Annotated in this window: 24 protein-coding genes (2 of these 24 only partly in view); 11 read left to right on the plus strand and 13 right to left on the minus strand. The window is 55.5% G+C overall.

The features are described from left to right. The 3 genes from ACFSOY_RS00835 to ACFSOY_RS00845 form a co-directional block, all read left to right on the plus strand. On the plus strand, window positions 1-108 hold the 3' end of the coding sequence (locus ACFSOY_RS00835) for an amino acid adenylation domain-containing protein (protein WP_386043389.1). Its footprint begins 6303 nt before the window's first position; the window shows 108 of its 6411 coding nt (coding positions 6304-6411); its start codon lies beyond the left edge, outside the window; it ends in the stop codon at window positions 106-108. Between the two features lie 74 nt (window positions 109-182). Beyond that, a complete protein-coding gene (locus ACFSOY_RS00840; protein WP_386043391.1) occupies window positions 183-1472 on the plus strand; it encodes an MFS transporter in 1290 nt (429 codons plus the stop codon). A 35-nt stretch (window positions 1473-1507) separates the two neighbouring features. Beyond that, complete coding sequence (locus ACFSOY_RS00845) at window positions 1508-18109, plus strand: non-ribosomal peptide synthase/polyketide synthase (RefSeq protein ID WP_386043393.1); 16602 nt, start codon at window positions 1508-1510, stop codon at window positions 18107-18109. 632 nt (window positions 18110-18741) lie between these two features. Here the strand turns inward: ACFSOY_RS00845 and ACFSOY_RS00850 are convergent. Beyond that, on the minus strand, window positions 18742-19389 hold the full coding sequence (locus ACFSOY_RS00850; protein ID WP_386043395.1) for an HD domain-containing protein: 648 nt from the start codon (window positions 19387-19389) through the stop codon (window positions 18742-18744). A gap of 123 nt (window positions 19390-19512) precedes the next feature. Here ACFSOY_RS00850 and ACFSOY_RS00855 point away from each other — a divergent pair, with 123 nt between their 5' ends. Further along, complete coding sequence (locus ACFSOY_RS00855) at window positions 19513-20547, plus strand: DUF4850 domain-containing protein (protein ID WP_386043397.1); 1035 nt, start codon at window positions 19513-19515, stop codon at window positions 20545-20547. Between the two features lie 474 nt (window positions 20548-21021). On the opposite strand, the gene ACFSOY_RS00860 is transcribed toward ACFSOY_RS00855, so the two are convergent. Beyond that, entirely contained in the window at window positions 21022-23406 is a 2385-nt protein-coding gene (locus ACFSOY_RS00860) for a coiled-coil domain-containing protein (RefSeq protein WP_386043399.1), read from the minus strand. Next, window positions 23387-24622, minus strand: a complete 1236-nt coding sequence (locus tag ACFSOY_RS00865) for a glycosyltransferase family 4 protein (protein WP_386043401.1) — start codon at window positions 24620-24622, stop codon at window positions 23387-23389. The genes ACFSOY_RS00860 and ACFSOY_RS00865 overlap by 20 nt, the downstream gene beginning before the upstream one ends. 502 nt (window positions 24623-25124) lie before the next feature. Here ACFSOY_RS00865 and ACFSOY_RS00870 point away from each other — a divergent pair. The 3 genes from ACFSOY_RS00870 to ACFSOY_RS00880 are packed head-to-tail and all read left to right on the plus strand — an operon-like array spanning window position 25125 to window position 28305. Further along, window positions 25125-26393, plus strand: a complete 1269-nt coding sequence (locus ACFSOY_RS00870; RefSeq protein ID WP_386043403.1) for a nucleotide sugar dehydrogenase — start codon at window positions 25125-25127, stop codon at window positions 26391-26393. A 15-nt stretch (window positions 26394-26408) separates the two neighbouring features. After that, on the plus strand, window positions 26409-27371 hold the full coding sequence (locus ACFSOY_RS00875; protein WP_386043405.1) for an NAD-dependent epimerase/dehydratase family protein: 963 nt from the start codon (window positions 26409-26411) through the stop codon (window positions 27369-27371). Between the two features lie 16 nt (window positions 27372-27387). Continuing rightward, window positions 27388-28305 (plus strand): NAD-dependent epimerase/dehydratase family protein, encoded by a 918-nt coding sequence (locus tag ACFSOY_RS00880; protein WP_386043407.1) that lies wholly within the window; start codon window positions 27388-27390, stop codon window positions 28303-28305. 135 nt (window positions 28306-28440) lie between these two features. Here ACFSOY_RS00880 and ACFSOY_RS00885 read toward each other — a convergent pair whose 3' ends face one another. The 7 genes from ACFSOY_RS00885 to ACFSOY_RS00915 all read right to left on the minus strand — a co-directional run bounded on the left by ACFSOY_RS00885 (window position 28441) and on the right by ACFSOY_RS00915 (window position 49433). Further along, a complete protein-coding gene (locus ACFSOY_RS00885; protein ID WP_386043409.1) occupies window positions 28441-29937 on the minus strand; it encodes a hypothetical protein in 1497 nt (498 codons plus the stop codon). A gap of 201 nt (window positions 29938-30138) precedes the next feature. After that, a complete protein-coding gene (locus tag ACFSOY_RS00890; RefSeq protein ID WP_386043411.1) occupies window positions 30139-43602 on the minus strand; it encodes a non-ribosomal peptide synthetase in 13464 nt (4487 codons plus the stop codon). Window positions 43603-43775: 173 nt separating this feature from the next. After that, window positions 43776-44465, minus strand: a complete 690-nt coding sequence (locus tag ACFSOY_RS00895; protein ID WP_386043413.1) for a hypothetical protein — start codon at window positions 44463-44465, stop codon at window positions 43776-43778. A gap of 5 nt (window positions 44466-44470) precedes the next feature. Continuing rightward, entirely contained in the window at window positions 44471-45352 is an 882-nt protein-coding gene (locus tag ACFSOY_RS00900) for an acyl-ACP desaturase (protein WP_386044437.1), read from the minus strand. A 274-nt stretch (window positions 45353-45626) separates the two neighbouring features. Beyond that, entirely contained in the window at window positions 45627-46154 is a 528-nt protein-coding gene (locus ACFSOY_RS00905; protein WP_386043414.1) for a hypothetical protein, read from the minus strand. 85 nt (window positions 46155-46239) lie between these two features. Then, window positions 46240-47841 (minus strand): serine hydrolase domain-containing protein, encoded by a 1602-nt coding sequence (locus tag ACFSOY_RS00910; RefSeq protein WP_386043416.1) that lies wholly within the window; start codon window positions 47839-47841, stop codon window positions 46240-46242. Continuing rightward, window positions 47835-49433, minus strand: coding sequence for a serine hydrolase (locus ACFSOY_RS00915; protein ID WP_386043418.1), 1599 nt, complete (start codon window positions 49431-49433; stop codon window positions 47835-47837). The genes ACFSOY_RS00910 and ACFSOY_RS00915 overlap by 7 nt, the downstream gene beginning before the upstream one ends. A gap of 265 nt (window positions 49434-49698) precedes the next feature. Here ACFSOY_RS00915 and ACFSOY_RS00920 point away from each other — a divergent pair, with 265 nt between their 5' ends. Next, complete coding sequence (locus ACFSOY_RS00920; protein WP_386043420.1) at window positions 49699-51363, plus strand: GGDEF domain-containing protein; 1665 nt, start codon at window positions 49699-49701, stop codon at window positions 51361-51363. 43 nt (window positions 51364-51406) lie between these two features. On the opposite strand, the gene ACFSOY_RS00925 is transcribed toward ACFSOY_RS00920, so the two are convergent. Continuing rightward, window positions 51407-52204, minus strand: coding sequence for a HipA family kinase (locus ACFSOY_RS00925; RefSeq protein WP_386043422.1), 798 nt, complete (start codon window positions 52202-52204; stop codon window positions 51407-51409). A gap of 2 nt (window positions 52205-52206) precedes the next feature. Further along, the gene (locus ACFSOY_RS00930; protein ID WP_386043423.1) at window positions 52207-53322 is read right to left on the minus strand and encodes a glycosyltransferase family 4 protein; all 1116 of its coding nucleotides are present in this window, start codon (window positions 53320-53322) and stop codon (window positions 52207-52209) included. 191 nt (window positions 53323-53513) lie between these two features. Here ACFSOY_RS00930 and ACFSOY_RS00935 point away from each other — a divergent pair, with 191 nt between their 5' ends. The 3 genes from ACFSOY_RS00935 (at window position 53514) to ACFSOY_RS00945 (ending at window position 56923) form a co-directional block, all read left to right on the plus strand. After that, a complete protein-coding gene (locus ACFSOY_RS00935; protein WP_386043425.1) occupies window positions 53514-54029 on the plus strand; it encodes a DUF456 domain-containing protein in 516 nt (171 codons plus the stop codon). A 261-nt stretch (window positions 54030-54290) separates the two neighbouring features. Continuing rightward, on the plus strand, window positions 54291-55661 hold the full coding sequence (gene murC / locus ACFSOY_RS00940) for a UDP-N-acetylmuramate--L-alanine ligase (RefSeq protein ID WP_386043427.1): 1371 nt from the start codon (window positions 54291-54293) through the stop codon (window positions 55659-55661). Window positions 55662-55963: 302 nt separating this feature from the next. After that, complete coding sequence (locus ACFSOY_RS00945; RefSeq protein WP_386043429.1) at window positions 55964-56923, plus strand: tyrosine-type recombinase/integrase; 960 nt, start codon at window positions 55964-55966, stop codon at window positions 56921-56923. Between the two features lie 439 nt (window positions 56924-57362). Here the strand turns inward: ACFSOY_RS00945 and ACFSOY_RS00950 are convergent, their stop codons facing one another. Next, on the minus strand, window positions 57363-57671 hold the 3' portion of the coding sequence (locus ACFSOY_RS00950) for a GNAT family N-acetyltransferase (RefSeq protein ID WP_386043431.1). It continues 120 nt past the right edge of the window; 309 of the gene's 429 nt are visible here — the last part of the coding sequence; the start codon falls outside the window, past its right edge — the gene reads right to left on this strand; the stop codon is at window positions 57363-57365.

Here is a 57671-nt window from a genome sequence, read left to right on the forward strand (position 1 = left end):
TCGCTGCAACGTCTGTTTGAAGCGCACACAGTCGAGACGCTTGCGAGCGTGATCGACGATCTCTTGTTTGACGAAATTTTGAAGATGGGCGCAGAGGAAACAGAGTAAGGCAACCGTAACGCCAAGAAAGCATTTTCATCGATGCAACCGATCTACCAAATCAACCAAAAGGTGGTTTCGCCATGTCTTCCTCCTTGCTGGCTCCACTCAAACTTCGTTCTTACCGCAGGCTGGTCATCGGAGATATCCTCTCCGGTTTCGGCAACTGGTTGGATATCACAGCCTTGATGGTGCTGTTGGTCTATCAATGGGGCCTCGGGCCGAGTTCAACCGCTACTCTGATGGTCACACTGGGCATTCCGATGGTCGTCTTGGGCCCGATTCTCTCCGTTTGGGTCGACCGTCTGCCGCTGAAAGGCTTTGTGCTCACCATCGTCGGGCTGCGCGTCCTGCTGATTCTTGGACTGATCTTCGTGCCGAACTTTTACGCGCTGCTGGTGATCGTCTTCTTGCGGGCAACGCTCGCCACCCTGTTCTTCCCAGCTCGTCAGGCGATGGTGCGCAGCTTGGTGCCCAAAGAGCAGTTGGCAAGCGCCATCTCGGTCGGCCAACTGTCGCTCAACCTGACGATGATCGCAGCTCCGGCTATCGGCGGAGCGCTGATCCCGTTTATCGGCACCAAAACGATTTTTGCCATCGAAGCCGGCCTCGTCTTCCTCGCTTTGCTCGTGCTGACCGGGTTGCCGAAGATGGAGCGCCCGAAAGCTCCGCTGCCGACAGGGGACGGCCGCACGCAGTCCGCACCGCAAAAGGGCAAGTTCCTGACCGAGCTCAAGGCGGGCTTTGCGCACATCGCCGGCAGTCGGCAATTGACAGTGGCGATCCTGCTGATCTCGATCGGGATGTTTCTCGTCTTCCTCTATGACGGTCTGCTGGTCATCTGGGCAAAAGGGATCGGGTTTGGCGAATCGGGCTATGGATTGATGATGAGCGTGATCGGCTTGGGGAGCGTAGGGGGTGCCTTGCTCGCCGGGTCGGTGCAATCCTGGCGAAAATCGCCGCTGCGCCTGATGGCGCTGGTCGGTCTGCTCGCCGGCCTGCTCAACATCGTGATCGGGCTCGGCGGTCTGCAGATCTTCACGCTTGCGCTCCCCCTGTGGAGCATCCTGTTCCTGCTGTTCGGTCTGTGCGGTGCGGTCGCCACCGTGCCGTTCGGCTATCTTTTGCAAACTGAAACGCCGGAGCATCTGATCGGCCGTGTGTCCAGCGTATCGGCATCGATGCAAAATGCGGTCACGCTGCTCGCCCCGGCGATCGGAGCCACTTTGGCCGAGTTCTATTCGGTTGGTCCCGTCTTCATCGGTGCTGGTGTGCTGATGTTCTTGCTCGCCATGCTGACGCTGCTCTTTTTGCGCCGCATCTTGGGCAAGAAACACCATCTGCCGCTTCAAACAGATTCTGCAGCACAGTGATTTTATTCATTCAACAGTGAGAGGGGGCCCGCCAAATGGATACAAAAGCTGACTTTTGGGAACGAATGTCAAAACTCACTCCCGAACAACGAGCCATGATGGAAAAGCGGCTGGCGATGACCAAACAGCCAGCGCCTGCTGACGATCAGATTCCACGGCGTCAGGGAGCAGAACCGATCCCGCTTTCCTACGCCCAGCAGCGGCTGTGGGTGCTTGATCAGCTCGACCCGGACACCACCGCGTACAACATGACATTTGCGGTGCGGTTGACCGGGAGAATTCATCTGCAAGCATTAGAAAAGACGCTTCAAGCGATCCTTGATCGACATGAATCGCTTCGCACCACATTTTCGAAAGGGGATGACGGTCATCCCGTGCAGGTGATCGCACCTTCGCTCACGCTGCCGCTCGCCGTGCTTGATGTGCAAACTTTTGATCAAGCGGTGCAGGATGCTAAAATCAGGCGCTTGCTGCGCGAGGAAGCGCAGAAACCGTTTTCGCTCGCCACCGGCCCGCTGATCCGCTTTCGTTTGATCAAACGGCAAGAGCAGGAACATGTCTTGCTGCTCAGCATGCACCACATCATCTCCGACGCGTGGTCGATCGGTAACGTTTTTGTCCGCGAATTTGCTGCGCTTTACGCGGCGTTTGCTGACGGGAAGCCTTCATCGCTCGCAGCGCTGCCGATTCAATTTGCCGATTTTGCTGCCTGGCAACGCGCAACACTTCAAGGCGCAACCTATGACAAACAGCTGTCCTATTGGAAAGAGCAGCTGTCCGATCTCGCGCCGTTGCAGCTTCCCACCGATCGTCCACGGCCGCCTGTCCAGACACACAGCGGGGCGCTCCACACGATCGCGCTCGACCCCGAGCTGAGCGACAGACTGCACAAGCTGTCCAAGCGACTTGGCGCCTCGCTCTTTATGACGCTGCTCAGCGCCTATCAAGCGTTGCTGTCGCGCTGGACAGGGCAGGAGGACATCGCGGTCGGCACGCCGATCGCCGGACGAAACCGCCAGGAGACGGAGGGGCTGATCGGCTTTTTCGTCGGCACGTTGGTCATGCGTGGCGACCTGTCTGGCCAACCAACTTTTGAAACGCTCTTGGAACGGATCAAACGAACAGCACTGCGAGCGTACGACCACCAAGACGTGCCGTTCGATCAGTTGGTTCATGAGCTGCAACCGGAGCGCGACATGAGTCGCTCTCCGCTCTTTCAAGTGATGTTCTCCTTGCAAAACGCCCCAGTGAGTGCCGAGCGGTTGGACGGACTGAACCTTGAGCTCTTAAATCTGGAGATCATCACTGCCAAGTTTGACTTGGAACTACTTTTGACCGAACTGCCAGAAGGGATTTCAGCAACTTTTAAATACAACACTGACCTGTTTGATGCTGCCACGATCGAACGCATGGCTGCACATTATCGAACGATCCTGCGGTCGATCGTCGAAGATCCGACCGAGCGCATCCATGACATGGTCTTGCTCCCCGAAGCGGAGCGTTCAATGCTTGCGAGCATGGGAGCGGGTGCCAAAGATCAACAGGAATATTCCGGTCTGTGCACCCATCAGCTGTTCGCAGAACAGGCCTTGAAGACGCCAGAGCACACCGCCCTGATCTTCGAGGAGGAATCGCTATCGTATCGTGATCTGGATCAGCGCGCCAACCGACTGGCGCACCACCTGCAAACGCTCGGAGCCGGCCCCGACACGCTGGTCGGCCTCTGCCTCGAACGCTCAGCCGATCTGGTCGTCGGATTGCTTGGGATACTAAAAGCGGGTGCTGCCTATGTGCCGATCGATCCGTCCTACCCGAGTGAACGGGTGGCGCTAATTCTGGAGGACACGCAAGCTCCCTTGCTCGTGACCGAGTCACAGCTTCTCGCTTCCTTGCCTGCCCATCAGGCTCACGTGGTCTGTCTCGATGCGGATCGAGAAGCGATCTCACGCTTTCCGCTGACCGCTCCGCACAGTGAGGTTACACCTGAACACCTCGCCTATATGATCTACACCTCCGGCTCCACCGGGCGTCCGAAAGCGGTGATGGTCGAACATCGCCAGCTGGTCAGCGTGCTTTCGAGCAGCCAGCAGGCGTTCGGCTTCTCCAAAGGGGATATCATGCCCTGGATCGCCTCGGTCGCCTTCGACATCGCATTGTTCGAGCTGCTGAACCCGCTGCTCGCAGGCGGTACGTCGGTCGTGCTCACCAAAGAGCGGGTGCTGGAGATCGACAGGCTGTTGGAGGACATGCAAACCTACACGGCGATCCACACAGTGCCGAGCCTGATGCGGCAGATCGTGCAGACGATCGAAGCAGGGGCGTACCCTGCGTTCGACCGCCTGCGCCTGATCTTCATCGGCGGGGACGCGGTCGCACCCGATCTGCTGAAGAGCATGCAGGACGTGTTCCGCCAAGCGCAGATTCATGTCTTGTACGGCCCGACCGAAGGCACGATCATCTGTTCGCACCACGCCGTCTCGCGCACCGACCCGATGCAACGCTTGTCGATCGGCAAGCCGCTTCCGCACGCCACGCTGCGCGTCTGCGATCAGAACCAGCGACTGGTGCCGATCGGCGTGCCAGGCGAGTTGCAGATCGGCGGTCGCGGGGTCACCCGCGGCTATTTCCGCCAAGCGGAACTGACGGCCGACAAGTACATCGTGCAGGATGGGATGCGCTGGTACAAGACGGGCGACTTGGTGCGCTGGCAGGCGGATGGGACGCTGGAGTTCCTCGGCCGGATCGACCACCAAGTGAAAATCCGCGGATTCCGGATCGAGCTAGGCGAGATCGAAGCGGTTTTGGCACAGCACGAAGCGGTGCGAGAGACGCTGGTCACCGTCTACGAGCCGGTGTCGGGAGACAAGCGACTGGCCGCCTACTTCGTCGCGGAGGATGGGGGGGAACTTCAGGCGGCCGAGTTGCGTAGCTACCTGCGCACGAGGTTGCCCGACTACATGGTTCCAGCCGCCCTCGTCTCGCTGGAAGCGATGCCGCTCAACCCGAATGGGAAAGTGGATCGCAAGCAGTTGCCAGATCCTGAGTTAACAGCGGGGGAAACGACAAGTGAGAAGATCGCACCGCGCACCGAGACGGAACGACAGCTAGTTGCGATCTGGTCGTCGGTGCTGCGCCGCGAAACGGTCGGCATCCACGACAACTTTTTTGCCCTCGGCGGGGATTCGATCTTGAGCATTCAGATCGTCCATCGCGCCGCGCAAGCGGGCATTCGCCTCAAACCGAGAGACCTGTTTCAACATCAGACGATCGCTCGCTTGGCAGAGGTGGCGGTTCAAACGGATGGGGAAGCGTTACTGGCAGAGCAAGGAGTTGTCCACGGCACCGTTTTGTTAACCCCTGTTCAGCAATGGTTCTTCGAGCAAGAGTGGGAGGACATGCATCACTTCAACATGTCGCTGCTATTCGATGCGGAAAAATCCCTCGATCAAGCTGCCATGCGCGAGGTGACCGCACATCTGATGCAACATCACGATCTGCTGCGCGCACGTTTCCTGCGCGACGCTGACAGCTGGTCGCAGTATCTGCCAGATCGCATCGACGAGATTCCGTTTTTGAGCGTCGACTTGTCCGACCTGCCGCTCGCCGAGCGAGAGTCCGCTTTTCGCGATCGAGCTGCACAGTGGCAAGCGAGCCTCGATCTTGGCGAGGGCCCACTGTTCCGAGTGATTCACGCCGATCTGGGCAGCGAACTGCCCGAGCGTCTGTTGGTCGTCGTTCACCATCTGCTCGTCGACGGAGTGTCGTGGCGAATTTTGCTAGAAGATTTGGAAACTGCCTATGAGCAACGTATCAGCGGCGCTTCGATCCAACTCCCGCCGAAGACCACTTCGTTTCAACGCTGGGCTGAGCGGTTGGCAGACTACGCGCAGACAGATGCTGTGTTGCAGGAAGCGGCGCATTGGACAAGCTTGCAGCAAGCTGGCCACGCACCGCTGCCGATCGATCTGCACGATGGCGACAATTTGAGCGGATCGACAGAAACGGTGACTGTCGCGCTCAGCGCCGAAGAGACGAAACAGCTGCTTGAAGTCGCGCCGCAAGCTTACCTGACACAGATCAACGACCTGCTGCTGACCGCTTGGACACAAGCGTTTGCCAAGTGGTCAGGCCAGCCATCCCTCTTACTCACGCTAGAAGGCCACGGTCGGGAAGAGGTGATCGACGGCGTAGATCTGTCGCGGACGATCGGCTGGTTCACCGCCACCTATCCGATTGCGCTCGACTTGAGCGGCATCCACGAGGTAGGATCGGCGATCAAAGCGGTGAAAGAACAGCTGCGGGCGGTGCCGAACAGGGGCATCGGGTATGGCCTCCTGCGCAGCCTGTCCGGACGGGCAGAGCTGATGCGGGCGATGCGAGAGCTGCCCCAGCCGGAAGTATCGTTCAACTATCTCGGACAGGTAAACCAAGACCGCTTATCGGCCGAGAAATCACGCTTCACCTTGTCCCAAGCTTCAGCAGGTTCGGGAAAAAGTGAACGCATCAGGCGCGAACATCTGCTGGAGATCAACGGTATGATCGCTTCCGGTCAGCTGCGGATGAGCGTCACCTACTCCAAAGGAATCCATCACCGCGCAACGATCGAACGGCTGGCTCAATCGTATGTCGAAGCGATGCAAGAACTGATCGCTCATTGTGCGCGCGCTGACACGGTCAGCTTCACTCCGTCCGACCTCCCAGCGGCACGGTTGGAGCAGCGAGATCTCGATGCATTCCTCGCTCATCTGCACGATCAGGGGATTGACCCGCACAACCTCGAAACGCTCTACCCGCTGTCGCCGATGCAACAAGGCATGCTGTACCACAGCTTGCTGATGCCGGAGTCGGGAGTTTATGTCACGCAGGTCAGCGCCTCGCTCCGCGGCGTGTTGGATATGAACGCGCTACAGCGTGCATGGAACGCGGTGATCGAGCGACATCCGATCCTGCGCACAGGATTTCATCAGCCAGCTGGGCGCGTTCCGATGCAAGCGGTGCTGCGCAAGGTGGAGATGCCGCTTGAGCTGCTCGACTGGCAAAACGAGAGCGAAGCGATGCAGGAACAAGCGATGCAGGAACAAGCGATGCATGCTTTCTTGCGTCACGATCAGGAGCGAGGTTTCGATCCAGCCTGTGCACCGTTGATGCGTTTGACCTTAATCCAGACGGGACATCACCAAGCGCGGCTGGTCTGGACCTCGCACCACCTGCTGCTCGACGGCTGGTCGATGCCGATCGTCTTCCAAGAGGTGTTCGCTCTCTATCGTGCAGAGGTGAGCGGCCAAGAGCTCCGGTTGCAATCGGCCCGCCCCTACGGTGACTACATCGCTTGGTTGAGCGCACAAAACATCGAACAGGCCGAACAGTTTTGGCAAGCGCGCATCGAAAGTTTTGCCGAGCCGACGCTGCTCGGCGTCGAACGTCCTTCAACCCTGTTGTCAGACGGACAGATGCAGTATGCAGAGCTGCGAGGAGCGCTGTCAGAAACAGCGACCGAAGCCCTCCAACAGCTGGCGCGCGAGCACCAATTGACGCTGAACACGCTGGTGCAAGGAGCATGGACGATCTTGCTCCATCGGTACAGCGGAGCAGAAGATGTGGTGTTTGGCGCGACCGTCGCGGGTCGTCCTGCCGACTTAGAAGGTGTGGACAGGATGATCGGTCTGTTTATCAACACGCTTCCAGTCCGCCAACAGCTGTCCGCGCAGACAGATGTCTTGACCTTCCTGAGACAGCTGCAGGAAGAACAATCGCGAGCAAGCGAGTACGAATATACTCCCTTGCAGCAGATTCAGGCGTGGAGCGGGTTGCCGCGCGACCTTCCGCTGTTCCACAGCATTCTCGTCTTTGAAAACTATCCGATGGATCAAGAGGTGGCCGCTTCGGCCGAGCTGACAGGCGAGCTGCAGATCACCGACATGAGCACTGCCGAACTGAGCCACTACCCGCTCACAGTCGGCGCGTCGCCGGGCAGACAGCTCGCATTGAAGATCGCCTACGACCGCACCCGCTACGACGACAGCACGATCGATCTGCTCCACGGGCATCTGCTCGCCATCCTGACCGACCTGCTGGCAACGCCGGGACAGCGCGTTCAAGATGTGCGGATGATGACTGCAGCCGAGCAGGAACTGTTGAGCGCATGGAGCGACGCGGAGCTCCTGTCGCCACCCGCTTGGAGCGCACACCAGCGATTTGCTGTCCAAGCTGCGCAAACGCCGGAGCGGATCGCGATACTCTCCTCGACGGAGAGTTTGACCTACCGCGAGCTGAACGCACGCTCCAACCGTTTGGCTCACCACTTGAGATCGCTCAGGGCAGGCGTCGACCAGCCAGTTGCGCTCTATGTGGAGCGCTCGCTCGATCTTGTGGTCAGCCTGCTTGCCATCTGGAAAGCGGGTGCTGGCTATCTGCCGCTCGACACCGAGCATCCGAGCGAACGGCTGACGATGATCCTGGCAGATGCGAAGCCGACATTGCTGATCACGCAGTCACATCTGTTGGCCAAACTTCCTGCTTCGCAGGCGCAGGTCGTCTGCCTCGATACAGAGCGGGAGGCGATCGCCAACCGACCGAGCACAGACCCGGTCGACAGCACAAGCCCGCACGATCTTGCCTACATGATCTACACCTCCGGCTCCACCGGCCGCCCGAAAGCGGTCATGGTCGAACATCACAGCTTGGCGAGCGTGTTGCAGGCGAGCCAAGAGCGCTTTGGATTTGCCGAGACGGATGTGATGCCTTGGATCGCCTCCGCCGCCTTCGACATCGCCCTCTTTGAACTGATCAATCCGCTGCTCACCGGCGGCACCTCCGTCGTGCTGTCCCGCGAGCAGGTGCTCGATCTGCCGAAGCTGACCGCGAGCCTGTCTGAGTTTACGATGCTGCACACCGTGCCGAGCTTGATGCGCCGCATCGTGGAAACGGTCGAGGAGCAGGGGGTTGATCCGGCGCGATTTGCCAACATGCGAACGCTCTTCATCGGCGGCGATGCGGTACCGCCCGATCTGCTGGAGAAGATGCAGACTGTGTTCCGCCAAGCGGACATCCACGTGCTGTACGGACCGACAGAAGGGACGATCATCTGCTCACACCATCAGGTGACACGGGGCGCTTCGTTGGAAAAATTCTATATTGGACAGCGCCTCCCGCACGTGCATCTGCGCATCTGCGATCCGCAAGGACGCACCGTGCCGATCGGCATGTCGGGAGAGCTGTACATCGGCGGCCACGGCGTCACCCGCGGCTACTATCAGCAACCCGAATTGACGATGGAAAAATATGTGGCGCGAGATGGGGAGCGCTGGTACCGCACCGGCGACTTGGCTCGGTGCGTGATCGATGGCACGATCGAATTCCTCGGCCGCCTCGACAATCAAGTGAAGATCCGCGGTTTTCGCATCGAGTTGGGCGAGGTCGAAACGGCGCTCCACGCTGTGGAGGGGGTCAAAGAGGCGGTCGTCGTCGCGCTCACAGCGCCGTCTGGTGAAAAGCGTCTCGTCGCTTACATCGTGCCGGAAGCAGGGGAGACGATCACTTCGGCACAGCTTCGCAACGCCTTGCAAGCAAGACTGCCCGACTATATGATTCCGTCCGCGTTCCTCTCGCTCGACCGTTTGCCGCTCAATCCGAACGGCAAAGTGGATCGCCGAGCACTGCCGGTTCCGGAAGCGGTCGCCCAAGCGGGGCAAGAGGTGGCGCTTTGCACCCCTGCTCAAGAGATGATCATCGGCATCTGGGCAGAACTGCTCGGTCGATCGGAGATCGGCCCGCAGGAGAACTTTTTTGAAGCGGGTGGACATTCGCTGCTGGTGACCCAGGTGATCTCGCGGATCAACGAGCTGTTCGGCATCGAGATGCAGCTGCGAACGCTGTTCGAAGCACCGACAGTCGTCGAACTGGCAGCGGCGGCGGAGCGTTTGCAAAATGACAGACAGAGTCTGTCAGCTCCTCCGATCAAGCAGATCAACCGCGACGGTCATTTGCCGCTCTCCTTTGCTCAGCAGCGACTCTGGATCGTCGAACATCTGACACCCGGTACGTCGATCTACAACATGCCGTTTGCTGTGCGCCTGCAAGGGCAGCTGAACAGCGCTGCGCTCAAGCGGACGCTCGATGAGATCATCAGCCGTCATGAAACGCTGCGCACCTCATTTGCTGACGAGGCTGGTCGGGCGGTGCAGATCATCCATCCGCCCAAGCCGCTCAGCCTGACGCTGATCGACCTGACCGCAAAAGCACCGCCTGAGCGGGAAAGGATCGCGCAACAGGAGATCGAAACGGCGGCGAACACCCCGTTCGATCTCAGCCAAGGTCAGCTGATCCGCGCTCGTCTGCTCCAATTGGACGATGCGGAGCACATCTTGATCGTCGTCTTGCATCACATCGTGGCAGACGGCTGGTCGATGGGCGTCTTTATGCAAGAGTTGAGCGCACTGTATCGAGCGTTCAGCAGCGAACAGCCCTCACCGCTGCCGGCGATGCAGATTCAGTATGCAGACTTTGCCGCTTGGCAACGCGAGTGGTTGCAAGGCGATGTCTATGACGCACAACTCTCCTATTGGAAAACACAGCTTACGGGAGAGTTGCCCACCCTGCAGCTCCCGACCGACCGTCCACACCCGCGCGTGCAGACGCATCGGGGCGCTCATTTCTCCTTCCGAGTCGATCGCGAGACTGCACTCGGTCTGAAAAAGCTGTCCCGTCGCCTCGGCGCAACGCTGTTCATGACGCTTCTCAGCGCCTACCAAACGCTTTTGGCACGTCTGAGCGGTCAGGAAGACATCGTGGTCGGCACGCCGATCGCAGGGCGGAATCGTCATGAGACAGAAAACTTGATCGGCTTTTTCGTCAACACGCTGGTGTTGCGCACCGATCTGTCTGGCAATCCCAGCTTCGAAGAACTGCTCGCCCGCGTGCGGGAAACGGCGCTCGGAGCTTATGCGCACCAAGACTTGCCGTTTGAACGATTGGTCGAGGAGATCCAACCGACCCGCGACACCTCGCGCACACCGCTCTTCCAAACGCTGTTCAACGTGCAGCAGTACGGGGCGGGCGCTTCTTTCGAACTGATCGGACTGGATTTACAGCCGTTTGAGATCGCGCATCACACTGTCAAATTCGACTTGGAGCTGTCGATGGAAGAGCGGGAGGAGATGATCAGCGGTCGCTTCAACTACAATACCGACCTGTTTGATCAAAGCACGATCGCGCGGATGAGCGCTCAGTTCCTCACCTTGTTGCAAGCGATCGAGCTCGATCCAACCCGCCCTGTCACCGATCTGCTCTGGTTGCCCGAGGCGGAGAGCGACCTGCTGTTAAAAATGGGAGAGGGGGCAGCCGAATCTGCATCTGCTGATGCGGAGTATGATCGATCTGTGCTCTGCACGCATCAGCTGTTTGCGGAACAGGCTGCGAAGACGCCGGAGCGCACCGCCCTGATCTTCGAGGAGGAATCGCTGTCGTACCGTGATCTGGATCAGCGTGCCAACCAATTGGCGCACCACCTGCAAGCGCTCGGCGCCGGCCCCGACACGCTGGTCGGTCTTTGCCTCGAACGCTCAGCCGATCTGGTCGTCGGACTGCTTGGGATTCTAAAAGCGGGTGCCGCCTACGTGCCGATCGATCCGTCTTATCCGAGCGAGCGCGTGGCGCTGATTCTGGAGGACACACAAGCTCACTTGCTGGTGACCGCACCTCAATTTCAGGAAACCTTGCCCGCCCATCAGGCTCGCATGGTCTGTCTCGACGCGGATCGAGAAGCGATCGCACGCTTTCCGCTGACCGCTCCGCACAGCGAGGTCACGCCTGAACACCTCGCGTATATGATCTATACCTCCGGTTCTACTGGACGTCCGAAAGCGGTGATGGTTGAACATCGCCAACTGGTCAGCGTGCTTTCGAGCAGCCAGCAGGCGTTCCGCTTCAGCGAAGGGGACATCATGCCCTGGATCGCCTCGGTCGCGTTTGACATCGCTTTGTTCGAGCTAATGAACCCGCTGCTCGCAGGCGGTACGTCGGTCGTGCTCACCAAAGAGCGGGTGCTGGAGATCGACAGGCTGTTGGAGGACATGCAAACCTACACGGCGATCCACACAGTGCCGAGCCTGATGCGGCAGATCGTACAGACGATCGAAGCAGGGGCGTACCCCGCGTTCGACCGCCTGCGCCTGATCTTTATCGGCGGGGACGCGGTCGCACCCGATCTGCTGAAGAGCATGCACGACGTGTTCCGCAAGGCGCAGATTCACGTCTTGTACGGTCCGACCGAAGGAACGATCATCTGTTCGCATCACGCCGTCTCGCGCACCGACCAGATGCAACGCCTGTCGATCGGCAAGCCGCTGCCGCATGCCACGCTGCGCGTCTGCGATCAGAACCAGCGACTGGTGCCGATCGGCGTGCCAGGCGAGTTGCAGATCGGCGGTCGCGGGGTCACCCGTGGCTACTTCCGCCAAGCGGAACTGACGGACGACAAGTACATCCTGCAGGACGGGATGCGCTGGTACAAGACGGGCGACTTGGTGCGCTGGCAGGCGGACGGGACGCTAGAGTTCCTCGGCCGGATCGACCACCAAGTGAAAATCCGCGGATTCCGGATCGAGCTAGGCGAGATCGAAGCGGTCTTGGCACAGCACGAAGCGGTGCAAGAGACGCTGGTCACCGTCTACGAGCTGGTGCCGGGTGATAAGCGACTGGTCGCCTATTTCGTCGCGGTGGATGGGGAGGAGTTACAGGCGGAAGAGTTGCGCAGCTATCTGCGCACGAGGTTGCCCGACTACATGGTTCCAGCCGCCTTCGTCTCACTGGAAGCGATGCCGCTCAACCCGAATGGAAAAGTGGATCGCAAGCAGTTGCCAGATCCCGATTTCTCAGGGGAAGCGAATGAGACGTACACCAAACCGCGCAATGAAATCGAACAGAAGCTGGCGGAGAGTTGGGCTGCCGTTTTGCGCATCGAGCAGGTCGGCATCCACGACAACTTTTTTGCCCTCGGCGGGGATTCGATCTTGAGCATTCAGATCGTACATCGCGCCGCGCAACAGGGCATTCGCCTCAAACCGAAGGACCTGTTTGAGCATCAGACGATCGCTGAGCTCGCCCTTGCGGTCGAATCAGTCGAGGAAACCTGCTCTGCTGAGCAAGGCATCGTGACAGGGGAGATGCCGCTGACACCGATTCAACATCAGTTCTTTGCGGAACAGCATCAAGAGTTACACCATTTCAACATGCCGATCTTGCTCACCCTGCGCGAGCCAGCCAACCTTGAAGCTCTGCGCGATGCGATCAGGTATTTGCTGACTCACCACGATGCGCTCCGCATGCGCTTTGCTCAGCAAGCGGGGAGCTGGCAACAGGAAAACGCCGACTTGATGGAAAATGTCCCGCTGACGAGCTTAGATTTGACCGCTGTTGCAGAGGAAGAGCAAGAGAGCGCATTTTTCGCCGAGGCGAACAGAAGGCAGGGTCTGCTCGATCTGAACGGTCAGCTGTTCCATGCTGTACACGTCCGCTTTGGTGGAAGCCGCCCAGACCGACTGTTGCTGATCGTGCATCATCTGATCGTGGATGGCGTGTCTTGGCGCATCCTGCTCGAAGATCTGGAAACTCTCTACCGACAACAGATGCGCGGTGAATCGATGCGACTTTCGCGGAAGACGACCTCGTATCATGAGTGGGCACAACGGTTGCCACAAGCGGCCGCGACTGAAGAGCTTCGCCAAGAGCTCGACTACTGGCTGCGTTCGAACACCGAGGAAGAAAGCGCGCTACCGATAGATAAGCTTGATGGCTTGAATCTGACCGGCTCCACCGCTACAGTCTCTGTCTCGCTGGCAGCAGAGGAGACGAAGATCCTCTTGCAACAAGCTTCACAAGCGTACAACACCCAGATCAACGACCTGCTGCTCACCGCGCTGGTGCAGGCGTTCGCCAACTGGACAGGCTCTCGCTCGCTTCCGCTGCACTTTGAAGGTCACGGGCGGGAGGAGATTCTTGACAACGTCGACCTGTCGCGAACCGTCGGTTGGTTTACCACCGTCTACCCGGTTTGCTTGCAGGTGCCAGAAAACGGTCAGCTGGGAGCTGCGATCCAAGCGGTCAAAGAACAGTTGCGCGCCGTGCCAAACAGAGGCATCGGGTACGGGATTCTGCGCTGGCTGAGCGATGACGCTGACCTGCGTCAACAGTTGGCCGATCTGCCGCAGCCTGAGGTTTCCTTCAATTACCTCGGACAGTTTGACACAACAAGTGATCAGCAGGAGGAATCGTTCTTCCAAGTGGCTGCCGGAACCCCGAGCGGCCTTGCGCAGAGTCCGGGCGCAAAGCGCAGCCATCTGCTCGACATCACCAGTCTCGTCGCTGGCGGAAAACTGCAGGTGAACCTGATCTACTCGACCAACGTTCACCACGTCGAGACGATCGAGGGTCTGGCAGATGAGTTCCTGCGCAAACTGCGGGCTGTGATCGCACACTGCGTGTCACCAGAGGCGGGTGGATACACGCCGTCCGACTTCCCGCAGGCGCGTTTGACGCAGGCGGAGCTCGACCGCTTCCTTTCTGAAGCGAAAAGGAACGCGTCCGATCTTGAGCAAGTGTACGAGCTCTCCCCGATGCAGCAAGGCATGCTGTTCCACAGTTTGCTCACGCCGACCGATGGCGTCTATGTAACCCAGCTGAAAATCGCGGTTGAGGGGTTGCTCGACATCGCCGCCTTGCAACAGTCGTGGAACGCTGTGCTAACACGTCACTCGATTCTGCGCACCGCTTTTTTCTGGAACGAATCGAGCAAGCCGCTGCAAGCGGTGTACCGCACGTGCAGCGTCCCGATGACCGTGCTCGATTGGCGCGAGCAGTCTGAGCAGACGCAAGCGTCCTCGCTGGAACAGTTCCTGCGCGAAGATGCGGCACGCGGGTTTGAGATGACCGAAGCGCCGCTGATGCGTCTGACCGTGATTCGCCAAAGCGACAGACGCATGCGCTTGATCTGGACTTCACACCATCTGCTTCTGGATGGCTGGTCAACGTCGGTGGTATTTAAAGAAGTTTTCAGCGCCTACAGGGCGATACGCTCTGGACAGGCGATGCCCGCCGATGCGGAACGCCCTTTCCGCAGCTTTATCGCTTGGTTGCAGGAACAGGACGAATCGGCTGCGGAAACCTACTGGCGCAAACAGCTGGCAGGCTTCCTCGCTCCGACAGACCTGCGCGTCGAGAATGGCCGAAAAGCATTGACCGCAGGGGAAGTGCGGCATGTTGAGCAAAAGACGGCGCTGCCAGCCGATCTGACAGTCGCGCTGCAATCGTTTGCCAAACAGCAGCAATTGACGTTGAACACGCTGGCACAGGGAGCTTGGGCGCTCTTGCTGAGCCGCTACAGCGGGGAAGAGGACGTGGTGTTCGGAGCAACCGTCTCTGGCCGTCCTGCCGATCTGCCAGGCGTTGACACGATGGTCGGGCTGTTTATCAACACGTTGCCCGTCCGGCTGAACCTGCCAGGAGACACTTCGCTTGCCGATTGTTTGCAGGCGCTGCAAACTCAGCAAGCGGAGATGCGACAATACGAATATGCGCCGCTGGTCAACGTGCAAGAGTGGAGCGATGTGCCGCGCGGTCAGCCTTTGTTTGACACGATTTTTGTCTTTGAAAACTATCCGGTGGATCAGGAGACCGCAAAGTCGGTCAGCCAAGATGATGAGCTGATGATCATCGAAGTCAGCGCAGACGAGATCACCAACTATCCGCTTACGGTCACCATCGTTCCCAGCCAGCAGTTGATCGTCAAGATCGCCTATGACTGTCTGCGATATGATGACGACACGGTCGAACGGATGATCACCCATCTGCACGACCTGCTCGCCCAGATGGTGGCTGCTGCCGATCGACCGCTGAACAGCCTCCGCATCCTCTCAGCTGAAGAGGCAGAGTTGCTCGACCGGTGGAACGACAATCACCGCCCGTACCCGCACCACCTCTGTGCGCACGAGCTGTTCGATCGTCAAGCAGAGCGGACGCCTGAGCGCACCGCGCTGGTCTTTGCTGGGGAGAGCATGAGCTATCTGGAGCTGCAAGAGTCTGCCAACCGACTGGCGCGGCACCTGCAAGGACTCGGTGTCAAACCAGGGTTGTTCGTCGGCTATTTCGGAGAACGCACCATAGAATGGGCGGTGGCTGTGCTTGCGATCTTCAAGGCGGGGGGCATCTATGTCCCGCTCGATCCAAAATATCCGCACGACCGCTTGTCCTTCATGATCGAGGATACTTCGCCGCAGGTGATGCTGACCTATCGTTCACTGGTCGATCGGTTGCCTTCAACTGAAGCATCTGTCCTCTGCCTCGACGAAGCGCACGCCGCGATCCTTGAGCAGAGCGCACAGACGCCAGCTTATGAGGTCACGCCTGACGATCGCGCCTATGTGATCTTCACTTCCGGATCGACAGGGCGACCGAAAGGCGCGATGGTTGAGCACAAAGGGATGGTCAACCATCTGCTCGCCAAAGTGGATGATCTGACCGTGACCGCAGACGATCGCATTGCCCAGAACTCCTCGCAATGTGTGGACATTTCGGTCTGGCAGCTGTTGACCGCCTGGATGGTCGGCGCCGCCACGCACATTTTGCCTGACGAAATTGCTTTCGATCCAGCCCAACAGCTCGAAGAGATGGAGCGATCTCAGCTGACCATCGTCGAAACGGTGCCGTCTCTGTTGCGGGCGATGATCGACGAAGTTGCTCTGCGCGCTGCCCAACAACCTGATTTGAGCGCCCTGCGCTGGATGATTCCAAACGGTGAAGTGCTGCCGCCAGAGCTCTGCCGCAAATGGCTGACCTACTATCCGAAAGCGTGGCTGATCAACGCGTATGGTCCGACCGAATGCTCCGACGATGTCACCCACCATTTCATCACCGAACTACCAGATGAAGCGGTGACCAACATCCCGATCGGACGCGTCATTCCCAACATGAAGCTGTACGTGTTGGACAAAGCGATGCAGCATGTGCCGCTCGGCGTGCCAGGCGAGCTGTACATCGGCGGGATCGGCGTCGGCCCGGGCTATCTGAACAGCCAGGAGAAAACGGCAGAAACGTTCTTGCAGGACCCGTTTTCTCAACAGGACGGAGCGAGGCTTTACAAGACGGGTGACCTCGTCCGCTTCCGTTCGGAGGGTCTGCTCGAATTTTTAGGCAGGATCGACAACCAAGTCAAAATCCGCGGTTTTCGCATCGAGATCGGGGAGATCGAAGTGGTGCTGTCCAATCATCCGAGCGTGGAAGAAGCGATCGTCATCGCCCGCGAAGACGTGCCGGGTGACAAGCGTCTTGTCGCCTACTTGACCGCCGCCGCAGAAGCTGCGATCGACATGGCAGAAGTGCGAGCCTATGCGCAAAGCAAATTGACAAAGCACATGGTGCCGTCCGCCATTGTCGTGCTCGAATCGATTCCACTGACCGCCAACGGAAAGGTCAACCGCCGTGCCTTGCCCAAACCGGACGACAGCGCTGTCGTGCGCGAAGTGGAATGGGTGGCAGCGCGAGACGCGGTCGAAGCAGAGCTTGTGGAGATCTGGAAACAGTTGCTCGACCTCTCCGAAGTCGGGATTCATGACAACTTCTTCTCGCTCGGCGGGCACTCGCTGCTGGCGGTGCGCCTGATGTCGGAGATCCAAAAGCGCTTCGGTCAAAAGTTGACTTTGCAGAGCCTCTACCAGAGCGGCACGATCGAGCAGCTGGCCGAATCGTTGCGTCAAGGACAGCAGGCCGTCCTGCCCGCATGCCTCGTCGAACTGCAAAAGGGCAGTGACAACCAGCGCAGTCCGCTGTTCCTGATCCATCCTGGCGGCGGCATGGTACACGCCTACATGGAACTGGCTCGCGAGCTAGGGTCAGAGCAGACCGTCTACGGCCTGCAGTCACAAGGAGTAGCCGACGACTTGGAGCCGCTAGAGAGCATCGAAGAGATGGCGACCCTCTACATTCAAAGCTTAAAAGCGGTGCAGCCCGTTGGGCCGTATCTGCTTGGCGGCTGGTCGCTAGGTGGCGTTGTCGCCTACGAGATGGCCCGACAGCTGCATGAACAAGGGGAGCTGGTCGCCGACCTGATTCTGATCGACACCCCGATGCCGACTTGGCAAAGCGAGCGGGAAAAGCGAGATGAGCAAGATTTCCTCCTGATGTTTGCCAACCATTGGGCAGGAACGCTCGGTGAAGACATCACCGAATTGATCGAGTCTGGACACCTTCCCGAAGCGGAGGTCATCCGCGTTCTGTTTGAACGGGGGACTGAGCAGAATCTGATCCCTAAAGGGGTCGATCTATCGACGATCTATCGCAGCTACAACGTCTTCAAACATAACATCACCGCTCAGCAAAATTACGAGCCTCAACCGTACGAAGGGCATTTGACCCTGCTGGTCGCCATCGAAAGCGCAGCAGCGTACATCGAGCAACAGGGTGCAGGGTATCAGTTTGACCTGACGCTCGGATGGGCTGGGCGAGTTGCGATTGTCACGTCTGAAGAAGTCCCTGGTGAACACAGCCAACTGATGGAACAACCGTTCGTGCATGAGGTGGGGAGACACCTATCCGCAAGGTTGCAGGACTTTCATCACAGCTTCGTAAACGTTAAACAGACTCACTAGTTTCTTGATTCGCAATTCTCACCGAAGGGCACGGTCGTCTGTGTCCTGTCAAATGGAAGATAAATCAGATGGAAGACAAACGCCCTCGTTGCTCAAGAACGAGGGCGTTTGCTATTTTGATTACATACTGACGGCTGCTTGTTGTACGGGCAAATAGCATGTGTTACTATCATTGTGAAAAATAAAATTATTAATTTAAGAGATGTGATTATCATATCGATTGTCTAGCGATCAATGTTACTTGCATGTAAATGTAACGATCGCTTATGCGAACCAATCAGCCGCCCTTAAAAAGGAACCACTTAACCGATGTGAAGTTGAACGGAAGGGCTGCTAAGCCAAGCCGATCTACGCATCTATGACGAAGTAAAGGAGGGGAGGAAGGGACGTGAGCTGTATATCGGAGGTTTTGGTGTAATTTGTGGCGATGGAGAGATTGAAGCGGCGCTCAACAGGCACCCTGAGCTTGTAGATGCGGTCGTCCTTGATCGAGAGGAGGAACGGGGTGAAAAGAGTCTCGTCGCATCTGTCGCCTTGCAGCCAAACTCTGCTGTGAGCAGTCGCAACTCGCGCGGATAGCAGGACTAAAATTTGTCTGAGCTGCATCCGTATCGTTTAGACGTTGGCCACTCTTAGACGATTGTTACTTTTTTTCCGAGGATTTGTTTCGAAACTTTGTTGATTTGCGAGTACGGAATGACGCCTTCTTCCAACATTTCGGGGAGGATGCTCTCTAAGAAATACTGCACGCAGTGCAACTCCTGGTAGTGGACGATCGTCGCCAGCGCTTCCTCATAGATTTCGGGGAACAGCGGCTCCGGGTTGCCTTTTTGAATCTCACCGAACGATTCGTAGAGCAGGTCGATCTTGTCTGCTACCGCGAGGATTTTGCCTTCGATCGACTCATCTTTGCCTTCGCTGAACCGCAGCTCGTAGATCGATTGAAACTCAGGGGGAATCTCTTCCTCGATGAACTTCTTCGTCATCGCCTCTTCTACTTGGGAGAGGAGCGACTTCAGCTCTGGGGTGGCGTATTTGACAGGCGTTTTGATATCGCCGGTGAACAGTTCCGGATAGTCGTGGTTGATCGCTTTTTCATACAGTTTGCGCCAGTCGATCTGTGTGCCGTGGTGTTCTTCGACGGTGCCGAGAAACTGGGCGATTTTTGTTACTTTAAACGAGTGGCTCGCGACAGAGTGCTCTTGGTATTTGAATTTGCCTGGACAGCGGTTGATGCCCTCAAGGTCGGACAAGCTTTTGAAATAATTATGGATTCCCATTTGATTCGCCCCTTTCTCATCTTTTGCTACACAGTCTGAGCTGTAGGTATTTCGAAAGACTATATCAGAGGGAATGCGGAAATACAAGTGGTATTTTTTGAGCGATAGGAGAAGAGGGAAAGTATGCAGAGAAAAAAGATTGTGCTATTAATTGTTTTGTTCTTACTAGGTCTAATGGCGATGACGAATCCGAGCAAGGTGGAGTACACATCTTGGGCAAAAGAGAAGGCAATGGCAAAGAGCGAAGGCTTATTGGAGAAAGTGTTGACAACTCTTTTTGTAGACAGTACATTTGAAAGCTCTACTCAAACTAGTAATTTTGTTTTCTTCACAGTATTTTCTACTGAAATATCCAAAAATGAAAAAGTAAAGGTGATTGGTCTCTTCCACAATTTCATTCCGTTGTCCCTGCAAGAAGAAGAATCGTCTGTGCGAACGACCGTTGTTCCGGACAAGACCACAGAAACTTCCTCGAAAAACGGGGGAGCGAGACCACCTCAGGATTCACTTGAGACACCAACCACAGCCGCCTCAACGATCAATGTTGTCGGCAGCGAGGGAAACTTTGAATTGCCATTGATCGGTGTAGAGGCCACCTATGGGATTGACAATGGACACAAACCAAGTTTGCTTCCAAAGCAGCCTTTGCCCGATCTTCAGGTAAATCTTCCAGCAGATCGGGCTTCACAACTGGCAGTGTACTGGGTCAATGGTGGCGATGATGTTCGTGGTTACAGTTACATAGCACCCACAGGATGGTCGGTCAAATCTGCAGCCATTGGAGCGAATGGTTCTACTCTATTTGAACTGATCTCGTCTGATCAGAGCATTACCTATTTCCATGCTGGAGCTTGTTTCGGCTGCACAGTCGATTATATAGGGCAATACTTTCCAAACCTGTATGATTGGGCGTTAAAGAACAGCGTGTCTGGGCAGGTCACGACCCATCCAGACTGGAATATTGTTCCGGTCGGCGAACATAAGGTTGCTTACTCGTTTCAGAATACTAAAGGCAAGGAGGTTCATGGTGTCGCAGTGGAGAGTCACGGTGAGGAGAAACAGCCATTTTTTTGGAACGCAGAGGTAGTAGTAAATGACCATGAACTTGCAACGGATCTTCTTAATAGTTTTTTGGCTGGCTTCACGTCGCTTGATTAACCGTCGTTTGTGATTGAGGAGCACATCTACAAAATAAGTTGATTACCAGAGAGGACAATCTGATGGAAAGTCCTTTCTGGATTCTTGTTTATGACGATCGACGCATCTTGATCAGATATTGTGGTGCAGTTTCTGTGGTTTTGAAGCAGTAGAGTGTGATCGTCGGGACAGCCAACAGCAGAAGAACACCACCAAGAGACAGCAATCAAGATCTCGAATCAAAGTCCGATAATATATATTATGTTAACTAAAAACAAAATCGACATAATGACGTTTACATAAAACATATTACCGGACAAGGATAAAATCGATCTCGATTGGGCCGCGAACCCCTCGCTCACCGACATGCGGCGATTCTCCCTATCCGAAGCTGTCACCAACACGCAAAAAGGCATCCCGCACAGATCGGAATGCCTTCAGTAATTTGAGATTCGCCGATTGGATCGACAGGTCGCTTCTTGCCTCATCTACTGTCTAGGGCTTCTTCGGGGATGGGTCATCAGAAGATTGATCCTCGACCGGCTGATCGAGCGGCGGCGTTTGCTCATCAGATTCAGCAGCTTCCTCTTGGCGAAGCTCCTGGACAAAGCTCTGATCAGGAATCGCATACTCGGAGGGGACCGCATCTTGGATAGCATTCCAGACGATCGGATCTGGCTCCACCTCTGGAGCTTCCCCTTTCAAGGAGAAGATCGAATCGTACTCAGCCTCTTCTGAGCTGGTGCTCTCCTCGTTGAGCGGAGCGAAAGAAGTGTCCTCTGTCACTTCATTCTGAACGTGATTCTCCGACTCAGGCTGTGGAAGCACCGCTTGGTCAACATCGCCTTCCGCCATCATAGTCTCTCGATCAGCCTGAAGGGAAGGATTTTGATCTTCTTTCTGCATTTTTGCCTGCTCTTTTTTGAGCAACCATAATTCTAAATTGGCTTTCATCGTTTCATATTTTGCTACTTCGACCTCTTTGCGAAGCGTCTCATTTTTGGTGATGAGGATCTCCATCTTCTTGTTCAACCCATCATTCTTTTTGGAAAGCTCATCTTGGCTCGCGAGCAGATTTTGATAGTGCTTTTGAAGACTTGTTTGTTCTTTGACCATCCTTTGCAATCTGTCCAGGTTATTTTGCAGACCTTGATTTTCTGCAGTCAAGTATTTCATCTCATTTTGCATAGCATCAATTCGATCTTGGAGAGTCTTGTCAGTGTCGGTAAACATAGGTTGGCGCTCATCGTCGCTTGGTCGACTTCCGATCTGCGACTGCAAGATCGCATAATCCCTGCGCAGTGTCTCCATTTCGGCGACCAGCCCATCGTTTGGCTCAAGCTCAGGTGCAACATCGCTCTCCTCTTCCACCAGCTCGACCTGCTCATGCATCTCGTCGCTGCTAGCTTCTTCCGATTCAGCAACTGTTATCGCCTCTTCGTCCAAAGCAAGCTCAGGTGCAACATCGCTCTCCTCTTCGACCAGCTCGACCTGCTCATGCATCTCGTCGCTGCTAGCTTCTTCCGATTCAGCAACTGCTACCGCCTCTTCGTCCAAAGCAAGCTCAGGAGCAACACCGCTTTCCTCTTCGACCAACTCGACCTGCCCACGCATCTCTTCGCTGCTTTCCTCTTCCGATTCAGCAACTGCTACCGCCTCTTCGTCCAAAGCAAGCTCAGGCGCAACACCGCTTTCCTCTTCGACCAACTCTACCTGCCCATGCATCTCGTCGCTGCTTTCCTCTTCCGATTCAGCAACTACTACTTTCGCCTCTTCGCTGAAAATGGGTTCAGGTGCGACAGTTTCGGCGACTTCATATTCTGCCTCCAAGGGCTCGATGGGGGCGAGCATCTCTTCACTGTCCTCGTCTGCCCTTTCAACTTCCACCATTTCTTCGTTCAGAACTGGCTCAGGAGCGGAAGCCTGCGAACGAAGGGATTGTAATTGTTCAATCTGTACGTTCAGTTCCTCGTTGAGTCCGCGCAATGATTCAATCTCCGTCAGGATCGTCTCGATGAAAAGTGAATCTGGGGAGGGCTGAATGAGCGCTTCCTGTTTCTCCATTTTTTTATGCAACTTTTTAATCGATTTGCGGAGAGATTCGATCTCGGACACCAGCTCTTCGTTATCGACAGCGTCTTCCAACTTCTCGTTCGTTTCTTCGAGATCTTCCATCTGGGAATTGAGTTCCTCGATCGCTTTTCGCAGCTCTTCAATTTCTGCTACGAGCATCCGATCGGGTGTTTTTACAGTTGCGACTTGCAGAGCCTGTATCTGTGCGACAAGCGCCTCATTCGTCTTTTGAAAGGACTCGATTTGCGCAAGAAACTTTTCGTGACCCTCATGCTTCTGGTTTTCGAGAATCGATCGTTGCATCCGAATCTCCTCGCGCAACGCTCGGTTTTCTGATTGCAACTCCTTCATCTTCGATAGCAATTCTTCAGATTGTCGCGGCAGATTATGACCGATCATCCCAAACTTTTCTGTCTCTTTCATTTTTTTGTACAGTCGGCGCAGTTCATCATTTTCTACTTTGAGCTGATGGATTTTCGATTCTAATTGAGACAGATTGTACTCAAGCGTTTGATTTCTCGAATGAACTTTCTTCAGCTTGTTCTGCAGCTCCTCATTTTGTTGGTGCGCGCTTACCAGTTCTGCGGAAGAAGCGTTCTGCGCCTTCCGAGCATCGCTTTGCGCATTGACGAGTGAACCACGCGCCGACTTCACGCTGTTCGCCTTAACCGTTCCTTGATTTGCGATCTCCCGTCCCTTTTTTTCCTGTTTCACAGCCGGTTTGACCACCGTCACTCGCTTTTTCTTGCCTTGTGCTTTCGCGGCCGAGAATGTGTTTCCACCGTCCTCATTTTTGTTGAATCTCATTGCCAACCCCCCGATTGTTCACTACTTTTTGATAAGCTGACAGTGTTTGCTCCATCATCTTTTTCATGGACCATTGCACCATCGACCACTCTTTGCTCACTCTCCCCAACTCTTCTCGTAACGCACCATCACGCAGCACCAGCTCCAGAAGTTGAAACAACTCTCGACTTTGTCCAGCCTGGAAGATCAGACCCGTTTTCCGATCTTCGACCATCTCAGGAATCCCGCCTGCATCGGACGCGATGATCGGCTTGCCTGAGACCTGCGCTTCCATGATCGAAAAGGGCTGGTTGTCCTGCAGACTCGGCAAAACAACAAGATCTGCTTGGGCTAACAGTGTCGAAACATCTGTTCGGCTGCCTAAAAACTTGATCTGATCTGTCAAGTCCAATCGATCGCACAGCTGTTCGAGCTCTTCGCGAAGATCGCCATCCCCGATCAGCCAGCATACCCAATCGTCACGCTCATGCTTGAGCATCTTCAGCGCTTCGAACAAGCATTTGTGTCCTTTGACCGGATCGAGTCGAGCTGGGCAGGCGATCACCAACTTTCCTTCCCTACGCTCCATGTTCGGTTGATCCCCCACCGTGGACAAGAAGTGGTCGATATCCATGCCGTTCGGAATGAACTGTAGGCGCTCGCTTGGAATCGAAAAGTCGTTCACATACAGATCTTTCAACCAACGAGTCGTCACGATCGTATGATCGCTCGATGTCGCACCGAGAATTTCCTCGGTGGTCGCATATTTAAAAGGCAGCGTATCCCTCCCTTTTACCTCTCCAGAGATGAGGTACTCGGTCGCAAGGCAGCCATGGATCGTGGCGATTAAAGGAACGTGTTTCGGCTTGATCCGCCACATCGCCCTTGTCGAGATAATGTCTTGCGTATGGATCAAGTCGTATTTCCCCAAATCGAACGTGCTTGCCGCAACTTCATAGGAATACCTTTCGATCTCCCGCATCATGATCCACCGATCCACATGGGGAAGCTCTTTTTCGAAATACTCGCTCACTTTTTCATAGATCAGACCTTTTACTTTAGCCTTCTCCAGTGAACGACCTGTGTTTGCTATATAGTATTTTTCCATATCTGGATGATGGGCGAAGAGATCAACTTCGTGTCCTAAACGATCCAATTCCCTCCTTAGGTTGTACACGTGGGTCGAAACTCCTCCAGCATGCGGCAGATGCCAGAAGGTCGCAATCAGTATCCTCATTGCTCCCATCCTCTCTTCGCAAACTTCGATTCATCATATGCCTGTTCAAATTTTTTTGCGAATGTCGATCGCCCATTTCAGTCCACTTCCTGTCATCGTGACGGTGGGTCACACGGCCAACGAAGCGGCCGTTTGCTCGTATACACCCGCGACCCAAGAGACACTTGCCCCAAAAACTGAACGTTCACAGGTCAATCGACCTCTCGAAGCGCCTTTGAGAACTGCTGAAGGACAGCAGCCTATGTTCTGAACAGGCAGACCGCATGCTTTTTGCTGGCCCAAACCTTTGTACAGGTCGAGCGAACGGGACACCTGTGGTGGATGAGCGCGGATGTCGGAGACAGGCTGCTACGCCGATCTTTTGAAAGCGTCACCATCCGAACGATAGGTGGTCCCCCCATTTTTGCCAAGAGTAGTGTATGATCTAGCGCCATCGCTGATTGACTTCCATAAAATACTTATAGTTCGCGACAGATTGTAGAAACGAGGAGCTGTTGAAAGAATGGAAGGCAAGTTGACGATCGGGATCATCGGGCTCGGTTATGTAGGTTTGCCATTGGCACGCCTGTTTGTTGAGAAAGGATTTTTCGTGTATGGAATCGATATCGATGCGAAGAAAATCTCTGCTTTGGAAAGCCACAAAAGCTATCTATCAGAGTTTTCAAATGCGGAGATCAGAGGGATGTTTTCGAAGGGGAATTTTTCGGTGAGCAGTTCGTTTGAGCGGATCGCGAACTCGGACGTGGTGATCATCTGCGTCCCTACTCCGCTTGACGAACAGGCAGAGCCGGACCTTTCCTATGTGAAAAGCGCGGTTCATAGCTTCCTGCCTTACTTGAGAATCGGACAACTGGTGGTCTTGGAGAGCTCCACGTATCCGGGAACGACAGAGGAAGAGCTGCTTCCACTGCTCGAAACATCGAAGCTCAAAGTGGGAAAAGACATCTCTCTCGTCTACTCCCCTGAGCGAATCGACCCCGGTCAGCCTGCGACCGATCTGTCGAAAATCCCCAAAGTCTTGGGTGGCATGACGCCTCACTGCGCGCAATATGGGAGGCGGGTGTACGAATCGATCTTCGACCAAGTCGTTCTGGTCTCTTCACCGAAAGTGGCCGAGATGACAAAGATTGTAGAAAACTGCCAGCGGCTTGTGAACATCTCCTTTATTAACGAGTTGGCGATGCTCTGCGACCAGATGAACATCGACATCTGGGAGGTCATCGCGGCTGCCAGCACGAAGCCGTACGGTTTCATGCCCTATTATCCCGGCCCTGGCGTGGGGGGGCATTGCATTCCGGTCGACCCGCTCTATCTGCTCTGGAAGGCGCGCGCTCTTCAGTCAGATCTCAAATTTATCGAACTGTCTCATCAGATCAATGAACAGATGCCCGCTTTTGTTGTCCAAAAAGTGGAGAACGCGCTGCCCAAACCGCTGAAGGACTGTAAAATTCTTGCGATCGGCGTGACCTACAAAAAGGATGTGAACGACATACGCGAGTCACGAGCGCTGACTGTGATCGAAGAGTTGACCGAGCGCGGTGCCACCGTCAATTTCTATGATCCGCATATCGAGCAGGTCATGATCAACAGCCAGCAGCTGAAGCGAATTTCATTGACCAAACGAAATGTGCAGCAACATGATTGCACGCTGATCCTCACCGACCATACGGGGCTCCCCTACCAATCGATCGTGTCTGCTGCCGCTCTGGTCATCGATACGCGAAATGCGACCCAATACTGCAAGAACAATGGAAACGTCATTCTGCTATAAGGAGGCGGTACTCGCATGAAAGTTCTTGTTACCGGAGGGGCGGGCTTCATCGGTTCACACCTGGTCGAGCGACTTCTCGCCACCGGGCATCAAGTATGGACGCTCGACGACCTTTCAAACGGACGTCCCGATTTTTTAGAGCATGTGAAACTGAACAAGCATCACCACCTGGTCGTCGATTCGGTCATGAACCGCGCTGTGCTCAAAAAACTACTGCAACGCTGCGATGCTGTTTTTCATCTGGCTGCCACATTGGGCGTAAAGAATACGGTCGAAAATCCGCTGAAAATTATCGAGGGGAACATCGATGGAACACGAAACGTGCTGGAACTCGCCTATCAAAATAACGTCAAAGTAATCTTCGCTTCCACATCTGAAGTGTACGGCAAAAATGAGAAACTGCCGTTCCGCGAAGATTCGGATCGCGTGTTAGGCGCCACCTCGGTCAACCGCTGGTGTTACTCGACCGCAAAAGCGTTGGACGAACACATCTGTTTCGCCTACGCAGACAAAGGGTTGCCCGTCACGGTCGTGCGGTATTTTAACACGTATGGGCCACGGCAGACCGCCTCACAGTACGGGCAGGTAGTTCCGCGCTTTATCGTCGCCGCGCTCTCCGATCAGCAGATCGAAGTGTACGGCGATGGAACGCAGTACAGATGCTTTACTTATGTGGATGATACTGTGGCAGGAACGATCGCCGCCCTTTCTAAGCAGGCGAACGGAAAGGCGTTCAATATCGGCTCCTCTGTTCCGATCTCAATTGAAGACCTAGCGAAGATGGTCGTGCGTCTGACCGGCTCTTCCTCGCAGATTGTGAAAGTTCCCTATGAGCAGGTCTATGGGCGAGGCTATGAAGACATGATGGCAAGAACTCCCGATCTGATGAATGCTCAATCGATCCTCGGCTACGCTCCAAGCGTTTCTTTGGACGACGGCTTGCAGAGGACGATTGATTGGTATCGCGGTGGCGAATAACGATCGAGGTGATCCTATGAAAGCTGTTGTCACCGGCGGTGCAGGGCTGATCGGTTCTCATCTGGTCGACCAATTGATCGCGCTAGGATTTGACGTTCATGTGATCGACAACCTATCGACCGGTGACCTTGCTAACGTGCATCCGAAAGCTACGCTGCACCAGCTCGATATCCGAAGCCAAGAGGCTAAGAATGTGATCAAAAAAGAGCGGCCGGCCGTCGTTTTTCACCAAGCAGCGCAAGTTGTGGTACAATGCTCGATCCGCGATCCTAAGCATGACGCAAGCGTCAACATCTTGGGCACGATCAACATGCTCGAAGCTTGTTGCGAAGCGTCCGTTCAAGCGTTTGTCTATGCTTCCTCCTGTGCGGTCTATGGAGACTTGCACGCAGGGGTGATCACCGAAGAGGACCCTGTCAACCCAATCTCTTTCTATGGAGCTTCAAAACTAGCTCCCGAGTTGTACATCCGGGTCTTTCACCAGATGTACGGTCTTCCCTACACGATCCTGCGGTATGCAAACGTCTACGGGCCGAGGCAAACACCGCACAGCGAAGGTGGTGTTGTGGCGATCTTCTTAGATCGAATCAGGCGTGGGCTGCCGCTCCTGATTCACGGGGATGGTGAGCAGACTCGGGACTTTGTCTATGTAAAAGATGCGGTTCGCGCGAACATCGCCGCCATGTACCGCAATCAAAATCGGGTGATACAAGTCGGCACAGCCACTGCAACATCGATCAATCAATTGGTGGCGATGTTGCGATACATCCACTGCTCGGAGATCAAAGTGACCTATGAGCCGGAGCGTCCTGGCGATATCAAACACAGCTGCCTCGATTATTCGCAGAATCGAAGGCAACTGCTGTGGAGTCCACAGTACGACCTGTTACAGGGTCTCACCGAGACGTATTCTTCCGTCATGAAACGCGTGTGACAAAGCGATTGCACAAGCTCCCCCCAACGGGGAGTTTTTTTATTCGAACGGATCGTTGTACAGGTTGAAAATCACCCGGAAATATAAAAATCGCTCGATCCGATCGGATCGAGCGACCTTCTTCGCGCACGATCTCTAAACATCACCACGCGGCAGAAGCGCGCGCAAGGGATCTGGCACAGTCTGCCGAAACTCATTCGGCTTGATCATTCGCAAGATGATCGCCGCTTGCAAAGGATCGCGTTCAATCATCCGCAAAGCCGTTTCTGGCTCAGCGAAAAATTCGAGCGTTCGCGACATCACCTCGGTGCTGCCATCATCGTATACTTTTGCCGAATAGAGTCCGGTCGCTGGCATTTGAGCGTTAAAAGCGGCTTCATCCTGCAACTTCGGATTGTGCGGATAGATCGAAATGAGCTGGTTGCCTTGATGGCGCATCCGCAGGAGTTCTTGAATGTCCAACCACTCCTCGACAGGCAGAAAGAACTCGATCTGATGTCCAAACTCATGGACGATCGTCGCAATATCGTCGAGCGCAGACAGGCGAACTCGATTATCGTCTCGGTTGGCGTTCGCGCGAAACGGAGTGATCTGCTGTCTTCTGATTCCGCGCAATTTCTCCATGAAGGTTTGCGGCAGATCGACCACCTCATCTGGGTTGACCTGAATGTTTGGCACCCTCCCCGTCGGAGGCAGTTTGTCCCGATCGACCATGCTGGCCAACCGTGACAGCGCCTGTTGCACCCGATTGATCAACTCGAATGTGATCGAAGCCCCTGGAAGCTGATCGAATCCGTTGAGCAGATGAACGCCTTGGGCATCACCACCTTGCGACAAGGTTCCATCCAACATGCTTTTGACGATCGGCATCTCTTTTAACGCGACGATCATCTCCGCTCGCTGTTCTGCTGGAAGCTCCATCAGAGCGGGACGAGGGTTGTTCGTCAGATAATCGGTCGCCGCTTTGTTCAACTGGTCACCGCCTGGCGTGGTTTGCTGGACCATGTTCAGCAGCTCCGGATTGGAGTTGAAATTGGGATCTGTATATATCGCCCGTTGCGCGCGATGCCAAAACGGATCGATGATGCTGTCGATTTCTGGCACCAGCTGATCGATCAGGTTAAGGCGCGCCGCATCGGGGAGCGCCATATTGGCGACCATCGCCTTAAATGTGTTGCAATCATAGTCCGAATTGTCCTCTTTCAACTGCTCTTTGATCGCGTTTTTAACAATGACATCGATCGGATAATTTTGCTGTGGGTCGATGAGCGTCGACATCACCATTTCGTTATCGATCAGTCCGGTCATATATTGTACGATCAACGGCTCGCCGATTCCCGCTTCTTTCGACATTTGATTGAGTCGTTTTTCCAGCTGCGATTCGATCGTCGGCGGCGCATCTCCTGGCTTCGCGCACTGGATCGGAGCAGCGGAGGAGGTGCGAGCCCGACTTCGCTGCATCTGTCCTGCCATCAGCTTTAGCACCGATCGATTGCCGACCGATTGTTGCAGTTGCATAACCTTTTGTGCGGCAGTCAGCGTCGAGGAATGCGAAAGCTTTTTTCGTTGTGCAGTTGCCGATCCGGGCAATTTCTGTCGAGACCAATCGTTCTGCTTGTTCTCCAATTTCACCCTTCCCATCCTCCTTTTCACTTCTATCATAACATCATCGGGAAGTAATTTTTATAGAAAGAAATAAATTAAAAGGCGACACAGACTTGATCATTCGATCCATGCGCGCTGATCGATGCGAACATCGACGTGCAGGATCTGCTGACAAGTTGGTGTCGCCACTTTTCACCGTTTCTTTGCGAGAGCGCCTCAGCTCACGTTTTAGAAAAGGTCGTCCAGTTCGGTCAGGTTGATTTGAGAAAGGCGAAGGTCGGCGTTCGCTGAAAATTGCAGCAACACCTGTTCATACTCGGCGAGCAGGTGATCGACCGTTTCAGCGGTAAATCGCTTCGTGTTGTACGAGGTGACGAGGCACAAACGATCCCCCTGTTCAAACGCTTCGATGTGCAGATCAAATGCGACGGACGGATCGTCAGCAAACCCTGCAGTGAGCAGATCCGATTCGGCTGTCCTCCTCTCATGATCGAGCTTGAGCTCCTTAAGCAGTTGCTCGCGGGTGATGAAGCGAATCGTCATCCCTGGCACAAGCTCTGTCGCCTCCAGATGCGCATTTTGCCCGACGAAGACCACATTGTATAGATCTTCCGCTTCGCTCCCATCGCGCTCTGCCCGCAACTCTTTCAAAATCAGGTCGAACGGATAGTCTTGGTTGGCATAGGCGCCATACGCGGTTTCCTTCACTCGTTCTACCACCTGACGCCCAGTCGGATTGTCAGAGAGATCGGTGCGCATGACCAGCGGGTTGACCATCAGGCCGAGGACGCTTTCCAAGTCGGGATGATTGCGTCCCGCATTCGGCGAGCAGATCGTGATCACATTTTGTCCAGCCAGCAGCGACAACCAGATTTTCAACCCTGCCAGCAGTGAGAGATAGAGCGTCGTCCCCTGCTCAGCCGCCAAAGCTCGCAACTGCCCAAGCAAGTTTGGCGACAAGTCTGTCTGGCGGACGATCATGCGTTCCGGGCGTGGTGCAGGTTCGATGAAGTCGTAAGGAAGTGCCGGTGCGCTGATCTCTCGTTGCAAATTCTGTTGCCAGTAGAGTTTCTGATCCTCCCAATCGCCTGTTGCCAGCCGTTCGTGCTGCCAAACTGCATATTCGCCATACTGCACAGCAGGCGGGAGAGCAGAGCTGTCCTCCCCCGCTCGCAACGCGCGATACAAAGCGGCCAGATCGCTTAAAAAGATGGTGATCGACCAGCCATCATAGGCGATCGGATGGATGTTGCAGAGGAACACATGTCGGTCATCCGCCAACTTGTACAGACGAGCGCGGAAAAAAGTATCGGTCAGCAGGTCGAACGCTCTGCCCTGCTCCTGTTGCAGATCTTTTAAAAGCAGATCGGCTCGCTCATGCACAGCGAGCGGCGCAAGGTCGACCAGCCGAATCGTCTCCTTCGGGGATGGATAAACGATCTGCACAACATCGCCGCCTGCTCGTTCCGCAAGCGTCGTTCGCATGATGCTGTGGCGAACGGTGAGCTCGCGGTAGGCGGACATGAAGATCGTTTCGTCGAGCGCCCCATCCAGCAAGTGCAGATTGATCACGCCGAGCGAGCTGTTGGCCTGATCGAATTGATACTGAAACCAATAGCGCTGTTGAGCGTGAGAAAGTGGAAACACACGGCGATCTGGATCGCGCGAAATGGCAGATTGCTTGGTTGTCTGCGATGCTGTCGAATCGAACGTTTCGATGCTGGCAGCCAGTTCAGCGATCGTTGGCGATTCGAACAGATTGCGCAGCGGCAGGGAGAGTCCGAGCTCGCGATTGATGCGCGAAACGATCCGCGTGGCAGACAGTGAATGACCGCCCAAGTCGAAGAAGTTGTCGCGCGCACCCACCTGCTCCACACCGAGAATCTCCTGCCAGATTGCGGCGATCGCAAGCTCTGAGCGTCCAGAAGGCGCGAGGAACGCCGCTTCCAGATCGGGACGCTCTTCGCCAGGATCGGGGAGCTGTTTGCGATCGACTTTGCCGCTGGCCGTCAGCGGCAGGAGCTCCAGCTGCACAAAGCGCCACGGCACCATGTAGCTGGGCAGGCGCTCGCTCAGATAGGCGCGCAACTGCTCATTTGACACCTGTTCCGCATCTGGTCGCAACAGATAGTAAGCCACAAGTTGGTCACCATCCGCCCGTTTGAACGACGTGACCACCGCCTGTTGCAAGGCGGGATGCCCGGCGAGAACCGCCTCAACCTCACCTAATTCCACGCGCTGCCCTCTCACTTTTACCTGATCGTCACGGCGACCGAAAAATAGCAGTCTGCCATCGCGACGAAAAGCGCCTCGATCCCCCGTCTTGTACAGCCGCTCGCCTGGCACAAACGGGTTGGGCAGAAAAGATTCTGCTGTCCGCTCCGGATCGCCCAGATAGCCGGTCGCAAGCCCCAGCCCGCCGAGATACAAATCCCCCGCCACGCCGATCGGAACCGGTTGCATGTGCGAATCGAGAACATAACATCTGTTATTGTCAATTGGCTGGCCGATCGAGACGACCTCTGCCGCCTGCTCATCATCTGCTGTGCATGTGTGAATCGTCGAATCGATCGATGCTTCTGTCGCCCCCCACGTGTTGTGCAAGCGACACCCTACCTTTTCGCGAAAGCTGCGCACCAGATCGGAGCGAAGCGCCTCCCCCGAGGAACCCACATGGCGCAGCTGGCTCAGTCCTGCGCGATCTTCCTCAGTCACGCAGTCGACAAAAAGCGTGAGCATGCTCGGGACGAAGGTGAGAAAAACAGCCTGATAGCAGATCGCAGCGTCGATGATCGCTCGCGGGTCTTTGTGCAGTTCCGGTTCCAGCAGGGCGATGCGACCGCCGACGATCAGGGGCCAGAAGATCTCGCACGCCGCATCATCAAATGTTAACGTGGTTTTCTGCAAGACGGTCTCCCCTGGCTGCAATCGATACTGCTTTTGCATCCAGACCATGCGGTTCACCCATCCGCGCTGCGTCGAGCAGACACCTTTTGGCCTGCCTGTCGAGCCTGATGTGTAGTAGATCGAGATCAGGTGCTCCGGACGAATGACCATCTCTGGGCGAGAAGTGGGGTACAGATCGAAAGCGCCCCTCCCCCCATCCAGCTCGATCGATGTCACGACTTCTGCTGGCAGTTTCGCTCGCAAGGCGCGCTGAGTGAGGCAGACGTTCACAGCGGCGTCATTCAGCACCTGGGCGACCCTCGCCGGCGGAGCTTCTGTGTCGAGTGGCAGAAACGCACCGCCCGCTTTCAGGATCGCCACCAACCCGACGACCAGTTCGAGCGAGCGCTCCATGCAGATGCCGACCGGCACGTCTGGCCCGACTCCGAGGCTGCGCAGATGATGGGCCAACTGGTTAGCCCTGCGCTCAAGTTCCGCATAGCTCATCTCCTGATCGCCAAAGATGGCGGCCACGCCATGCGGCGTACGATCGACCTGCTCTTCGAACAGCTGGTGCAGACAGCGATCTGGGATCGGGACGTCCGTCAGGTTCCACGCAAAGAGCAACTGATGGCGTTCCTGTTCGTTCAACAGCGGCAGTTGACCGATCGGCCGCATCGGTTCAGCGACCCCCGCTGCTACTAAATTGACATAGTGCTCACAGAGTCGCTCGATCGTCTCCCGATCAAACAGGTCGGTGTTGTACTCCAGATGGATGCGCAGAAGCTCTCCTTCTTCGGCAACCGTAAGCGTCAGATCAAATTTGGACGTGCGTTGATCGACGCGCATGGGCTGGACGGTCAGATCCTGCAGCTCCCACCGCTCATCGGCAGCATTTTGCATGGCGAACATCACTTGGAACAAGGGAGAGAGGCTGACATGTCGCTCCGGCTGCAGCTCGTCGACCAGGCGTTCGAAAGGCAGATCCGCATGATCAAACGCACTCAATGCGCTCTCCCGCACTCTCTCAAGCAGCTCGCGAAAAGACGGTTGGCCAGCGAGATCGGTCCGTAGCACCAGCGTGTTGACAAAAAAGCCGACCAACCCTTCGATCTCCGCGCGATTGCGCCCGGCGATCGGCGATCCGACCAGAATGTCTTCTAAGCCGGTGTAGCGAGAGAGCAACGCTTTGTAGGCGGTGAGCAACGTCATGAACAGGGTGCTCCCCTCCTCGCTGCAAAACGTTCTGATCTTTCGGGAGAGCTCAACACTCAACTCTCTGCGGTGGACAGCCCCGCGGTACGTTCTTCGACTCGGACGGGGGCGATCTGCAGGCACTTGCAAGATCGGCAGTTTGCCGCCCAATCGCCCTTGCCAATAGCTGAGCTGTTTTGCTAAGCGATCGCCCTGCAACCAGTTCTGCTGCCAGACTGCATAGTCGGCATATTGAATCGCCGGCTCAGCGAGCGGAGAGGAATGTCCGAGCGAATAGGCCCGATACAGCGCAGACAGTTCGGACGCGATCACGCCGATCGACCAACCATCGGAGACGATATGGTGCATGTTCAGCTGTAGGACATGCTCTTGCTCGGCAAGGCGGATGAGCAGCGCTCGCACCAACGGCCCCTGCTGCAGTTGGAACGCCCGACATGACTCTTCCTGAAGCGTTCGCATCAGCACATCCGCTCTCTCTTCCGTTGCAAGGTGCTCTAGCGATCGAGGGGTAACTGTCAACACCAGTTCCTCAGCGGGCAAGATCACCTGAGCCGGCTCTCCCAACTCCTGAACAAAGATGGTGCGGAGCGCCTCATGGCGCCGAACGATCTCTTGCAAACTCCGCTCAAGCGCCAATCGATCCAGTTTTCCCGCGATCGCAAGCGCAATCGGTATGTTGTACACCGCTTCCCCCGGTTCATACTGATCCAAAAACCACAGCCGCCGCTGAGCAAACGAGAGCGGCAAACTGCCAGCTCTTAAAACGGAGAGCAGTTGCAACTCGTCCGTCCCAGCCCGTTCGCTGCGCCGATCTGCGATCTGTCGCACCACTTCGGCAGCGGTCGACTCTGCAAAAAACTCCTGCAATGACAGATCGACCCCAAACGCTGCTCGAATTCTGGAAATCGCTCGCGTCGCCAACAGCGAATGACCGCCAAGCTCGAAGAAATTGTCGTAGATCCCCACTTCCGATCTGTGCAGCAGCTCCGCGTACAGCTTGACGACCCACTCTTCTTCTCGATTGCGCGGAGCGATCGACAGCTGGGAGCTGCGAGGTTCCAGCTCGGGAAGCGCGCGCAGATCCACCTTGCCGTTCTGCGTCAGGGGCAGTGTGGCGAGTGGAATGATGGCGTACGGCATCATGTAGTCGGGCAGCGCTTTTTTCAGCTCCTTGCGCACCTTCCGTTCTTCCAATCGCTCCTGCGCCAGAGGAACCACATAGGCGACCAACCGTTTCTCGCCTTCCTCAAACTCGCGCACGGTGACCACCGCTTCAGACACCGACCGGCAGGCGCGCAACTTTGCTTCCACCTCGCCGATTTCAACTCGAAAGCCGCGAATTTTGACCTGTTGATCTGACCTGCCGAGAAATTCGATGCGCCCATCGGGGAGATAGCGCACCAGATCGCCCGTTTTGTACAGCTTCGCATCTGGTCGGTCGGAGAATGGGTGCTCGATAAATTTTTCTGCTGTCAGCTCCGGCCGATTCAGGTATCCGCGCGCCAAGCCTGCTCCGCCGATATACAGCTCACCAGACACACCGATCGGCACAGGTTGCAAGTTGCGATCCAACACGTAGACCTGACTGTTGGCGATCGGTCTGCCGATCGACACGGTCGCACCGAGGAGCGATCGTTCGGAGATCGTTTCACAGCAGGTGAAGGTCGTGTTTTCTGTCGGGCCGTATCCGTTGATCAGCTTGAGGCTCGGCAGTCGCTTTAAGACGGTCTGCACATGTGACAGGGAGAGCACATCGCCGCCCGCCAGCAGTTGGCGCACCTGTCGCAGCTGGGGAAGCTGCATCTCCACCATCTGATGGAACAGCCCAGCTGTCAGCCACAGGGTGGTCACCTCTTGTTCGATCAACAGGTGACCGAGCTCCTGAAGGCTGATTCGACCAGGCGGACTCAGCACCAAGCGAGCTCCGTTCAGCAGGCTGCCCCAGATCTCAAAGGTGGCCGCATCAAACGAGATCGACGCGTTTTGCAAAAATACTTCGTCAGCAGAAAAGTTGACATAATCGGTCCCTTTGACCAACCTCACCACCGCGCGGTGCGGCACAGCGACCCCTTTGGGACGTCCGGTCGAGCCTGATGTGTAGATGACATAGGCGAGGTGATCGGGTGTCGTCACAGTCGGTGGCGGCGTCGTGCTCTCCTGCTCAAGCTGCGCCCACTCCGAATCGAGACAGAACAGCTCGACTTGAAGTTCGGACAAGCGATCTGCCAGGTGGTGCTGAGTCAACAGGAGGGAGATCGAAGCGTCCGCCACCATCAACGAGAGCCGCTCTTGCGGATAGTCAGGATCGAGCGGCAGATAAGCGCCTCCCGCCTTCAAGATGCCCAAGAGGCAGACGATCATCTCAAACGAGCGCTCCACACAGATGCCAACCAGGCGGTCAGGAACAACCCCGCGTCGCTTCAGGTGATGCGCCAGTCGATTCGCCCGGCGGTCCAGCTCCCCATAGGTGATCGACCGCCCTTCACTGATCAATGCCACCGCATCTGGGGCAAAAGCTGCCTGCTCCTCGAACAGCTGGTGAACGCACAGGTGGCGAGGATAGGCGGTCTCGGTGCGATTCCACTCGACCAGCACCCGCCGCATTTCTGCTGCACTGATCACCGGCAGTTCTGACAGGTGTCGTGCTGGCTGTTCGGCGATCCCTTGAAGCAGAATCAGAAAATGATCGATCATGCGCTCGATCGTCTCTGCTTCAAACAGGTCGGTGTTAAAATCGAAGCGCCCGATCAGCTCTCCGTCCGCTTCGATCATCGCCACAGACAGGTCGTATTTTGCCGTCTCCGTCTGCACAGCCAATCGGGAGACGACCAGGTCTGCCAGCTCCAACTCCCAAGTGGAGAGCAGTTGGAAGGTGGTCTGAAACAAAGGCGAATGGCTGCTCGAACGTTCCGGCTGCAACTCCTCGACCAACCGTTCAAACGGCACATCCTGATGCTCGAAGGCGGAGAGCGCAGTTTCGCGAACGCGGTGCAAAAGCTGTGCGAAGGTCGGATCGCCCGCTAGGTCGGTGCGCATGACCAGCGTGTTGACCAAAAATCCGATCATGCCCTCCACTTCTGGACGGTTGCGTCCGGCGATCGGCGATCCGACCAGGAGATCTTCCTGCCCGGTGTAACGATAGAGGAGCGTCAGATAGGCTGCCAGCAGCGTCATGTAGAGCGTCGCCCCATTTTGTTGTCCGACCTTGCGCAGATTGGCGGTCAGCGTGCTCGGGAGCGACCGCATGCAAAATGATCCTCTGTACGTCTGGACGGCCGGGCGAGCATGGTCGAGCGGCAGTCGCAGCAACGGCAACTCGCCCGCTAGCTGATCTCTCCAATAGCTGATTTGCTGCTCGATTATCTCCCCTTGCAACCATCCCCGCTGGGCGATCGCAAAGTCGGCATACTGGACGGGCAGCGCGGGGAGCTGGGGGAGTTTTTGTTGAGCAAACGATGCGTAGAGCGCCGCCAGCTCTCTTGCCAACACTCCGTATGACCATCCGTCGGTGATGATATGATGCAAGTTCAACAGCAGAACATGCTCATCGTTTTCCACTTGCCAGAGCGTAAAGCGGAACAGCGGACCTTTCGAAAGCTGGAAGGGACGCTGTGCTTCCGTTTGGACCGCTTCGATCAGCTCCTCCGCACCGGCAGACCTGAAGTCGAGCAGGTCGGGCTGAGGGTCGAGAATCACCTGCTGCACACGATCCTCCCGTTCGACAAACACGGTGCGCAACGCCTCATGTCGACGCACCAACTCCGCCAAGCTTTGCGCAAGCGCATCCCGGTTCAGCGTTCCTTTGATCTGCCAAGCGACTGGGAAGTTGTATGCCGCGCTCCCTGCAAGCAGCTGTTCCAAGATCCACAAGCGCTCCTGTGCAACGGAGAGGGGCAATTCTGCATCTCGGGGTACAGCTGCGATCGGCGGTAATGATCGCATGCCCTGCGCCTGTCCGAGCTTGCGGACGAGCCCTGACAACCTTGCCACCGTCTGCTCTGCAAACAGCGCCCGAAACGGAACCTCAACACCGAAGGCTGCCTGAAGTCGAGACGCCACTCGGATGGCGAGCAAAGAGTGCCCGCCCAGTTCAAAAAAGTTGTCGAATACCCCGATCTGTTCCCTACCCAACTGTTCGGCGACAATGCTTGCGATCTGCAGTTCGAGATTGTCGCGCGGCGCTTGATCCTTCACCTGCGCTGACGTGCGATCATCCGGCTCTGGCAAGGCGCGGCGATCGAGCTTGCCATTGGGTGTCAGCGGCAGTTCATCCAAAAAGCAAAAGGTGGCCGGCACCATATAATCGGGCAATTTTGCCAACAGGTCGTCTCGCAACTCGGACGGACTCATCATTGCACCCGCACGCGGCACCACATAGCCGATCAAGCGTGCGCTCTGCTCCGACTCGCCTTTTACTGCGACTGCTGCCCGCAGAACTCGCTCATTTTGATGAAGCTGTGCCTCGATCTCCTCCAGCTCGATGCGAAGCCCGCGCAACTTGATCTGCTGATCGAGCCGCCCCAAATACTGCAAGTTCCCATCTGCTAAGAAGCGTGCGCGATCTCCCGTCCTATACAGCCGCCCACCATCCGCTTGAAAAGGATGGGGGACAAACCGTTCGGCCGTCAGCTCTGTTCGCTCGTGATAGCCGCGCGCTACGCCGCTGCCGCCGATGTAGAGCTCCCCAGGAACTCCGATCGGCATCGGACGCATCTGCTCATCGAGCACAAACGCTTGCGTTCCTCGAATCGGGCGACCAATCGTTGGGCTTCCCGCACACTGTGCTTCGACACGGCAACAGGTCGACCAGATCGTCGTCTCAGTCGGACCGTACAGATTCCAGAGTTCAGCACCTGTTGCGGTCAGCCGCTCGGCCAAGTCATACGGCAGAGCTTCACCACCGCAGAGCATTTTCACCCGCCGCTGATTCTGCCAGCCTGCGTCCAGCAGCAACCGCCATGTCACCGGGGTCGCCTGCATGATCGTGACATTCGTGCGTTCGATCAATTCGACCAGCCGCGCTCCGCTCGTCACAGCATCCCGGTCGGCCAGCACAACTTTCGCTCCGTTCACAAGCGGCAAAAACAGCTCCAGAGCGGCGATGTCGAACGACAGGCTGGTCACCGCAAGCAGAGCATCTCGCGCCGAGAGTCCCGGCTCCCGCTGCATGCTCGCCAAGGCGTTCACCAGATTGCGGTGCTCGATCTCCACCCCTTTCGGCCGTCCGGTCGATCCGGATGTGTAGATCAGATAGGCAAGCTGACCGGAAGACATCGCAATGCCAAGATTTTCCTCGCTCGCTTCTGCGGTGGTATGATCTTCTCCGTCCAGTTGGACGATCCGCCCCGGCCAGCTCGGGAACAGATGGGAACCGTTCCCCGCTGTCAACAGGATGGAGACTTGCGCATCTGTTGTCATAAACGACAGGCGCTCCTGCGGATAGTCTGGATCGAGCGGCAGATAGGCACCTCCCGCTTTTAGAATGCCGAGCAGTCCGACGATCATCGAAAGGGAGCGGTCGACGCAGATGCCCACTCGCTCTTCTCGCTTGACGCCGAGCGCGCGCAGCCGATGTGCCAAGCGGTTCGCACGTCTGTTTAGCTCGCGATAGGTCACTTCCTCCTCTCTACAGACCACAGCGATCGCGTTGGGCGAGCGATCCGCTTGCTCCTCGAACAGCCGATGCAGGCAAGCATCCGCCGCTTCCACCCTGCCCCCATCGTGCCAGACGGTCAGCAACCGCTCTTCCTCAGCAGCAGGCAGCATGTTTACTCGGTCGAGCAGCTGATCGGGACGTTCGATGATGCTCGCCAACAGCGTTCGATAATGCCCGACCATCCTCCGAATTGTCTCCTCATCAAACAGATCGGAGCTGTATTCCCAGATCAGGGTGAGGCCGTTCCCTTCCCCATCGCCGATCCGTCCCTGCTGATGGGGCACGCCGACCACGTTTAGGTCAAATTTTGCCGATCCGTTGTTGAGCGCTTCTTTGACTTGGACGTCCAGATCGGGAAGATCTAAGGCGGGCATCGCAGAGTCGTGAAACGAGAACATGACCTGAAGCAACGGATTGCGGCTCATCTCCCGCACCGGATTGATCGCTTCCACCACTTTGTCAAACGGCAGGTCTTCATGGGAAAACGCTTCAACCGCCGTCGTGCGAACAAGCTTGAGCAGGCGGTGAAACGTCATCTCGCCTGTCAGCTCCGCGCGGAGCACCACGTTGTTGACGATCATGCCGATCAGACCTTCTGTGTCCCTCAGCCTTCTGTTGGCCACCGCGGAGCCGACCAGCATGTCTGTCTGCCCCGTATAGCGGTAGAGCAACAGGTAGAAGGCGGCCAGCAGGGTGAGATAGAGCGTGGCTCCTTCCCGTTTCCCAATTTCGGTGATCTGCGTGCAGAGCTCCGCTTCCAGCTCGACGCGCACCGCATCTCCTCGATAGCTCGGCGTGACCGGTCGCGGGCGATCGCTGGGCAGCTCAAGCACCGGCTGACATCCGCTCAATTTTTGTTTCCAATAGCTCAATTGCTCCGCTGCCTGCTCGCTCTCCAGCCATTTGCGCTGCCAGCTGGCGAAGTCGGCAAACTGGATGGTCATCTCGGCGAGACGTGAAGGTTGCCCCTGCACATAAGCGGTGTACAGTTCGGCAAATTCCCGCAGAAAGACATTAAAAGACCAACCGTCATGCACAAAATGATGTTCGATCTGCAACAGGATGTGCTCGTCCGAACGAACCTGATAGAGCACCCAGCGCACCAGAGGAAGTTGGGTGATCGTGAACGGGCGCCGCATCTCCGCACCCATCAGTCGCTCTAGGTGCCCTTCTCGCTCGGGCTCTGCTGCTGTGAGCAGGCTGACGAGCGGCACTTGCACGGCAAACGGCTGGTGAATCTGCTGCACAGGATGACCGTCGATCTCCTGAAAGCTGGTGCGAAACATCTCGTGACGTTCCACCATCGCAGTCAACGCATGCTCCAGAGCGGCATGATCGAGAGTGCCGCGAAACCGTATCACCGCCTGCGCTGCATAGGCGAGGTTGTCCGGATTTATCTTGTGAACGAACCAGACCCGCTCTTGAGCAAAGGAGACGGGGAGCGCTTCCGCTCGCGGCGCTTTTCCGATCGACTCTGCGCTCCTCAGCTTGCCGTCGCTTTGAAGCCGCTCCAGCTCGCCTGCAAGCTGTGCGACGGTCGGAAAGGCGAACAGCTGTTGGATCGAGATGTCCACTCCGATCTGTTCCTGCACGCGCGCAAGAATCTGCATGGCCATCAGCGAATGCCCGCCCAGATCGAAGAACGAGTCGTCGATCCCCACCGCCGAGACTTTCATCACGTTCTGCCAGATCGAGACGAGCGATTCTTCAAGCGGTGTTCGTGGCGCTACATGATCAGCTCCCCGCAGGAGATGAAGGTCGCTCGGTGCGGGGAGCGCTTGGCGATCCACTTTTCCATTCGCAGTCAGCGGCAGCCGGTCGAGCAGGACGAATGCGGAAGGCACCATAAACTCGGGCAGATGCTCGCACAAGAATTGGCGCAGATCGCTCGCTTTCAAACATTCTGCGCCTTCATGCACCCCCACATAGGCGATCAACTTCTGCACTCCCGCCTCATCTTCGTCGGCGATCAGCACCGCCTCCCGCACCGACTCCTGCAGCAGCAGAACCTGTTCGATTTCCCCGAGCTCGATGCGGAATCCCCTGAGCTTGACCTGATGATCGATCCGTCCGAGGAACTCAACATTTCCATCAGAGCGCCAGCGCACCAGATCTCCCGTGCGGTACAACCGTCTTCCCGCCTGTTTTGCAAACGGATCGGGCACAAACCGTTCTTCTGTCAGCTGTTCGCGATGCAGATATCCACGCGCCACCCCGGCGCCGCCGATGTACAATTCGCCCGGCAGGCCGATCGGCACCGGATGCATCCGCTCATCCAGCACGTACAGCTGCACGTTGTCGAGCGGACGACCGATCGTCACTCGCGCGCACCCTTCCCGATAGGTGGCGGTCGAGGCGCAGATGGTCGCCTCTGTCGGGCCGTACCCATTGACAAACGTTCGCCCGCGCGACCAACGCGCTGCCAGTTCGATCGAACAGCTCTCCCCCGCCGATACGACGGTGTGCAGATGGGGAAACTCATCTGGCAACAGCGAGAGGACAGACGGTGGCAAGGTGACGTTGGTGATCTGCTGGTCGCGCAAGAGCGCGATCAACTCAGGGCCTGGTAAAAGCGACTCCCGCCGGGCGAGCACGAGCGTCCCTCCGGCTGCCAGCGCGTTGCTGATCTCGTTGGTCGCCGCATCAAAGCTGAACGAGGCAAACTGTAGCACCCGACTGTCCGCACCGATCTGAAACGATTTCACCGTCGTTCGAATCGTATTGCAAAGACCGCGATGGGTGAGCATCACACCTTTGGGGCGACCTGTCGAACCTGACGTATAGATCACGTAGGCCAAGCTGTCCCCGGTCGTCTGCACGGGTAAGTTCGCTTCGCTCTCCCGCTCGATGTCTACCCATCGCCGCTCCCAACAGATCGTGTTCGCATGATTCGGCAGCCGTTCCAGCAGATGCTCTTGGGTCAACAGCACCTGCGCCTTCGAATCGTCCAACATGTAGCGCAGCCGCTCGATCGGATAGGCAGGGTCGAGCGGGACATAGGCGCCGCCCGCCTTCCAGACGCCGATCATCGCGACGATCATCTCAAGTGACCGCTCGATGCAGATGCCGACCAAAACGTCTGGGCCGACGCCGAAGCGCTGCAAAAAGCGAGCCGTCTGGTTGGCTCGATCGTTCAGCTCCGCATAGGTCAGACTCTCCCCGGCAAATTCGACTGCCACCTGCTCTGGCCGCTGGGCAACGGCCGCTTCAAACAGCTGGTGTGCAGCCTGATGATCAACCTGCGCAAGGTCTGCTTCATAGGGCTGGGACATGCCGCTCCAAACTTCCAGCAGCTGCTTCCGCTCCTCCGCTCGCAGCATCGGCAGATCGCCCATCCGGCGTGCGCCCTGTCGGCAGGAGTTTGCGAGCAGTTGCTGAAAATGGCCGCTCATCCGTTCGATCGTCTGCCGATCGAACAGCTCCGATCGATACACCCAGATCAGTTCGATCTCCGCCTCCCGCTCGTTGACGAGAAGTGCGAGCTCCGGCTGTTGATCTGTTGTCAACTGCATCAGCTCAGGCGAAGGAGAGCTTGCTTTCTGATCGCGGGCTGTCGACTGCTGCCAAGCAAACATGATAGGTAGGCGTTCTTCTCCTTGCTCGGCCGCATCCTGAACAGCATGGGCCACCCGCTCAAACAGCTCTGCAACGGTTGTTTCGCCAGATAGATGGCACAGCAACTTGCGGTGCTTTCCGTCCAGATTCACCCCAACTGTCAAGTCACGACGCCCCGTATATCGATAGATCAACATCTGATAGACGGCTGCGAACAGAACGGAGGTTGGTATGCGCTCACGCTTGCTTACAAACTGTAGATCCTCTCGGACAGTCTTGGCGAGGGTTTCGCTCACGACCGATGTGCCAGACTTTTGTCGTTCAGCCATCGGCCGATCGACCGGCAAGTCAATATAAGGGGTTAACATTTGTTTTTTCATCACCGACACTCCTCAAGAGCAGATGTTCAATCGATTCTATTAATAATTTTATATAAAAATCATAATAACAACAACGATATAATATTAAAGATGTGAATGCACTTCGATGCGAATCGACCGAAAACAAAAGAAAGCACCCAATCTGTCGATTGAGTGCTTTGGATCAGTTTCTTCTATTGAAAAGCGGCTTCCAACTTTTGACGTACAAACTCTGCCAGCATCCACACTTCTTCTTGGCTCAGGGTGGGGATGCACTCATGATACTGTTGAACCAACCGGCTCAACTGCGGATCTAGCTGTTCGGCCAAGGAGCGAATCACCACGCCCGACACTGTGCCGACAAACATCGTGAGCAGAAGTTCGGGCTTCTGGATGCCTTTCATGACCTCGATCACAGTCCGCTGGACGCTCCGATCCATGCGCTGCATGTAATGGATCAGCCCGCCGAGCATCCAGGTGCAGAATTCCAGCTTGTGTTCCAGCGGAGGAGCGACCTGAATGATGCGCGTCTGCGCTTCTTGGACAGAGCGCCGTTCCAACGCTTCCATCACGTGTGACACCTGTTCGCGAACGAGGTTCATATCGGCGAGCACAGACAAGCTTTGCCGGATCGGCCGGAACATCTCGATCGCCGCTTGGGTTGGCGCATACAGCACGACCGAACGTCCTGTCTCTCGATCCTTCATCGCGTAAGAACGATCGAGAAATCCTGCGCTCTCCAACTCTTTTAGCACATCGTAGGCGGTCCACTTGCTCACCCCGACCGACTCTGCCACCTTCGCGTAGTGTACAGGCTCTTCGCTCGCCTTGTACAACTCTACCAGATGATGTAAAAATTCGATTCTCCGTTTCGTCAATCTCATCGAAGCTAACCCAACCGTCTCGTCACCCGCTCAAGACGATCACAATATTTCAGGATGTCGAGGCGTGCTTTTTCTGCTTCCACCGTCGTCGGGCGCAGCTCGCGAATCCCCCAGAATTCGACCAGCTTCATCACCACCTGCTTGTAGTAGTGCGAAGGTCCGTACCCTACATCCTTGGCGATCACTTTCATCCGTTCCTCATAGTCAGGAATGTTGTTGCCTGGCATGAAGAAGCCGAGCAACACAGGTGCGACAAACATCAGGTAGTTCGGTTCCAGCTCCAAGTGAGCTTGCACCACATCTCGATAAAACGAGTAATGTAGCGATTCGTCTTTGGCCAGACGTCGCAGCAAAACAGCGAGCGTCTCATCGTAAGGGGCAGCAACTTTCGCAACGTTGGTGTAAAAGACAAGCGTTGCCAGCTCTTGAAAGGAAGCGTAGGTGATCGCTTCGAGCGGCGTTGTAAACTTCGATTCAAAACCGCTCTCAACCACCGTCTTGCGGAGCTGATGCAGTTGCTTTGGGTCAGCATTTCTGGTGAGCAGAAGGTAGGTTTCCAACAGGTTGCTGTGCTGATCTTCTTCTGCCACCCATGTATGAATAAACTCTTGTAACACGTTCAGCGAGCCGGTGAAGGTTGAGCTCAGATAGGTGGTAAACCACGGTAGGTTCACTTCGGTCAACAGCGCGGTCTCGATCGCGATGCAGACGGCTGGCGGAAGCGATCTCTGTTCGATACTCCAAGGTATTTCCTTAAAGCTACGCCCTAGCTCCCACGGTACGAATTCATGATAGCTCCAGTCGATGTTGGCTGCTCTGATTTTGTGCTGTTCATAGAGATCAATAATTTTTCGTTCCAGTCGTACGTCGAGGTTGGGGAGCAAGATCATTTGGGTTCGATTCCTCATTTCATTATGAATGTTTCGATGCGCGAGACCTTTTTTGCATCCAAATCACCAAGATACCCAAAAGACCCAAAAAGCATCACCTTATTCTCACTCTCTTCGCTCCAAGTGTCAATCAGAAAAGAACAAAGAGGGGGTCTGATTCCCCTCCTTCGTACACATTCCTGTAACATTTCCAGATGTTGTAGAAGTGCGATGTCTGCCCACCGACTCGACTCGATTCGATTGGAAACCGAGCCCCGATGCGAGACAGATCCTACTCGCTCACCACAATGTCAAACCGATGGCTGTACTGCATCAGCCGAGCTGTCAAATCGGTTCGGTCTTGCTGCCAGATCAGCAGACGAACCTTTTTGATGCACGCCTCAAACGAGGCGAACGCTGAAAACTGATTGGCATAGCGGTCGGAGAGGTACAGAAAATAAGGTGGGCGATAGCTTTCCTCAAAATAGCGCAAGATCAGCTCGATCGGTGTGTACTTTTTGCGCTTCTCCTCCCAATTGTCGATCGCGATCGGAATTGTCGAGCGCTGCTCATCGACCAGATGGCGCAGCTTTTTTACCCGAGCATGATAGGGGGACACACCAGACTCTCCCATCGACTTTAACGTCTTTTCATGGTGTGGGAACAGAACGATCTTCGTAAATTTTCGCAGATGCGCCTCCGCTACGACTCTTGCTAGATCGTCTGCTGTCCACCGCTCAAAGGAATCGAGTGCGATCAGCGTCCCTTTCTCCGCCCGCTCTTCATATCCAAACTCCATCATGTTTGCTCGCTTGGCCATTGTCGCTCCCTCCTTGATTACCATCATACACGAGAAGTCGCTCCAACTCGCAAGGAACCCCCTTGCAGCAGCAAGGGGGTTCGTCCTATACCCGATTCATCTTCCACCCGAACATCGCCTTGTACGATGGCACCGTACCATCTTCGGCGATCTGAAACTCGACCACCTTCGCCATCGCTCCGACAAAGAGATGGGGAGCGACCGGCATCAGCTTTTCTTTCATCGTCGAGCCGACTTCTAACTCTTCGATCATCAGGTCTCCATCCTCCAGCCAAATGCGATACGGGCCGAGAAACTCGAAGTGGGCATAGTGGCCTTCATACGCGTTCAGCCAGCTCGGATCAGGCTGAAAGGTCGGATCGTAAGCAAAGCGATTGCATCGAACATTGTTGAGCATCAGGTGGTAGCAAGCGTGCTCTCCGTTGGAGATAAATTGCACCAGATTGCTCACTTGCCCGTTTTCAGCAAACGTCGCGTACTGATCCTGATACGGAAGCAGCGAGTGCGCCTGTCCGTTCAGTGTGAGCAGCAAGCGATCGCCCTGCTCCTCAATGATGACCAAGCCGGCCGCTCCTCCGATGTAAGCGCCCAGATAGTGCTTCCACTTGGAGCGATCCGCGCAGATCGTCTCCGGGACGACGACCTGCGCGGATCGATCTGGCAGCAGGCGGTCGAGAACTGGCGAGATCAGCTTGTGATGTGGGAACGGACGGTTGTTCATGATCACCGCTGCCACCCCCTCGTCAGGGGCGATGTAGATGTTGGCGCTATAGGTGGCGATATCCCCAAAGTGAGTCAACACCCACACGCCTTTGCGCAACACTTTGAAGAAGGACAGACCGAGGCCATAACCGCTCGTCGATTGCAGGCTCACCTGGGTGCGATGCAGCTCGCGCGCCGATTCTGCAGTCAGCACCTGAGTGCCGTCCAACATTCCTCCTTGCAGATGCATCTGCGCAAACCTGATCAGGTCGCGAGCAGACGTCATCAGATAGAAGGACGGATAGTGCGCCACATTTTCGGGCATTTTGTGCAACACCTGATAGCTGCCATCGGCGGTGAGGTTGTGCGGCAAGGCGAGCGGATAGGTCAGCGCGACCGTCGGATCGTAGGTCGATGATCTCATCCCGAGCGGTTGAAACAGCTGCTGTTGCACCAGGTCGGCAAAATATGTCCCGGTGACCGCTTCTGCCACTGCGCCGGCGATGTCGAAGCTATGACAGTTATAGTTGAAGAGCTCACCTGGTGGTGAATACAGCTTTTCTTGGGAGATCACATCGCGAACATAGTTGCGCAAGCCCTCCGGGTCACGGCTTCCTAAGTAGTTCCCGTTGTTGACAAAGCCGACCCGATGCGTCAACAGCATGCGCATCGTCACTCGATCTGCAGCCTTCGGATCACTCAGATGAAACCACGGGATATATTCTTTGATCGGTGTGTCAAGGTCAAGCTTCCCTTGCTCGACGAGCCGCATGATCAGCGTTGCGGTGACCAGTTTGGAGACGGAACCTACGCGAAACAGCGTTTCAGCAGTGACTGCCGATCCACCCGTCTCCGCATCGGTCACGCCAAATCCATTCGCATACAGCACTTCTGCTCCGCTTGCGACCGCAAGCGACAGAGCTGGCACTCTGTTTGCGATCATCTCCTGTTCGGCGAGGCGTTCGAGCTCTTGAATGTCTAACATGTCGCACCCACCTTCTCAAAACGCCAACCGCCTTGGAAGCCAAGTCCGCTCACAGCGCCCTCTTCATCAAAATAGAATTCCGCATAAGGGAAGTCATCACCGACAAACCGTTCATGATCCACCGCCATCAACAGGCCAGCACTCCCTTCATGATCTTGAAAGCGGAGCAGAGAATCCCCTTCGACGGTGACATGGAGCGTCAAGACGCCACAATGCGAATAGGTGCCCGCATAGCGGGTGAGTTGCTCGCGCCCGAGCACAAACGCTGGGTCATAGTCGATGCGCTTGAGCGGTGTTTTGTTCAGCATCAGATAGCGGGTCGGCCCCTCCGCCTCCGGGATAAACCCGACAGATGCCACTTCGTTTCCTTCCCCATCAACAGCGAGGTAGAGCTCGTCCCGAACATGGCGCATGGTGAACGACTCCCCTTGCACGACCAAGCGCAGAGATCCCGCCTCAGAGGCAATCTCAAGCAATCCGATCTTCTCGCCCAAATAAAAGCCCGGAGGGCGGTCGATCTCCAGCGGCTTCGGCAAAAGGTTGACCGACAGCTCCTTCGCTGCTGGCAGGAGATCATCAAACGCGCGGTTGACGATCTTCATCACATCGAGGTCGCGGTTGTGCAGCACCACGACCGCGACCTGCTCTTGCGGTGCGGTGACAAGTGCGCTGCAGAAGGAGTGAAGGCCACCAAAATGGCGCACCTGCAGGATGTCTTTGTAGTAGGATAAGATAAAATGCAATCCGTACGCCGAAGGAATTCCTGAGAATAAATCGGCATGCGGCTTGTGCATCTCCGCGACCCACCGCGGGTGCAGATACGCTTGCCCGTCGATCTGCCCTTCGTTGATGTGCATGATCGCAAAGCGAGCCATGTCCAGCACGTTTGACAGCACGCCGAGCGCTGGCGCATCTTCTGCGCTCTGCAAAACGTGTTCAACAGGGACGATCGCACCGTCTGCCCGCAGATCATGAGCGCGCGCCACCGACGAGCATTCTGCACGCGCAGGATCGAGCGTGCTGCTGTTCATGCCAAGCGGTATGAACAGCTCCTCCTCCATCAGCCGCGCAAACGCTTTCCCCGTCACTCGCTCCGCCAGATAGCCTGCGAGCGAAGAGTTGCGATTGCTGTAGCAATAGAGCTTGCCTGGCGGTGCGAACAGCTCTTCCTGGGACAGTTGTTCGCTGGCAAAATCGGCTAACCCCGCGCTGTCGGCGCGACCGATAAATGTGCCGCCATCGCGGAAGCCCGCCTGATGGGAGAGCAACATCCGCAGCGTGATCCGCTCGGCAGCCGACTCGTCTCGCAGTCGGAAATCGGGCAAGAACTGACGAATCGGCACATCCAGTTCTACTTGACCTGCCTGCACCAGCCGCATCAAGAGCGTTCCGGTCAGCGGCTTGGTACACGATGCGATGGGGAACAATGTTTCGGCAGTCACCGGCACACCGCTTTCTCCCACGGCGGTCACACCAAAGCCTTTTGCATAGATGATCTCTTTATTCAAAACGACTGCGACAGCTACACCTGGCACGCGGGCAGTCTGCATCTCTTCCTGAATCAAACTTTCGAACCGATCAATATTTAACAACAAAAATCCTCCTCTGCTGTGATAGTGGTCTCTAGCTCAGCGCTTTGAACAATGGGCTCACCCCTTCCATTTGCGTATTGTTGGGAATCGTACCATGATTCTGCACTTTTTTCCAGTCAGTCTTTATCAGAAAATACTTCATACGCCTGTATTATGATAAACAATACGATTTACTTATATTTTTAGATTGTTTAGAAAGGTGTTGAGAATTTGGTGTAGAATGATTAGCTAGCTTAATAACTGCTGTTGAAAGGAGATTTTAGCTGTGACATTCTATCGTGTGGCCGTTCTGAGCACTGCGATCGGCCTTGGTCTTTTTGTCACCGCGCTCGTCCGCTTCACGCAGCCCACCATCGCTTGGTCGGATGCTTCGATTCTGTTCACACTGTTCTTGCTCTACGCGGTGACCGAGTTTTTCCAACTCAAGCGCAAGCAGGTGATCATCTCCCTGTCGCTGAGCGTCGACTTGCTCGTCTTTTTAAAGTTTGGCCTGCTGCCCGTCGTGCTGATGAGCCAGTTGATCATCATTTTTGCGCGATGGTATCAAGAGAAAAAGCTCGACTTGGGGAAAACGTTCGCCAACGGTGCTATCTTCTTATCCGCCTCCGTCTTCGCAGCTCTTGCTTTCTATCTGACGGGGGGCTCTCATCACGCGCAGTTGAGCGACAACTTTCTGCCGCTTTTGGCCTATATCTGTGTGCACTATCTCATCAACCATCTCGTCCTCTACCTCTTCTTCCGCTCCCTGAAGAGCACGCAGATTCGATCGTACATGTTGCATATGAAGTTCGACCTGTTCTCCACACTGTTTGCAACCTCGCTCGGCTTTATCGTCATCCTGCTCTATGAGGAGGACGGTTTGCAAGGCTTGTGGGCGTTCGGATTGCCACTCGTGCTCTGCGTCTATGTTTTCAAACTGTTTAACGATCTCTACCGCTCCTCCGCGCTGTTTCGCAACCTGACCAGCCTGACCAGCTACTTTTCGGGCGAATTGGCAACCGATGTGATGTTCAGTCGAGTGACCTGCGAACTTCCGAAGTGGTTCGACCATGTGGAGTGCATCATCCTGGTTCACGAAGGCGAGCAGCTGGTCGTTCGCTCCGCCTCAGAAGGCTTGTCCTCACAGAGCATCCAAGCGCTGGAAAGCTACTTGAAGGCGAATCCTCCCAACCCGAAAGAGCAGATGATGAAAAAAGGGTTGCTGAGCGGCGACTTGAACGATCTCGGGTACAATACGTTGCTGGTCTCGCCGTTCACCGGAACGGATCATCATGTCGGCTACTGCTGTTTGATCGGCACGAACAAAAGCGAATTTGATTCGACAACGCTCGATGCGACCGCCATTCTAGCGAATCAGCTGACCGTCTCCTACCGCAATGCCATGCGCTATGCCAGCATGGAAAAACAAAGTCTCTATGACGAGATGACCCAGTTGCCCAACCATCGCTTTTTGGAGCGCCGCCTTTCTGAAGAGATGATGAGGATGACCGATGCTCCGCTCTCGCTCCTGTTGATCGACCTCGATCACTTCAAGCAGATCAACGATCGCTATGGTCATCTGGCCGGTAACACCGTCTTGGAGCGCACCGCTCGGCTCTTTGAAGATTCGGTGCGCAAAAGCGACTTTGTGGCCCGCTACGGCGGCGAGGAATTCCTCATTCTGCTTCCAGGTGCGGACAGCAGAGCCGCCTGTCGAATCGCGGAGACCATTCGACAAAACATTTCGGCTCAGCCTTTTGCGGTCTCGACGCTCGAAGGGGAGCAGAAAACGATTCGCTTGACCGTCTCCATCGGCGTCGCCACCTACCCAGATGATGCTGTCGACGATCAGCAACTGCTGCGCTATGCGGACCGCGCCATGTACTACGGCGCGAAGCGAGCGGGTCGCAACCGCGTCTCCGCCTATCAGCAAGACAAGCGGAAACAATAACCTGTCCCTATGTGAAAAAACCGCTCTCAGGAGAGCGGCTTTTTCACGTGTTGCACTCTTTCTCCCCCGCATATTGCAACCAGCGATCGATCACCATGCGCAAACGCTGCTGTCTGAAGAGCAGCAACCGCTTGATAAACTGGCGTTCTCTGCTCTGCATATAGCCACGAGGGACACAGCGAATGGCTGCATCGATGTCTGCCAGGCGCATCTCTTCGATCTTGCGGATCATCGGCTCCAAAGTGTCGCTGTTCGATTGACAGGCGAGCAGACCTTGTGGGACATTGTAAAATCGCCACAGCTGATCCCAGATCGGCGTGTTCCAAGCGCCGCGCTTCCATTTGCGCGGTGAACCGTACAACGTATGGCCGTGGTCGATCAAATACCATCCGTAGCGCTCATCGGAAGAATTGCGATAGAGGATCAAGTTTCTCCCCTTGGCGCGGTCGATGTTGGTGATCCAGGCGTCAAACACGACCATCTGGGCGAGAAGTTCATGTCGATCGACGTGCTGCTCGGGAGCCGACTTGACCGTTTCATCCGCATCGCGCCAGGTGATCACTTCTGCCGCATCGATCTCCCGAGAGATCAGCCCTTCCTGCGGAATGCCATTCGGGCCTCTGACAGTGGCGAGCTCCAACTCGCTGACCGGAAAGCCGAGCCGTTTGGCAAGGGAGGCAGCGATCAACTCGTTGGCGATCATCGGGCCGGAAAAATACCATTGATCTTTGGTGGCAAATTTAAAATACCCACGTTTGTTCCCGGCGCTGCGCACGCGCCAGACATGGCCTTGCCGTTTTTCTTTCCAGACCTGTTCGAGGAACCACCGCTCTGTGAACAAGCTTACTCCCCCTCCCCCGCAAGCAACGACTGAAAGAGCTCTCGATAACGGTGTGCGACCTGCGACCAGCCGAACTTGGCAGCCAATTCTTTTCCTTGCCGAACCCGCCGATCGGTGCACGCCTGATCATCCCACATTTTGAAAACCGCTTCGCAGATGCTGACCGGTTCAACTTCTGGAATGATGGAAGCGACACTCTCATCGACGAGATGTACGAGACCTCCGCATTGAGTGGACACGAGCGGAACGCCTGCTGCTAACGCTTCGAGAGCGACCAAACAGAACGATTCGTTGCGGCTGGGCACGATGACCGCTCCCACGTCCGCATACATCTGCTGGACCTGATTGTGCATCTGGAAGCCTAACCAACTGATCGAGTCGTTTAGATCGAGCTGTTCCGATAGCTGATACAGATGCTCCAGATACCGCTCGGAGCCTGTGCCGATCACGATCAGCTTGACAAGAGGTTGTTGCTCCCGGAGCAAGGAAACCGCATAGAGCAGCTCTTCGATTCCTTTTGAGCGCACCAAACGTCCGACGAACAGCAGGTGGTACCGATTCGGGCGAAAGGACACTTCGGGGGATGTCACTCCATTGGGAATCACGAAGATCTTCTGCGCATAGGCAGGATGTTTGCGCACGATTTCCTCCAGCAACCAGCCGCTGGGCACGATGATCGAATCGCTATGTTCAAAAAGGAGCGCTTGGCGCAGCACCATCTCCTCCCGCCCAGCGGAGGCGTGCTCTTGGAAGACGAGCGAGTGACACGTATAGACGAGCGGAACTTGCCACTTCGCTTTGCAGGCGAGTGCGAGCTCACAGCATTGAACGCTGTGCACGTGGAGCAGTGCGGGTCGATCTTCTCTCGTCTGATCGAGCCAGCTTTCGATCGCTTTAGGAAAAAAGATCTTGGGCGATGTGTAGGGCAAACTTGGAAAGCGGATGATCTTGAGGTTATCGATCGACTGGACCTGTACGGTGTCACCCTGTCCTTTGGTGATCACAGTCAAACGGAGTGTTCCTTCCTCGGCCAACGCAGCGGACAGCTCGGTGGCGACAATGCCTAAACCCCCGATAATCTGTGGATGAAATTCATTGGTCAAGACCATAATTCTCATCCCGCTCACCTCATCGGAATTGCAACCCGATTTCTGCAATGCGAAATGTGGTTGCGATTCTGTCAATTTTCTATTAGGGTATGGGAAGAGAGCGCATTTCGGGTCGGACAGAAGCCTATTCGAGATCGCTCGCAACTTTTTGTGTTGTCCTTCGTACTAGTAGATGTATTCAGAAAAGGAGTGGATCTTGGTTGGATCTCTTGCTGATGATTCTAGGTGTCATCATCGCCTCGCTCTTCATGCTGGGCGCGTTGTTCACCACACTTGTACCTGTACTCCCAGGTGGTGCGCTCCTCGTCATTCCTGGGGCGCTGATCTATGGATGGATCGTTGACTTTTCGCCGTTTTCGGTTGCCTTCTGGATTGGACAGGCGGTTTTGATCATCGTCAACATGCTTTCAGACAATGTGGCGCAGGTGTTCGGTATTAAAAAGATGGGTGGATCGAAGGCCGGTATGATCGGGGGCACGATCGGGATGTTCGTTCTCCCGCTGGTGATCTCTCCGCTCGGTCCCCTCGCTCTGATCTTCGGGCCGCTGCTCGGCGCGGTCATCGGTGCGATGGTCGGCGAGCTGTACATGCGCCGCAAGCGGGATGAAGTGATTAAAGTTGGTCTTGGTTCTGCACTCAGCTTTCTGGCGGGCACCTTCTTTAAGGTGTTGCTCGTCGGCGTGCAGATCGTTTGGTTCTACATCGCCATTTTTTAAAAACATCTAGGCTCCACGGTTTGCCCTCCTCGTTCTTGGGTATAGTACCAAGAAAAGGAGGGTGTTTTTATGAGTTGAAACCGCTCCACGATCCGGAGCGTCAATCCGCATGAGAGAGGTGTAGCTTCCGATCCGTCCACACCTCGTTGAGCCCCCTACGCCTTAGACACATCGGGTGGGCGGTTTGCGTATGATAGAAGACCACTCCCCCATCTCACCATTCGCAGGAGCTCGCTCCTTTAAAAGAAAGGGTGCAAAGCGATGAAAAAGTATCATTTTGTTGGTATCAAAGGGACTGGAATGAGCGCATTGGCGCAGTTGTACGCACGAATGGGTTATGAGGTGTCCGGATCGGACAGTCAAGAGGTGTTTTTTACAGATGAATTGCTCTCGAATGCGGGGATCACATATATCGGCTTACCGTCGCCAGAACGCGTCGAAAATGTGGATCTAGTTGTTCACTCTTCTGCTTACAGCCATGATCATATTGAGATCAAACGAGCGCTTGAGCTCGGAATTCCGGTCTATACCTATCCAGAATTGCTCGGCCAACTGACCAGAGAGCGTCCCGCGATTCTGATCTCCGGCACGCATGGCAAAACGACGACCACCTCGATGATCGGAGCGTTGCTCACGCACCATGAGCTGGATCCGATGGTGGTCATCGGAAGTAAAAACTATAACATCGGCAGCAATGCGCGGTTCGGAGAAGGGATGCTGGTGGCAGAAGCGTGCGAGTACAAACGGAACTTTTTAAATTACAATCCGCAGATGTTGATCGTCAACAACATCGACTGGGATCATCCAGACTATTTTAAAGATCATGATGATGTTCACCTGGCCTTCCAAGAGCTTGTCGACAAGTTGCCAGCTGACGGTCTGCTCATCGCTTGCGGGGATGACAGTCGATGTCGAATGTTAAAGAGCAAGAGCAAAGTGCTCCTCTTCGGCCTGCAGTCGACCAATGACATCTACGCGAGCAACATCGAAGAGGTGCGCGGCATGTTGCGCTTCGATGTGTGGGAAGGCAGCACACCGCTCGGAACGGTACAATTCAGGTCGCTCGGGCAGCACAATGTTTTGAACGCGCTGGCCACGATCGCTCTCGCCCGCCACATGAATCTATCATTCGAAATGGTAAAAGAATCCTTGCACGAATTTCAAGGCGTATACAGGCGGTTCGACTATTTGGGACGCCTTGGCCAGATGGAGTTTTATGACGACTACGCACATCACCCAAGCGAGATTCAGACAACGCTCCGAGCGGTCAAAAACTCCTTTCCAGAGGAGCGCCTGATCACCGTATTTCAGCCCCACACCTATTCGCGCACGAAAAAATTTCTGCAGGAGTTTGCCGATTCCCTGACCCTTTCAGATGAAGTCCTGCTCGTCAAACTGTTCTCCTCCGCTCGTGAAACAGATCCGGGTGATCAGCTGTCCGAACAATTGGCCGAAGCGATTCGCGAGCGCGGCAAGATGGTGACGTTCGTTGAGGATCTGGAACAAGGCAGCCAATTTTTGCGTCAATATGCAAAAGATAAGCAAGGCATCGTGCTGACGATGGGCGCTGGAAATGTGCGTGGAATCGGCGAAGATTCGATCTCTCTGTTGATCGAGTCGAAATCTGAATGATTCGGGAGAAGAAAAGCTGCCAATTTAGGCGGCTTTTTTGTATTCCCCTCTAAATGCCCGCAGATTCGATTTTGATGTGAAGATGGGCAATTCCATTGCCAATTGAAAATAACGCTATAGAGAAGCAAATAGAAGGGGTGTTTTCTGAACTAATGTCCAGATTATGTAAATTCAGTGCAAGCAACTACCGCTTTCGAGGCGAGATGTTTGAGAAAAAGAAATCGAGCAATAAATATGGCGATAATAACCTGTTATCGCTATAATAGAAACATAAAGAGTTCCAGATGAAAGGAATGGTAGTTATGACAGATTCCAATCGTGATCTCACCATACAGACAGGAACGTACGTTCCTAGTGTAGCACAAGAGATGGGTGTCTTGCACGATGAACATCTGTTCACTCTCTTCCTCAACCGTCCACGTCCAAAACAGTGGTCGAAGATGACCCGTAAAGCATACCACCGCGATCTTGAATCTTTTACCAAGTTTATTGAAGGGACTCCCCTTGCCCAGGTCACCTATGTGCAACTGGTCGAATATTGTTACACCCTGCAGCACTATTCGCCTGCTACACAACAGCGGATGATCAACCTGATGCGATCGCTCTTTCTGTTTGCCCATCGACTCGGCTATATTCAGCGCAACCCGGCCGTCCTGATCGCCGCTCCTCGCGTGCCGATCAGAGCGACGCATAAACGGTCGCTGACCGTCCAAGAAGCGCAGCGCCTATTAGAGACTGCCAAGCGGCTCGATCGCGCTTATCTGATGGTCGTCTTGTTGATCACCACCGGCGTGCGTGTTGAAGAGTTGTGCCAGGGCAACTGGGGGGATCTCTATGAGGATATGCGGGGCAATATCGGGTGGATGGTGCGCGGGAAAGGCGACAAGGATCGACCTGTCTTGATCCGCCCAGACGTTTGGGCGCTGTTGCAAGAGTTTCGCATAAGCAACGGGCTGAGCCCCGATCTCGATCATCGCGACAAAACACCGCTGCTCTTCACCAGACGCTTCACCCGCTATCGGCAGAACGGAGTTCGAGACATGATGTACCGTCTATCAGATGCGGCCGGCCTCTCTCGGCGGATCTCCCCGCATATTTTGCGCCATACGTGCGCTACTTTTTCATTGGAAGCGGAAGCCCCGCTCCTGCAGGTGCAGCGTCAGATGGGGCACGAAAGCTTGCGCACCACCGAGCGATATCTCCATGACATCCGCGAGCTGTCCGAAAGTGCCGGTGCTTATATCAACCAGGTGACATTGTAAGCGAGTCGACGTTAACGAGCGCCCACGTGGGATTGATCGAATTCGAGCGCTTCATCCAATCGCTCGCTCAGATTTGCAATCGCAGGGTTCCAGCGGTGAACCGCTCCGAATCCGCTCTCTACCAGTAAAACGCTCGAACCACCAGCTTTCGGATCAATCGAAACACACCTGCGTCCCAGCGAAACGAAAACGATCTGCCCGGGACTTCTTCAACGAGCGGCTACAACTTTACATTCGGCTCTGAAATTGAAAGTCGTATCTGAACAAATAGATGATTCACTTGCATACAATCTATTTTCCCATAATTATATTATGTGAAGTTGAGTTGATTCTTTTCAAACCATCCAATCACAATCAAAAAAGCCAGCTTCCCCGATCGATCGCGAGGAAGCTGGCTTTTTAGTCGTTCAAGACCTACTGTCACTTTACAAAGATCGATTCACAGAGCGTTTGCGCTCCGATCGAGCGTCCAGCGATTCCCCCGCTTGCCCGCTTCGGTCAACTGCCAACCTTTATGATCAAAATATCCATTCAGCGCTGAACTTGCGGGGCAAAGCGCATCAAAGCCTTGACAGGCAATCTCTGTCAACATTTTCTGCAGGAGATCATTACCTCTGTATCGCTCTGCCACCGCGAACTGATAAACTGAGACTCTCCCATTTTTCTTCGGAAAGAAACGCAGTGCGCCGATGATTTGATCATCTTCAATGGCCAGTAAGAGTTGCCTGCGCTGGACAGCAGCTCGCAC

Origin of the sequence: Tumebacillus lipolyticus (assembly GCF_042682745.1) — a bacterium.
Lineage (GTDB): Bacteria > Bacillota > Bacilli > Tumebacillales > Tumebacillaceae > Tumebacillus_A > Tumebacillus_A lipolyticus.

Excerpts from the sequence above, each read along its gene's own strand:
- ACFSOY_RS00840 (WP_386043391.1), top strand. The coding sequence starts at position 183 with ATGTCTTCCTCCTTGCTGGCTCCACTCAAACTTCGTTCTTACCGCAGG.
- ACFSOY_RS00845 (WP_386043393.1), top strand. The coding sequence starts at position 1,508 with ATGGATACAAAAGCTGACTTTTGGGAACGAATGTCAAAACTCACTCCC.
- ACFSOY_RS00850 (WP_386043395.1), bottom strand. The coding sequence starts at position 19,389 with ATGGGAATCCATAATTATTTCAAAAGCTTGTCCGACCTTGAGGGCATC.
- ACFSOY_RS00855 (WP_386043397.1), top strand. The coding sequence starts at position 19,513 with ATGCAGAGAAAAAAGATTGTGCTATTAATTGTTTTGTTCTTACTAGGT.
- ACFSOY_RS00860 (WP_386043399.1), bottom strand. The coding sequence starts at position 23,406 with ATGAGATTCAACAAAAATGAGGACGGTGGAAACACATTCTCGGCCGCG.
- ACFSOY_RS00865 (WP_386043401.1), bottom strand. The coding sequence starts at position 24,622 with ATGAGGATACTGATTGCGACCTTCTGGCATCTGCCGCATGCTGGAGGA.
- ACFSOY_RS00870 (WP_386043403.1), top strand. The coding sequence starts at position 25,125 with ATGGAAGGCAAGTTGACGATCGGGATCATCGGGCTCGGTTATGTAGGT.
- ACFSOY_RS00875 (WP_386043405.1), top strand. The coding sequence starts at position 26,409 with ATGAAAGTTCTTGTTACCGGAGGGGCGGGCTTCATCGGTTCACACCTG.
- ACFSOY_RS00880 (WP_386043407.1), top strand. The coding sequence starts at position 27,388 with ATGAAAGCTGTTGTCACCGGCGGTGCAGGGCTGATCGGTTCTCATCTG.
- ACFSOY_RS00890 (WP_386043411.1), bottom strand. The coding sequence starts at position 43,602 with ATGAAAAAACAAATGTTAACCCCTTATATTGACTTGCCGGTCGATCGG.
- ACFSOY_RS00895 (WP_386043413.1), bottom strand. The coding sequence starts at position 44,465 with ATGAGATTGACGAAACGGAGAATCGAATTTTTACATCATCTGGTAGAG.
- ACFSOY_RS00905 (WP_386043414.1), bottom strand. The coding sequence starts at position 46,154 with ATGGCCAAGCGAGCAAACATGATGGAGTTTGGATATGAAGAGCGGGCG.
- ACFSOY_RS00910 (WP_386043416.1), bottom strand. The coding sequence starts at position 47,841 with ATGTTAGACATTCAAGAGCTCGAACGCCTCGCCGAACAGGAGATGATC.
- ACFSOY_RS00930 (WP_386043423.1), bottom strand. The coding sequence starts at position 53,322 with ATGAGAATTATGGTCTTGACCAATGAATTTCATCCACAGATTATCGGG.
- murC (WP_386043427.1), top strand. The coding sequence starts at position 54,291 with ATGAAAAAGTATCATTTTGTTGGTATCAAAGGGACTGGAATGAGCGCA.
- ACFSOY_RS00945 (WP_386043429.1), top strand. The coding sequence starts at position 55,964 with ATGACAGATTCCAATCGTGATCTCACCATACAGACAGGAACGTACGTT.